The following is a 45,101-nucleotide window of genomic DNA, read 5'->3' as shown; positions in this document are numbered from 1 at the left end:
GTCAACACGATGGTGGACCAGCTGTCGTCGTTCGCCGACGAGGTGACCCGGGTGGCCCGCGAGGTGGGCACCGAGGGCAAGCTGGGCGGTCAGGCCCAGGTCAAGGGCGTGTCCGGTACGTGGCGTGACCTGACCGAGAACGTCAACCAGCTCGCCTCGACCCTGACCACGCAGTTGCGCGCGATCGCGCAGGTCTCCACGTCGGTGACCCGTGGCGACCTGACCCAGCGGATCAACGTGAAGGCGCAGGGCGAGGTCGCCGAGCTGAAGGACAACATCAACCAGATGATCGTCACCCTCCGGGAGACGACCAAGAAGAACGCCGAGCAGGGCTGGCTCGACTCGAACCTGGCCCGGATCGGTGGTCTGCTCCAGGGGCAGCGCGACCTGGGCGAGGTCTGCCGGATGATCATGCAGGAGGTGACCCCGCTGGTGGACGCGCAACTCGGCGCGTTCTTCCTGGCGGACAGCTCCGAGGGCAGCATGCGGCTGCGGCTCACCGCCTCCTACGGGTACGTGGCACGCGGCCACGACGTCACGTTCGGCCCGGGTGAGGGGCTGGTCGGGCAGGCCGCCCTGTCGCGCCGGACGATCCGGGTCAAGGCGCAGCCGGACGGCCGCCTCGTCGTACGGTCCGGGTTGGCCGACACGCCTCCGGCCGACCTGGTGGTCCTGCCCGTCCAGTTCGAGGGCGAGCTGCTCGGCGTGATCGAGTTCGCCGGCGTGGCCACGTTCTCCGAGCTGCACCTGGCGTTCCTGGAGCGGCTGGTGCTCACCATCGGCGTCGCGGTCAACACCATCCAGGCCAACCGGCGTACGGAGGAGCTGCTGGCGCAGTCGCAGCGGCTGGCGCACGAGATGCAGGACCAGTCGGCCGAGTTGCAGCGAACGAACGCCGAGCTGGAGGACAAGGCGAAGCTGCTGTCCGAGCAGAAGGCCAACATCGAGACGCAGAACCGGGAGATCGAGCTGGCCCGCCTCGGCCTGGAGGAGAAGGCGCAGCAGCTCACCCGCGCGTCGGCGTACAAGTCGGAGTTCCTGGCGAACATGAGCCACGAGCTGCGTACGCCGCTGAACTCGCTGCTCCTGCTGGCCCGGCTGCTGGCCGAGAACCCGGAGCGCAACCTCAGCGCGAAGCAGATCGAGTTCGCCCGGACCATCCACGGCGCCGGGTCCGACCTGCTGTCGCTGATCGACGACATCCTCGACCTGTCCAAGATCGAGGCGGGCCGGATGGACGTGGAGCCCACCGAGATCCAGTTCGCCGAGATCCGCGGCTACGTCGAGCAGGCGTTCGCGCCGCAGGCCGAGGAGAAGGGCCTGGACTTCCAGGTGCGGGTCAGCCGCGACCTGCCGCCCGCGCTGGTCACCGACGCCCAGCGGTTGCAGCAGATCCTGCGCAACCTGCTGTCGAACGCGGTGAAGTTCACCGACAACGGCGCGGTGACGCTGCGGATCGGCCCGGCGGCCGACAACGCCGTCTTCGACGTGCCCGCGCTGACGAACGCGCAGCGGGTGATCGCGTTCACCGTGATCGACACCGGCATCGGAATCTCCGACGACAAGCTGTCGCTGATCTTCGAGGCGTTCCAGCAGGCGGACGGCACCACCAGCCGGCGTTACGGCGGCACCGGCCTCGGGCTGTCCATCAGCCGGGACCTGGCCCGCCTGCTCGGCGGCACGATCACCGTCTCGTCCGCGCCCGGTCAGGGTTCGACGTTCACGCTCTTCGTACCCGATGTGCTGGCACCGGACGCGGTGGTGGCACCGGCGCCGCCGTCGCCGAGCCGCGCGGGCCTGCCGTCGTCGCTGCTCATGCCCATGGAGCTGCCGCAGCCGCAGGAGACGCCCGCCACCCGCCGCCTGGACGGCGTGACCGTGCTGATCATCGACGACGACGTGCGGAACGTGTTCGCGCTGACGTCCGCGTTGGAACTGCACGGGATGACCGTGTTGTACTCGGACAACGGGGCGGACGGCGTCCGCCAGCTCGCCGAGCACCCGGAGGTGGACATCGTCCTGATGGACGCCATGATGCCGGACCAGGACGGGTACGAGACGACCGCGCAGATCCGCCGCAACCACCGGTTCGCGGACCTGCCGATCGTGTTCCTGACCGCGAAGGCGATGCCCGGTGACCGGGAGTCGGCGCTCAGCGCCGGCGGCAGCGACTACATCACCAAGCCGGTGGACCTGGACGAGCTGATCGAACTGATGGCGTCCTGGATCGGCCGGAGCCGAGGCGAGGAGAACGCGTGACGCAGACGGCCAAGGCCCTGCTGGTGGACGACCGGCGGGAGAACCTGATGGCACTGGAGGCGATCCTCCAGGGTCTCCCGGTGCAGTCGGTCGCGGTGGAGAGCGGCGAGGCGGCGCTCAAGCAGCTCCTGGTGGACGACTTCGCGGTGATCCTGTTGGACGCCCAGATGCCGGACATGGACGGGTTCGAGACCGCCACCCACATCAAGCGGCGTGAGCGTACCCGGCACGTACCGATCATCTTCCTGACCGCCGCGGACAAGGACGCCCAGCTCGCGCTGCGCGGTTACGCGGCCGGTGCGGTCGACTACCTGACCAAGCCGTTCGACCCGTGGGTGCTGCGGGCCAAGGTGACGGTCTTCGTCGACCTGTGGGTGAAGACGCGGCAGCTCGCCGCCCAGTCGGACCTGGTGCGGGAGCGCGACCTCCAGTGGCGGCACCTGACCGACGCGGTGGACGAGGCCACGGCGCTGCTGCGCGCCGACGACGACCCGTCGACCCGGGAACGCGCGGTTCAGCTGCTGGAGCAGGCGCGCTGGGGCAACACCCGCTGACGGTTCAGCCGCCGGCCGGGCCGCCGTGCCCGGTCGCGCGTCGGCCGCCTGGGTGGTGCTGGCGGTCTGCGGGCTGCTCGGGCAGTCGGCGCGGTGCTGGAGCTGGACCAGTGGCTGCGACGCGGGGCCGCACGTGCAGGATCGCGGGGAGGAAGCGGCGGGGCTACGGGGTGGCTTCGTTGCGGATCATCAGGGCGCTGCGGAGGCCGGTGATGTCCAGGACGCGGATCAGGAAGTCGCCGACGTTGGTGAGGATCAGCAGGCACTGGGTGTGACTGGCCTTGCGGCTGAGCACCACGAGCGTGCCGAGACCCTGCGAGTCGCAGAACGTGACTCCGCCCAGGTCGAGCACGATGCGCGGGGGCGGATCCGTCAGCACCTCGTTGACCACCGTCGAGAGCTGGGCGGCCGTGAGCATGTCGATCTCACCGGCCAGGCGAAGCACTGCTTCGTCACCCGTCCGGTGTACGGTGATGGACAGCTCGGCACGATCCACCCGGTCAGCCTATCGCGATCTCGACCGGCGGGCCTGTCGAGCGGATCGCCGTCGGCCCGTCGCGCCGCTCAGGCGGGTGAGCCTGGTAACCCCCGTCGCGGGGTGGCTGCCGGGCAGCACTCCGGCGCTGACACAATGGCCTCATCGTGACCGAGACGCATTCCGCCGGATCCGGCCGCTACCCGGCCGACGCCCCGGCCTCCGAGGCCCTGTTCGACCGCGCCAAGGCCGTCGTGCCCGGTGGGGTCAACTCTCCCGTGCGCGCGTTCCGTGCCGTCGGCGGCACCCCGCGCTTCATGGTGCGGGGGGAGGGTCCGTGGCTCTTCGACGCCGACGGTCGTCGCTACGTCGACCTGGTCTGCTCCTGGGGCCCGCTGATCCTCGGCCACGCGCACCCGGCCGTGGTGGAGGCGCTGCGTGCGGCGGCAGGGCTCGGCACCAGCTTCGGCACCCCGACGCCGGGCGAGGTCGACCTGGCCGAGGAGATCATCGCGCGGACGCCCGTGGAGCAGGTCCGCCTGGTCAACTCCGGCACCGAGGCGACCATGTCGGCGATCCGGCTGGCCCGCGGCTTCACCGGCCGGTCCAAGATCATCAAGTTCTCCGGCTGCTACCACGGCCACTCCGACGCGCTGCTCGCCGCGGCCGGCTCCGGCGTGGCCACGTTCGGCCTGCCCGACTCGCCCGGCGTGACCGGCGCGGCGGCCGGCGACACCATCGTGCTGCCGTACAACGACCTGCGCGCGGTCGAGGAGGCGTTCGCCGCCGAGGGGCAGCACATCGCCGCGATCATCACCGAGGCCGCCGCCGGCAACATGGGCGTCATCGCGCCCCGCGACGGTTTCAACGCCGAGCTGGCCCGGATCGCACACGCCAACGGCGCACTGCTCATCGTCGACGAGGTGATGACCGGGTTCCGGGTCTCCCGCGCCGGGTGGCACGGCCTCGACCCGTCGGACGCGGACCTGTGGACGTACGGGAAGGTCATGGGTGGCGGCCTGCCCGCCGCGGCGTTCGGCGGGCGCGCGGAGATCATGGCGAAGCTCGCCCCGGCCGGCCCGGTCTACCAGGCGGGCACGCTGTCCGGTAACCCGCTGGCCTGCGCGGCCGGGCTGGCCACGCTGCGGCTGGCCGACGACGCGCTCTACCGGCGGCTCGACGAGACCGCCGCCACGCTGGGCAAGCTGACCACCGAGGCACTGTCCGAGGCGGGCGTGCCGCACCGGCTCTCCACCGCGGGCAACATGTTCTCGGTCTTCTTCACCGACGCGGACGTGCACGACTACGACAGCGCCCGCACCCAGGTGGTGCCGGCGTTCAAGACGTTCTTCCACGCGATGCTCGCCGGCGGCGTCTACCTGCCGCCGAGCGCGTTCGAATCGTGGTTCGTCTCGGCCGCGATCGACGACGCGGCGTGGGAGCAGATCGCCGCCGCACTGCCGGTGGCGGCGCGGGCGGCGGCAGCGGCAGGAAGCGGGGGGTAACTAATGGCGGAGACCGTGGTACACGTGCTGCGGCACGGCGAGGTGCACAACCCGGACGGCGTCCTCTACGGCCGGATGCCCGGGTTCCGCCTCTCCGAGCTGGGCGTGCAGATGGCCAAGGCGGCAGCGCAGGCGCTCGCCGACCGGACCGTGGTGCACGTCGTGGCCAGCCCGCTGGAGCGCGCCCAGCAGACCGCCGAGCCGATCGCGGCGCAGTTCGGCCTCTCCGTCGGCGTCGACGAGCGGCTGATCGAGAGCGCGAACTGGTTCGAGGGCAAGAAGGTCTCGCCCGGTGACGGCTCGTTCCGCGACCCGCGCAACTGGTGGGTGCTGCGCGACCCGATGACCCCGTCCTGGGGGGAGGCGTACCGGGCCATCGCCGAGCGCATGTTCGCCGCCCTGCACGCCGCCCGGGTCGCCGCCGAGGGGCGGGAGGCGGTGCTCGTGTCGCACCAGCTCCCGATCTGGACGCTGCGCCGGCACGTCGAACGCAAGCGACTCTGGCACGACCCGCGCCGCCGCCAGTGCGGTCTGGCCAGCCTCACCTCGTTCCACTTCGACGGCGCCAAGATCGTCGGAATCGGGTACTCCGAGCCGGCGGCCCACCTCGTGTCGATCTCGCCGACCGCCCGGACGGCCAAGGGGGCCTGATGCTCACCCGGAGGATCGCTGCCGCCCTGCTCGCCGCCGTGACCGCCGGTACGGCGCTGGTCGGCTGCTCCTCCGGCACCCAGGAGAGCCGGTGCGCGGCCGACGGCTCGACCGTCACCTGCGCTCCCGACCAGCGCTCCAAGACGCCGAAGGTGAGCGGTGAACTGCTCACCGGCGGCAGCTACGACATCTCCCGCGACCGCGGGCAGGCCGTCGTGGTCAACTTCTGGGGCTCCTGGTGCGCGCCCTGCCGCGCCGAGGCGGACGACCTGGAGGCCACCTACCAGGCCACCAAGGGCTCCGGCGTGACGTTCCTCGGCATCAACGTGCAGGACAGCAAGGACAAGGCGATCGCCTTCGAGGAGGGCCGGGTCACGTACCCGAGCATCTTCGACCCGGCCAGCCGGCAGGCGCTGAACTTCGACATCCCGCCGAACACCACCCCGGCCACCGTCGTGCTCGACCGCGAGGGCCGGATCGCCGTCGTGATCCGCCGGGCCGTCACCCGCGACGAACTGCGGCCGATCGTCGAGGAGATCGCCGCCGAGGCGCCGCCGCCGAACGGCGCCCGCTGATGGGCGAGACGTTCCGCCAGCTCGCCGAGTCCGGCCCGCTGCTGCTCGCGGTCGGTGCGGCGACACTGGCCGGACTGGTCAGCTTCCTGTCCCCGTGCGTGCTCCCGCTGATGCCCGGCTACCTGTCGTACGTGACGGGTTTGGCCGGCTCCGACCTGGAAGGTGCAAGGAAGGGCCCCCTGTTAACGCCTCCGGTAGAGGAAGGGCCCCCTATTAACACCGCCGCCAGCGCAGGCGGCGCAGGCGGCGCAGGCGGCGCAGGCGGCGCGGGCGGCGGCGTGAGCGTCGCCGAGCGGGCGGCGCCGCAGCGGACCACCGCCGCCGTCAAGGGCCGGGTGCTCGCCGGCACGCTGCTGTTCATCGCCGGCTTCACAGTCGTGTTCGTCGCCACCGCGATTCTCTTCTCCGGCGTCGGCAAGCTCTTCTTCCGGTACGAGCGCACGCTGGAGATCGTCATCGGTGTGCTCGTGGTGGTGCTCGGCCTCGGCTACCTGGGTGTGATCCCCGGGATGCAGCGCGAGTTCCGTATCCGCTGGCTGCCCGCCGCCGGGCTGCTCGGCGCGCCGGTGCTCGGCGCGGTATTCGCGCTCAGTTGGCTGCCCTGCACCGGCCCGACGCTCGGGGCGGTGCTCGGCATGGCGGCCACCGAGGGCGGGACCGACCGGGCCGTGCTGCTCGCCGTGGCGTACTGCCTCGGGTTGGGGATACCGTTCGTCGTCTTCGGGCTGGGCTTCCAGCGCCTGCTCGGGGTGTTCCGCGCCGTCCGGCGCAACAGCCGCTGGGTCACCCGGATCGGCGGCGCGCTGCTGATCGCGATCGGCCTGGCGCTGATCACCGGCGGCTGGGTGAACGTGGTGATCTGGCTGCAGACGAACGTGGGCGTGGGCGAGGTGAGCATCTGATGACGACCGTGGACGATCGGCCGTCGACCCCACCCGCACAGGCGCCCCGGCGGGTCAACCCGGTGCTGGCCCTGCTGCGCAACTCGTGGCGGCAACTCACCAGCATGCGTACGGCGCTGATCCTGCTGTTCCTGCTCGCCGTCGCGGCCATCCCCGGCTCGGTGCTGCCGCAGCGCGGCGTCAACCCGGAACGGGTCGACCAGTGGTTCGTCGACCACCCCGATCTGGCGCTGCGGCTCGACCGGATCGGCGCGTTCGAGGTCTTCGGGTCGGTCTGGTTCTCCGCGATCTACCTGCTGCTGTTCACCTCGCTGATCGGCTGCATCCTGCCCCGGGCCCGGGACCACGTCCGCGCGCTGCGGATGAAGCCGCCGGCCGCGCCGAAGCGGTTCGCCCGGCTGCCCCAGCACGCCGTGCTGGAGGCTCCGGCCGCCGCCGATCCGGAGGCGATCGCGGCGGTGCTGCGCCGCCGCCGCTGGCGGGTCGTCGTGCGCGGCAACGAGGTCTCCGCCGAGAAGGGCTACCTCAAGGAAACCGGCAACCTGCTGTTCCACGTGTCGCTGGTCGCCGTCCTGCTCGGGGTGGCGCTCGGTTCCTGGTACGGCTGGCACGGCAACCGCATCCTGGTCGCCGGCGCGGACAACGCGTTCTGCAACACCCGCCAGCAGTACGCCGAGGCGTCGCTCGGCCCGCGCGTGGACAGCTCCGACCTGCCGCCGTTCTGCCTGACGCTGGAGAAGTTCGAGGCCGACTACCTGCCGTCCGGGCTGGCGTCCCGCTACTGGGCCACGGTGACCGTGGACGAGCCCGGCGGCGCGGAACGGACCGCCGGGTTCTCGGTCAACTCGCCGCTTCGGCTCGGCTCGGCGAACGTCTACCTGCTCGGCAACGGCTACGCGCCGGTGCTGAGGTACACCGACAAGTACGGCCGGAGTCAGACCAGCCGGACCCCGTTCCTGCGAACCGGCGACTCGAACGCGACCGAGGAGGGCGTGGCGATCTTCCCGGACGCCAACGTCGACCCGGCGACCGGCGTCCGCGCCGCCGACCAGCAGATCGCCTTCGACGGGTTTTACCTGCCCACCGTGCCGGCCGAGGGCCCTCCCGTCCGCTCCGCCTGGCCCGAGGAACGAGATCCGGCGGTGAACCTGCTCGCGTACCGGGGCAACCTCGGGCTGGACGCGGGCATCCCCGGCTCGGTTTACGAGCTGGACAAGCGGCAGCTCGACGACGGCAAGCTCAAGGAGATCGGCACCAAGCTGCTGCGGCCGGGGGAGAAGTGGACCCTGGACGACGGCAGCACGCTGGAGTTCGTCGGCACCGAGCCGTACATCACGATCTCGGTGCGGCACGCACCCGGGCAGACGCTGCTGCTGGTGGCCAGTGGGACGCTGCTGTTGGGCCTGATGGGCTCGCTGTTCGCCCGGCGGCGCCGGGTCTGGTTCCGGGTTCCGCCCCCCGAGGGTGGATCTCCGACGGGCGGTAGTAGTTTGGTGGAGGCCGGTGGGCTGCCGCGCACCGAGCACCCAGGGTTCGCCGACGAGTTCGCGCAGCTCGTCGCCGCGGTGAGCGGCGACGCGCCGGACGCGCGGCGGGCGCGAGAAGGAGACGAGTGATGGTCGCACTCTCCGACCAGTTGGTCACGTTCGCGATCCTGGCGTACCTGATCGCGATGATCAGCCACGCCGTGGAGTTCGCGCTGGGCAACGCGCGGAGGGTGCCGGCGGCCGCACCGGCGCGGGAGCTGGTCGGCGCGGGTGTCGGCGGCGGCGTGATCGACGAGCCGGTCGTCCCGGCCGCGCCGCAGCGTCCGGACCGCTCCGCCGCGCGGGCCGTGCTGGCCGGCCGGATCGCCGCCTGGCTCATCGTGCTGGGCGCCGCGCTGCACCTGGGCGCCGTGGTCACCCGGGGCCTGGCCGCCGACCGGATGCCCTGGGGCAACATGTACGAGTTCGTGCTGACCGGCACCTGGATCGGGGTGGCGGCCTGGCTCGTGGTGCTCTGGAAGCAGCCGGGGTTGCGCCGGCTCGGGCTGTTCCTGACGCTTGTCATGGTGCTGCTGCTGGCGTTCGCCGAGCTGAAGCTCTACGTGCAGGTCGAGCCGCTGATGCCGGCGCTGCAGTCGTGGTGGTTCATCATCCACGTCTCGACGATCATCTTCGCCTCGGGCATCTTCCTGCTGGGCGTGGTGCCCGCCGCCGCGTACCTGATGCGGAACGGCTGGGAGCAGGGCCGGCGCAGCTTCCCGTACACCCTGGCCCGCCGCCTCCCGGCGGCGGCCGGGCTGGAGCGGCTGACCTTCACGCTGCACGCCTTCTCGTTCCCGGTCTTCACGTTCGCGGTGATCGCGGGCGCGATCTGGGCCGAGGCGGCCTGGGGCCGCGCCTGGGGCTGGGACCCGAAGGAGACCTGGGCGTTCATCTCCTGGGTGGTGTACGCGGGCTACCTGCACGCCCGGGCCACGCCGAGCGTGAAGCGCAACGTGGCCACCTGGATCGCCATCGTGGGCTTCCTGACCGTGATGATGAACCTGTTCGGGGTGAACTTCTTCTTCACCGGTCTGCACTCGTACGCCGGGGTGGAGTGACCGGGCGAGCGCTGAGCACCTCGTCCACCCGGCGCGTGACCTGGTAGGCCACCTCCGGCAGGTCGGCCAGTTCGAGGCGGTCCGCCCGCAGCGCGAACTGGGCGTGCAGCTCGCGGGCCACCGCGTCGCGGATCTCGGCCTGGAGCTGGCTCAGGCCGTCCGGGTCACCCACCACGTACGCGTCGTCCATCCGCCGATGATGACCCGCGCCGGGTGAGGCTGTCAGTGACGAAGTCATCCGCCGAACCAGCCGGGCACGTCCAGGCGGAACACGTCGGCGGGAACCATCCGGCGCAGGTCGTCCTCGATGGCGGCGATCCGGTCCGCGCCGAGCGTGGCCGCCCATTGATCGCGCAACTCGTCGAAGACGGCTGCCGAGCGGTGCAGCCCGTCGCGGCCCTTCGCGGTCATCCGTACGAGCTTGCGGCGGGCGTCGGCGGGGTCGTCCACGCGTTCCAGGTAGCCGAGCGCGACCAGCCGGTCCACCGTCTTGCCCGCGGCCTGCTTGGAGACGCCGAGGCGTTGCCCGAGGTCGGAGGCGGTGGTGCCGGCCGGGCCGACGGACTGGAGGACGAAGCCGTGGGCCGGGCGCAGTTCGGGGTGCCCCTGCCGGGCCAACTCGGCGTGCAGGTCGTCGACGAGCGTACGGAAGCCGGCGAGCAGGAGCAGCGGCAGCGCGAAGCCGGGGCGGTCAGGCGTTGCCATGTTCGACAACCACGTTTACTGTTTCGTCAACCACGTTGACCATCTTACGAGAGGGGCCCTGTCATGTCCCGCTTCATCGCGTACGAGCCGGACACCGCGCCCGCCGCCGCCCGCCCGGTCATGGCCGGCGTACGCCGCATGCTGGGCCACCTGCCCGCCGCCGTGCGCCTGATGGCCGGCTCGCCCGAACTGCTCAAGGGTTTCCTCGCCGCCAACGCCGCGTTCGAGGCCACCGACCTGGACCCGGTCGCCCGGGAGGTGGTCGTGCTGACGGTCGCCACCCGCAACGGCTGCCACCTCTGCGTCGCCATGCACACCGCGACGCTCGTCCGGCACGCCGCCGCGCCCGAGCTGATCGAGGCGCTGCGGACCGGCGCGACGCTGCCCGACCCCCGGCTGGAGGCGCTGCGCCGGTTCACCGTCGCCGTCCTCGACCACCGGGGCGCGGTCCCCGACGCCGACCTGGACGCGCTGCTCGCCGCCGGATGGCAGCCCCGGCACGCGCTGGACGTGGTGCTCGGCGTCGGCACGTACACGATCTCCACGTTCGCGAACCGGCTCACCGGGGCCCCGCTCGACGAGCCGCTGATGGCGTACGCCTGGACGCCCGCGGCCTGAGCTGCGGATGTTAAGAAGGGGCCCTTCCTCTACCGGAGGCGTTAAAAGGGGGCCCGTCCTTACCTCCGCAGGAGGGTACGGGAGGATGGTGGTATGGCGGCTCGCTTCCCGTACACCGATCTGAAGGACTTCCTCGCGGCGCTGGAGCGTGCGGGCGAGCTGCGGCGGGTGAGCGCGCCGGTCGACCCCACGCTGGAGATCAGCGAGGTCGTCACCCGCACCGTCCGGGCCGGTGGGCCGGCACTGCTGTTCGAACGGCCCACCCGGGGCGAGATGCCGGTGGCGATCAACCTGTTCGGCACCGAGAAGCGGATGGCGATGGCGCTCGGGGTGGAGCACCTCGACGAGATCGGCGAGCGGATCGGCGACATGCTCAAGCCGGAGCTTCCGCAGGGCTTCTCCGGGATGATGGGCGGCCTGGGCAAGGTCATGCAGCTCAAGTCGATGCCGCCGAAGAAGGTCAAGACCGCCCCCTGCCAGCAGGTGGTCTACCGGGGCGACGACGTCGACCTGAACCGGCTGCCCGGGTTGCAGGTGTGGCCCGGTGACGGGGGGATCTTCCACAACTTCGGGCTGACCCACACCAAGCACCCGGAGACCGGCAAGCGCAACCTCGGGCTCTACCGGCTCCAGCAGCACTCGCACAACACCATCGGCATGCACTGGCAGATCCACAAGAACTCCACCGCGCACCACGCGGTCGCCGAGCGGCTCGGCCAGCGGCTGCCGGTGGCGATCGCGATCGGTGCCGACCCGGTGGTGGCGTACTCGGCCAGCGCGCCGCTTCCCGCCGACATCGACGAGTACCTGTTCGCCGGGTTCCTCGCCGGTGAGCGGGTCGAGATGGTGGACTGCCTGACCGTCCCGTTGCAGGTGCCGGCGCACGCGCAGATCGTGCTGGAGGGCTACATCGAGCCGGGCGAGCGCCTGCCCGAGGGCCCGTTCGGCGACCACACCGGCTTCTACACGCCCGTCGAGCCGTTCCCGGTGATGCACGTCGAGTGCATGACCATGCAGCGTGACCCGGTCTACCACTCGATCGTCACGTCCCAGCCGCCGCAGGAGGACCACGGCCTCGGCAAGGCCACCGAGCGGATCTTCGCGCCGCTGCTGCGCTTCCTGATCCCGGACATCGTCGACTACGACCTGCCCGCCGCCGGGGTCTTCCACAACTGCGCGATCGTGTCGATCCGCAAGCGCTACCCGAAGCACGCGCAGAAGGTCATGAACGCGATCTGGGGCGCGCACATGATGTCGCTGACCAAGCTGATCGTGATCGTCGACGAGGACTGCGACGTGCACGACTACAACGAGGTCGCGTTCCGCGCCTTCGGCAACGTCGACTACGCCCGTGACCTGATGGTCACCGAAGGGCCGGTGGACCACCTCGACCACGCCTCGTACCAGCAGTTCTGGGGTGGCAAGGCGGGCATCGACGCGACCCGCAAGCTGCCCGAGGAGGGCTACACCCGGGGCTGGCCGGAGGAGATGCGGATGTCGCCCGAGGTGGTCTCGCTGGTCGACAAGCGCTGGAAGGAATACGGGATCTGATGACGGCGGCAGTACAGGAACGACCCGGCCGGGTCGCGTCCTTCCTCAAGCTCGTCGCCATCGAGCACTCGATCTTCGCGCTGCCGTTCGCGTACCTGTCGGCGCTGACCGCCATGCAGCTCGACGGTGGCCGGGTGCACTGGGGAGACCTGCTGCTGATCACCGTGGCGATGGTCGGCGCGCGGACGTTCGCCATGGCCGCGAACCGGATCCTCGACCGGCGGATCGACGCGCGGAACCCGCGTACCGCGAACCGGGAACTGGTCACCGGCGCGGTGAGCGTGCGGACGGCCTGGACCGGCGCGGCCGTCGCGCTCGTGGTGTTCCTGGCCGCCGCCGCCCTGCTCAACCCGCTCTGCCTGGTGCTCGCGCCGCTCGCCGTGGTGCCGCTCGTGGTCTACCCGTACGGCAAGCGGTTCACCAACTGGCCGCACGCCATCCTCGGGGTGGCCCAGGCGGTCGGCCCGGTCGGCGCCTGGCTGGCGGTCACCGGCACGTTCGAGGGGTCCGGCCCGGCCTGGCTGCTCGGTGTCGCGGTCGGCCTCTGGATCGGCGGCTTCGACCTGATCTACGCCTGCCAGGACTCGGAGATCGACCGGGAGATCGGGGTGCACAGCGTCCCCGCCCGGTACGGCCGCCGCTTCGCGCTGCACGCCTCCACGGTCGCCCACGTGGTGACGTTCGCGTTGTTCATCTGGTTCGGCGCGTGGGTCGGCTTCGGCTGGCTGTGGTGGATCGGGCTGGCGCTCACCGCTGTCGCCTTCGCCTACCAGCACATGGTGGTCAGCCCCACCGACCTGAGCAAGGTCAACCGGGCGTTCTTCACCGCCAACGGCTTCGTCGGCATCGCGCTGTTCGTCCTCGCGCTGCTCGACCTGGTGATCCGGCTCGGCCTGCGGCCCTGAGCCGGAACACCGGAGCGCCGGAGCGCCGGGCGCCGGATCAGGTCGCCGCGGCGACCGGGTAGCGGGCGCTCTCCAGCGTCCAGTCGACGGTGCCTCGCACGGCGGCGGCCAGCCCGTCGAGATGGGAGGCGACGGCGTCGTCGAGCGTCGGGCCGAACGACGGCGCCGCCGCCCGGAGCACCACGAACCGGTCCATCTCGGCACGCCAGTGCCCGGCCACCAGGTCGACCGCCGCCGCTAGTGGCACACCTCGTTCGGCGGCCGTCGCGAGCACCAGATTGTGCCCGCCGCCGGTGGCCCGGTCGTGCTCCAGCGAGGCGATGTCGTTGAACCAGGACAGCAGGTCGTTGGCGAGGGCGGCGAGCCGCCGCAGCGCCGGATGGTGGTAGACCGCGTCGGGCAGCGCACGCCCGGACGCGAACTCGATCAGCGGGTACGACACGTATGCCGCCGACGTGGCCCGGCGCAGCCGCACGTACTCGGCGACGCCCGGTGGACGGCCGGACGTGGTGGCGGTGGCCTCCCGGTACACCCCGTCGAGGTGGTCGGCGACCGCGTCGGCGAACCGCAGCCGCCAGCGGGCCGGCATCCGGCGGCGCGGCTCGCGCCACGCCTGCACCAGCAGCCGGCGCAGCGGGCCGGAGAAGCCCGGATGGCGGGCGCGCGGACCCTCGCGCAGCAATGCGAGCGCGCCGTCGCGCAGCGTGCGGATCTGCGGCGGGGTCAGCCCGTCCCGCCCGTCGCAGGCGTCGTCGACGAGGAAGAACCAGGTGAACAACGCGGTCAGCACGCGCAGGTCCGCCTCGGTGGCGTCCGGGTAGAGGCGGCCGGCGTACCGGGCGAAACCGGCCCGGGCCAGCCGACGCCGCTTCGCCGGGTCAGCCGGCAGGCCGAGCCGGTCGACCTGCTCCACCAGCCAGCCCTGCACGTCGTCCGCGTACGGGGAGAGGCGGGGCGGGATGGGGCAGCCGGAGCGGAGGCTCCGCAGCACCGCCGCCGTCATCACCGGCCCTTCCGTGGACATTTATCGCCGAGCGAAGAATTTCACGTCGCGGGAAGTTCCGCGAACCCGCCGGACATCCCGGGCGTGCCGCCCGAACGGGGGGTCGTCGTCCGCCACCCGCGACGACCAGGCACGCTTGAGGCATGCGTGAACCATGGGTGGTGGGGGTCTCCGGCGCGTCCGGGACGCCGTACGCGGCGGCTGTCGTCCGGGGCCTGCTCGACGCGGGCCAGGCGGTGGACCTGGTCGTCTCCCGGGCGGCCCGGCTGACAGTGCTGGACGAGACCGGCCGGCCCTTCCGGGACGCACACTGGACCGAGGACCTGGCTGCCTGGCTCGACCGCGACCTCACCGGCGCGGACCTGCGGCACTGGCCCGCCGGTGACCTGGCCGCGGGCCCCAGCAGCGGCTCCTACCCGGTACGCGGCATGGCGGTGGTGCCCGCCAGCACCGCCGCGTGCGCCGGCATCGCCATCGGGCTGTCGAAGGATCTGCTCCAGCGCGCCGCCGAGGTGAACCTCAAGGAGCGCCGCCCCGTCGTCGTGGTGCCCCGGGAGACGCCGGTCACCCGCAGTCACCTGGAACACCTCATCGCGCTGCACGACGCGGGCGCGGTGGTGCTGCCGGCCAGTCCCGGCTTCTACGGTGCCGGTGCGGCGGCGTCCGCCGGGCAGCTCGTGGACTTCGTGGCCGGGAAGGTGCTCGACGCGCTCGGCGTCGAGCACACGCTGTTCCGGCGGTGGTCCGGCGAACTGGCCGCCGGTCGCCGGGAGACGGATCCGGACTGACGGACCCGGTTGCCGGCGTACGGGGCGCGGCCCTCGGCCGGACCGCGCCCCGTACGTTCAGTACATGCCGGCGTTGGCCGGTCCGGGGCCGGTGGAAGCGGTCGGGCCCATGTTGCGGGCCTTGCCCATGTCCTCCGCCTCGTCCAGCATGCCCTCCCCCTCGAGCAGGGCCCGCACCTCGGATTCCCGAAACCGGCGGTGCCCTCCTGGAGTCCGGATACTGCCGATCCGGCCGGCCGCTGCCCATCTGGTCACGGTCTTCGGGTCCACCCGAAAAAGCGCAGCGACCTCACCCGGTGTCAGCAGGCGATCTCCAGTGTCCACAGCCCCCTCCTCGCGTCGACGAAGCCCCCGGCTGAACACACTGCCCCCGGCCGGTGCGAGCCCAGAGCCGTCATGAGGGACGTATGGCAATTACAGCACCGGCTACCGGACGTGTCCGCCAAACGCGAAAAACGCACACACTGGGAAGGTTAGGAAATGGTACCGGCGGAGAACCCCCGTGATCGTACGTTTGTGCAGGGTTGATCCACGGGTACCGACAGTGTTCCGTGCCCGACAAACGGATAGGGTCACTCTCCGTGGACACGATCGACCTGAGCCTCGTGGAGCTGTTGCGGGGCAACGCCCGTCTGTCGTACGCCGAGCTGGCCCGTCAGGTCGGCCTCTCCGCCCCGGCCGTGCACGAGCGGGTCGGCAAGCTGGAGTCCAGCGGCGTGATCCGGGCGTACCGGGCCGAGGTCGAGCCGGAGTCGATCGGGCTCGGCGTGACGGCGCTCATCGGGATCATCGAGGACTCCGACGCGGACACCGACGACGTGCTGGAGTCGTTCCGCCGCATCCCCGAGATCGAGTCCTGCTACTTCATGGCCGGTGTCGAGTCCTTCCTGCTCAAGGCGCGGGTCGGCACGATCGCCGAGCTGGAGCAGTTGATCGTCCGGCTGAACCGGACGGCCGGTGTGGCGTCCACCCGCACCAGCATCGCCCTGTCGACCAAGTGGGAGAACCGCCCGCAGCCGCTGGAACCACCCACCGCCTGACGCCTCTGGCCCAGGGCCGGGGGTTGCGGTTACCGTGCGCCGATGACGAGCGCGGGACGCGGTGCCGCAGTGGTGACCGGAGCGGCCGGCGGGCTGGGACGGGCGATCGCCACCGCGCTGCACACCGACGGCTGGAACGTGCTGCTCACCGACACCGACGCCGGGGCCGTGGCGGCTGCCGCCGCGCCGCTGGGTGGCTGGTCCCGCCCGCTCGACGTACGCGACGAATCCGCATGCGCGGAGGTCGCCGCCGAGGCGGCGGCCGCGCCCGGCGGCCTCGGGCTCTGGGTGAACAACGCGGGCGTCCTGGTCACCGGCCCGTCCTGGGCGCACGACGCCCGGACCCGCCGCGCGCTGGTCGAGGTGAACGCGCTCGGCGCGATGAACGGCACGCTCGCCGCCGTCGCGGTGATGCGGGAGCAGGGCCGCGGCCACGTACTCAACGTCGTCTCCCTGGCCGGGCTGATCGCCGCACCGGGCGAGACGGTGTACGCGGCCAGCAAGCACGCCCTGCTCGCGTTCAGCCTCGGCATCCTGAGCGACCTGCGGATGGCCGGTGTCCGGGGCGTACACGTGTCGTGTCTGTGCCCGGACGGGATCTGGACGCCGATGCTGCACGACAAGCTGGACGACCCGGGAGCGCTGGCGTCGTTCACCGGCTCGCTGCTCACGCCGGAGCGGGTGGCCGCGCGGGCCGGTCAGCGGCGGCAGGCCCGCCGGGTCCGGGAGAACCCGAGCCCACCTCGCTTGTAACGTTGCCGACGTGACTCATCTCGACCGGTGCGACGAGGCCAGCCGGCGCTGGGTGACCGAGGCGATCGCCACCGTCGAGGCGGACGCCAACCGTTCCGCCGACACCCACCTGCTGCCCTTCCCGCTGCCCCGCGAGTGGGGGATCGACCTCTACCTCAAGGACGAGTCGGTGCACCCCACCGGCTCGCTGAAGCACCGGCTGGCCCGCTCGCTGTTCCTCTACGGCCTCTGCAACGGCTGGATCGGCCCGGACACCACGATCGTCGAGGCGTCGTCCGGCTCGACGGCGGTCTCCGAGGCGTACTTCGCCCGGATGCTCGGCCTGCCGTTCATCGCGGTCATGCCCGCCTCCACGTCGCCGGAGAAGATCGCCCAGATCGAGTTCCAGGGCGGGCGCTGCCACCTGGTGGACGACCCGTCGAAGGTCGTTGTGGAGGCGCGCTGGCTCGCCGAGGACAGCGGCGGCCGGTTCATGGACCAGTTCACCTACGCCGAGCGGGCCACCGACTGGCGGGGCAACAACAACATCGCCGAGTCGATCTACGCCCAGCTCGCGCTGGAACGGCACCCGGTGCCCGCCTGGATCGTGGTCGGCGCCGGCACCGGCGGCACCAGCGCCACCATCGGCCGGTACGCCCGCTACCGGCGGCTGCCCACCAAGCTCTGCGTGGTTGACCCGGAGAACTCCGCGTTCTACCCCGCCTGGCAGGCCGGTGACTGGTCGGTGCGCACCGGCCGCGGCTCCCGGATCGAGGGCATCGGGCGGCCCACCGTCGAGGCGTCCTTCCTGCCCAGCGTGGTGGACCGGATGGTGCAGGTGCCGGACGCCGCGTCGCTCGCCGCGATGCGGGCTGGCTCGGCGGTGCTCGGCCGCCGGGTGGGCGGCTCCACCGGCACCAACCTGTGGGGCGCGTTCGGGCTGATCGCGCAGATGCGCGCGGCCGGGCGTACCGGTTCGGTGGTCACGCTGATCTGCGACCCGGGCGACCGGTACGGCGACACCTACTACTCCGACGAGTGGGTGGCCACGCAGGGCCTCGACCTCGCCCCGCACCTCGCCACCATCGACCGGTTCCTGACCGAAGGCGCCTGGCCGGCGGCGTGAGCCGGGTGGTCAGAGCGGGTCGGCCCGCTCGGCCAGCCCCGGGTAGCGCACCACGAAACCGTCCGGGTCGACCTCCAGGTCGGCGGTGAACGTGCCGCTCGCGAACCGGACCCGGCCCGGACCCAGCGAGGTGTAGACCTGCTCGGCGGGCACCACGGCCAAGCCGGGCAGCAGCACCCAGGCCACAGTCACGGCGGTCGCCAGGTCGGCGGGTAGCCGCCCCAGCCCGATCCGCCGGATCGGCAGCGTGTTCGTCAACAGGGAACCGCCCAGGTCGACGTCGAGCGCCTCGGCCAGCCGCCCCGGGTCGTCGGTGCCCGGCAGGCCCGCCGGTGGATGGCCCGCCGCGCTCAGCGCCGCGTCCAGGTCACCCTCCTCGCCGGTACGCACGCGCCACCCGTCCCGGCCCCGCTCCAGGCGTACGCTCCGCGACCAGCCCGCGCCCTCGGACTCGACCTCCAGCCGGTTCGTCGACCAGTCCGGCCCGACGCTGAGGCGGTACCGGCACGTGTACGGGATCGGATCGACGGCGAGCGCCACACCCTGCGCGGTGAGCCCTGGGCCGTCGAGCACGACGTGCTCGGAGCCGGCGGTGTCGGTCCGGGTCCAGAAGAGCGACTTCGGCATGGACCGGACGTTACGCGACCCGGCGGGGCCCGTACGGGCGTGGTCGTCTCACCCGCCGAAAGGAGTCGGGAGACGTACTGGTCATGCCTCGTCGGGCCTACTCGTCGTCGTCCGCTGCCCGGGGCTGTCGGTACTCGCGGATGTACTCCTCGACGTCGCGCTTCAACCAGACCGCGCCTACCGACAGTTCTTGATACGGCGCGGGGAATGCGGGGTGCCGCCGGATCTCGCGGAACCTCGACCTGCCCACGCCGAGCATCTTCAAGATCTCACCGGCCGCGACAAGTTCGCCCGGTCCCGTCTCCTTGGTCACGACTTCGAAGGTAGGAGCGGACTGACCCGACTATGGCGACGCGAACAAATGACCCCACCTACGTTGGCCCGCCGATATTGGCACGAGGTAAGCCGAGGGGCGCCCCAACGCCTTGGTGCCCCTCGCGAATCGGGCTTGGATCCCGCAGGGGCCGTGGACCTGATGCAGGGGAGGGTGGCGGGTTGGTTGCCGGCCGCCAGCAAGGACGAGTGCGACCTGCGGCAGGCTCGCAACTGCCGGCAGGTCTGGCTGGTCGCCGATGAACCGTCGAACTGGGCAGACCTTGGAGGAGCAGCCGCAGTCGTAGTGATTGACGGAGCCCTCGGGCTCGTCTGAGGGTGGCCACGGGAGGCGGGCCGTGGGGCCTACTCGTCGTCGTCCGCTGCCCGGGGCTGTCGGTACTCGCGGATGTACTTCTCGACGTCGGAGCGCAGCCACACCGAACCGCCGATCAGTGTCTGGAACGGCGCGGGGAAATGGGGCATCAGGACGATCTGCCGGAACCGTGAACGGCTCACGCCCAGCATCGCCTGAATCTCAGCCGCTCCGACGAGCGGGCCCGGAACCTCGCCCATGACCATGAAGGTAGGCACCGTCGGGCCTACCCATTAGGGCCTGCCCTAAAGGGCCTGCCATTTAAAACACCTGCCCTATAGGGCGTGCCATGGTTGACAGGGGGTATTCGCCGGGGTGCGATGGATCAGGCCCCCCGTCCGGTGGCGAGTTTCGCGGCGGGCGGGGGTGCCACCTGGAAGCCGACCCATGCAGGAGGCCCCGAGTGACCCAGCGCCACGCTCCGCTGAAACCCCTGTGGGTCTGTACGGCAGACCTGCTCAACTGGCCGTGCGAGAACGCCAAGGTCGAGTTGGTCGCTGACTACGAGCACGACCGACGCCACCTCGCCGTCGATCTGGCTGCCCTGATGCGGCAGGCAACCGATGACCTGACCAGGCTCCACTCCGAGCCGCCGGACCCCGCCGAGATGCACATCCGGTTCCTGGGCTGGCTGCGGTCGGTGCGCAATGTCTGACCCGATCGGCACCGGGCTGCTGCTGGCCGCCGTCATCGCCCAGGCGTTCGGCTGCTGGGTCGCCTGGTCGTGGGGCCGGTCCGCCCGGCGCAGCCTCCGGCAGACCATCGAAAAAACCATCCCGACGCCACCGCCCGACTGGCGGCCTCGTCATCGCCTGTCACTGTGGAATGAGCCGACCCGGCGGTATCCAGTCCTCACCCCGCGCAGCTAGAACGGGAGCCGACATCATCCCAGACGCACCGCCGCCGCCGAGCGGATGCTCGGCGGCGGCGGTGGGTGCGCTCAGATCAGTGGGTACGTGCCGGCGGGCGACCGCCGAAGCCGCGCCTGTCGTCCCGGCCCCGCCCCTCGGCCCGGAAACCGCCGGCCCGGCGCTCGGCCGGACGCGCGTCGCCCCGGTCAGCGAAACGCCGCTCGGCGTGCGGACGGTCGTCCTGGCGCCGGTCACCGAAGCCGCGCGAGCCACTCGGCCGGTCGTCGTACCGCCGCTCGTCGCGGTCGTACCCGTCGCGTCCGGTCGCCGGGCGCTGCCGGTCGCCGTACGGCCGGTCGGACCGCTCGCCGAATCGCCGGTCGTCGCCGCGCTGGCCGCCGAAGCGCTGGCCGCGGTCGTCGGACCGCTGCTCGCCGAAGCTCCGGCCCTCGGACCGCCGGTCAGCGAAGCGCTCGCCCCGGTCGCCGAAGCTGCGGTCGTCGCGGCGCTCCGGCCGCCCGAAGCGGCGCTCGCCGCCGGACCGCTCGCCCGAGTAGCGCTCGCCGGCCGGCCGGTCGCCGAACCGGCGGTCACCGTCGCGGTCCGCGAACCGGTCACCGGACCGCTCACCCGCGGGCCGGTCGCCGAACCGGCGCTCGCCCCGGCCGTCACGGTCGCCGAACCGGCGCTCGCCCCGGTCGGAGAAGTCGCGTCCGCCGCCGAAACCGCGTCCGCCCCGGTCGAAGCCGCGGCCGTCGCGGTCGCCGAAGCGGCGCGAGCCGCCGCCGCGTCGCGGCTCCGGCTCGTCCCGGACCGGTACGCCGCTGGGCTCACGCGCGCCGGTCAGCTCGGCCAGCGCCTCGTCGCCCGCCCGGACCCGGGTCTCGGCCGGCTCGACGCCCGCCTTCTCCATCATGGCCAGCGTGGTGCGGCGCTGCTTAGGCAGCACCAGCGTCGCCACCGCGCCCGACTCACCGGCGCGGGCCGTACGGCCGGCCCGGTGCAGGTAGTCCTTGGGGTCCTTCGGCGGGTCCACGTGCAGCACCAGCGAGACGCCGTCGACGTGGATGCCCCGGGCCGCCACGTCGGTGGCGACCAGCACGGGCGTCCGGCCCTCGCGGAACTCGGCGAGCGTCCGGGTGCGCATGCGCTGGGTCTTGCCACCGTGCAGCCCGCCGGCCCGTACGCCGACGGCCGCGAGCTGCTCGACGAGCCGGTCCACGCCGAGCTGCGTACGGGCGAACAGCATGGTGCGGCCCTCGCGGGCGGCGATGGACGCGGCGACCGCGAACTTGTCGTGCGGCGGGATCAGCAGCAGGTGGTGATCCATGGTGGACACGGCGGCGGTGGCCGGTGCGGTCGAGTGGGTGACCGGGTCGGTCATGAACCGCTTGACGAGCGCGTCGACGTCGTTGTCCAGAGTGGCCGAGAACAGCAGTCGCTGCGCGTCCGCCGGGGTCTTCGCCAGCAGCTGGGTGACCTCGGGCAGGAAGCCCATGTCGGCCATCTGGTCGGCCTCGTCCAGCACGGTGATTTCGACGTCGTCGAGGCGGCACACGCCGCGCTCGATCAGGTCGCCGAGCCGTCCCGGGGTGGCCACGATGATCTCCACGCCGCGGCGCAGCGCGTCGATCTGCCGGTCGTACGGCACACCGCCGACGGCGGTCTTCAGGAACACGCCGGCCGCCTTGCCGAGCGGCACGAGCGCGTCGTTGACCTGCATGGCCAACTCGCGGGTGGGGACCAGGACCAGGGCGCGCGGGTACAGCGGCCGGGCGCGGTTGCGGTCGGCGAGCCGTGCGATCACCGGCAGGCCGAAGGCGAGCGTCTTGCCCGAGCCGGTCTGGCCGCGGCCGAGGACGTCGCGGCCCGCGAGCGAGTCGGGCAGTGTGGCCCGCTGGATCTCGAACGGGGTGGTGATGCCCTGCCGGGCGAGCGCCTCGACGACCTGCCGGGGCAGGCCGAGCGAGGCGAAGTCGACGGTGTCGGGCGTCGGGTCGACGGACGGGGACGTGCTGGATTCAGCGAACGTGGTCAAGAAATACCTCTCGAGCGGGGCGCATCTTCGCGATGGCCCGCCGCGGCCTGTCACGCCGCCGAATCGCCCGCAAGATCGCCCATGGGCGCGCAGTCGGGGCGCGCCGGGTCAGTGATCGCAGACAAGTGTACGGCGCACTGCCGACTCCGCCACGGCAACGCGAGGAGGTAGTGGGCGGGCTCACCCCTGTCACTCGATGAGCGCGGTCCCGGTCAGCCCGCTCAGCGCGTCGTTGGCCAGGAAGACCACGAGCAGGCTGATCGCGATGAGCATGGTCATCGCGACGGCCAGCACGATGATCACCTTGGTGTTGCCGGCCCGGGCCGCCGGGCTCTCCTCGGACCAGCCCTGGGCCAGGATGTGCCCGGTCAGCGATCCCGAGTTCTCCAGCGGGTTGCCCTGCGGGAACGACACGGTGGCGAAACCGGGCCCGTCGGTCCCGCCGTACGCGGTGGTGCCGAGATCGGGGCCGGCGGGCTGCGGGCGTACCGGACGGGTCGTGTCGGCGTCGCGGGCGGGCGTGGCCGGCGGTGGCCAGGTCGGCAGCGCCGGGGCCGGCACCACGGGCGGCGGCGGTGCCGACACGGGCGCGGCGGCCCACGACGGCAGCGCACCGTCCGGCGTGCCGGGCGTGGCGGCCCGCGCGGGCGGGAACGACGGCCCGGCCGCCGGGGCGGGGAACAGCGGCGCGGGCAGCGGGCCCGGCCCGCCGGTCATCGCCGGTGGCGGCGGGAACGGCGGCGCGGGCATCGGACCCGGCGGGGGCGGTGGCGGAGGTACGGGCGGACCCGGCGGCGGCACCGGCGGCCCGGGGACCGGTGGCACCGGCCCGGGCGTGGGCTTCGGCGGGGTGGGCGCGGGGGCGGGCGCGGGCGGCGTGGGCAGGGGCGGCGTGGGCCGGAGCGGGGGCTCCGGCTCGGGCGACGGCGGCTCGGGCGAGGGCGGCGTCGGGCCGGGCACCGGGGTCGGTGCCGGCTCGGGCTCCGGGCCGTTTGGCGCCGGAGGCTGCGCGGGCTCCGGCGGCTGGACCGGCTCCGGCGGTTCCGGGTGCACCGGTCCGGCCCGGTAGACGGTGGCGGCGGCGGGCGGCGCGGCCACCACGGAGGCGGCGACCTCCTCGGCGGAGACGCGGCTCAGGCCGGGCACCGACGCGCTGGCCCGCGCGGGCGCGGGCGCGGCTGGCTCAGCGCCGGTGGGTGAAGCCGGGCGGTCGGCCGCGGAGGACGGCGGAGAATCGGTGGACTCATGCGGCAGGGAGCCGGCGGACGTGACCGGCGGGGAGCCAGCGGGCCCGGCCGACGGCGCGGTGACCGGCGTGGCCGGCGAGGACTCGACGGGCCCGGCCGCCGGGCCCCCGGTGGTTCCGGCGGGGGAGGTTGCCGAGTCGCTGCGTGGTTCGGAGGCGGTCCCGTCGGCCCGGTCCGGTGCGGTGTCGTGGTCCGGCCGGTCGTCCGGCCGGCTCCCGGCGCCGGCCGGCTCTGCGGCGCCCACAGCCGCCGAATCGGCGACGGGCGGAGCGGGCGCGGGCACGCGCGCGGAACCGGAGACGCGGGGCGCCGGGATGGCCGCGGGAGCGCTGGCGGGCGTACCCGGAGAGGCGTCGTCGTCCCCCGCCGATGCGGCGGCGGGCTCGGATGCCGTGCCGGACGGCGGGACGGCGGGCGGGGGCGTCGACTGGCGTTCTGCCACCTCGAAGGCGGACCAGCTCGACGGCGGCACGGTGGCGCCGGGAAGGCGCCGGTCCAGCGGCGGTGGGGTGTCCGCCGGGGTGCCCGCCCGGTACGTCGTGGGACCGGCCGGCGGAATCGGCAGTTCGTCACCGGCGGGCGGCGGCACGGCCGAGCCGGCGACCGACACCCGCGCCCGCGCGACGGCTACCGGCCCGGGTGTGGCCGAGCCGTGGTCGTCGTCGCCGGCCGGTTCGGCGGGGCCGGGCGTCGGTCCGGGGTGGACCCTCTCCGCCGGAACGTCCTGCTCGCCCATCTCGCCCCTCCGCACCCACGCTCGCCTCCGGCCGTGGCGCCGACCGGAAGTGCCTGGATCTCACCGTGCCATATTCCGGCCCGGGAGCACAGCCGGAGTGGCGGTTGGGTCAGTCGGCGCTGCTGGTCGGGCTGGCCGAGCCGCTGCCGGACGTGCTGCTCGACGGGGCGACACTGCTTCTCGACGGGGCGGCACTGCTGCTGCTCGGCGCGGCGCTGCTGGTGTCCGGCTCGGCGCTCACGCTCTGGCTCGGCGTCGGGTCCGGCGAGTCGGTCGGGCTCGGCGGCGGCGTGCTGTGCGCCGGGCTGGACGTCGTCGGCGTCGGCTTCGGCGTCGGCGTCGGCGTGGTGGGCGTCGGCGTGGTCGGCGTGGGCTTGGGCGTGGCCGACGGCTTCGGCGTCGTCGGCGTGGGCTTGGGGGTCGTCGACGGCTTCGGCGTGGCCGGCACGGTCGGCGGCGGGGCGGGGGTGGCCGGGGCGGGTACGGCTCCGATCACCCGGGTCGCGGCGTAGAGCCGGGACCAGCGGACCACCGAGATCTTGACGACGTCGCCGGTCCGCGGCGCCTCCACCATCTTGCCGTTGCCGATGTACATGGCGACGTGGTGGACGCTGGTCCAGCTGCTGCCCGAGGCGAAGAACAGCAGGTCACCGGGGAGCAGGGCGTTCGGCGAGACGGTGCGGGAACGGGTGGCGAAGTACTGGTCCTTGGCGACGCGGGGTAGACCCCGGTAACCGGCCGCCTGGTAGGAGGCGAGCACCAGGCCGGAGCAGTCGAACCGGTCCGGGCCCTCCGCGGCCCACAGGTAGGGGTCGCCGAGCTGGGCGAGGGCGTAGCGCACGGCGGCGAGCGCCCGCGGTTCCGCCACCAGGCCGTCGATGCTCTGGTCGACCACGTACGAGGTGCCGAGCTTCTGCTCGGCGGCCTCCGCCAGGCGCTCGATCTCCAGGAGCTTGGCCGTGTTCTCCTTGCGCAGCGCGACGAGGGTGGTCTCCTGCCTGCGGAGGTCGCCTTCGGCACGGGTGTACTCCCCGGCCTTCTCGGTGGCCCGGCGCTGAACCGACTCGTGTGCCTTCCGGGCGGCCTCCTCGGCACCGGTGGCGCGGAGGAGTTCGCCGGTCACCGACGTGGTGGCGCCCTCCGCCCGGTCGCCCCGGGTGATCCGCTGGAGGTTGGCGAAGTCGCGCAGGCTGGCGCCGAACTCGCCGGGCGGCAGCGCCGCGTCGGCCTTGACCGCGTCGGCGGCGGCGCTCTTGGCGTTGTCCCGGGCGCGGGCGAGCGCGTCCTGGGCCTCCTTGAGGCGGGCGGCGGACTGGGCCAGCTCGGTCTGTACGGCGTCCCGCTCGGTCTTGATCCGGAGCAGTTCCTCGCCGAGCTGGGTGACCCGGGCGTCGAGCTGGTTGATCTGCGCGATCAGCGGGCCGTCGGCCGGGTCGGTGACGCCGGTGGTGCCCGGCAGGCCCGCCGTGCCGCCCGGGACGGCGACGCCGGGCAGAACCGGGACGGTGCCCGGGACGGTGCCCGGCACGCCGGGAACGGTGCCGGACGAGCCGGGCAGTTGCAGGGGGCCGGTGGCCTGGGGCCGGGAGCCGGTGTCGGGCACGACATCGGGTAGCGGGTCGGCCCAGGCGGGTGTGGCGAGCGCCGCGGCCGCGACCGCCCCCAGGAGGGCGGACCAGAGCGCCGGGCGCAGGACCGGTGAGATCACCGGCTGCCGTCCTCGTCGCCGCCGGGCCTTGGTGCTGTGAGCCATACCGCTCCCCGTCCGGTTTGGGGTCCGGTCACGCGTGCTTGGGGCGTGTCGGGACAGGACGGCCCTGGTGTGTGTTCCGCCCCACCCTGTCTTACCTCACGGGTGCGACGATGTCGATGTGCGGAGCGTGACCGCCGGCGAACCGGCGCGACCACGCCGGCGCCCGGTCGGACCCGCGACGTACGCTCGATCGGAACCCAGGTGGAAGGACGTGGCTTTCGGATGGACGCCGGACTCAAGCGCGAACTCGAGGCGAAGGTGTACGCGGGGGAGCGGCTGACCCGCGAGGACGGCATCGCCCTCTACGCCAGCGACGACCTGACCTGGCTGGGCCGGCTGGCCCACCACAGGCGTACGGAGCTCAACGGCGACCGGGTCATGTTCAACGTCAACCGGCACCTGAACCTGACGAACGTCTGCTCGGCATCGTGCGCGTACTGCTCGTTCCAGCGTAAGCCGGGCGAGAAGGACGCCTACACGATGCGCATCGACGAGGCGGTCCGCAAGGCCAAGGAGATGGAGGACGAGCAGCTCACCGAGCTGCACATCGTCAACGGCCTGCACCCGACGCTGCCCTGGCGTTACTACCCGAAGGTGCTGCGTGAGCTGAAGGCCGCGCTGCCGAACGTCAACCTCAAGGCGTTCACCGCGACCGAGGTGCAGTGGTTCGAGAAGATCAGCGGGCTCACCGCCGACGCGATCCTCGACGAGCTGATGGACGCCGGCCTGGAGTCGCTCACCGGCGGCGGCGCGGAGATCTTCGACTGGGAGGTCCGGCAGCACATCGTCGACCACAACTGCCACTGGGAGGACTGGTCGCGCATCCACCGGCTGGCCCACTCGAAGGGCATGAAGACGCCGTCGACAATGCTCTACGGCCACATCGAGGAGCCCCGGCACCGGGTCGACCACGTGCTGCGGCTGCGGGAGCTCCAGGACGAGACCGGCGGTTTCCAGGTCTTCATCCCGCTGCGCTACCAGCACGACTTCGTCGACTCGGCGGACGGCAAGATCCGTAACCGGATCCAGGCCCGGACCACGATGGCCTCGCCGGCCGAGTCGCTCAAGACGTTTGCGGTCTCCCGGCTGCTGTTCGACAACGTGCCGCACGTCAAGTGTTTCTGGGTCATGCACGGGCTGTCCGTCGCGCAGCTCTCGCTGAACTTCGGCGTCGACGACCTGGACGGCTCGGTCGTCGAATACAAGATCACCCATGACGCCGACTCGTACGGCACGCCGAACACCATGCACCGCGACGACCTGCTCCACATGATCTGGGACGCGGGCTTCCGTCCGGTCGAGCGGAACACCCGCTACGAGATCGTCCGCGAGTACGACGGGCCGCCGTCGCTGGCGGAACGCCGGTCCGAGCCGCAGCAGGTCTGGGCCTGACCTGGCGATGAGCGGCGAGGAACAGCAGCGCACCTTCCCGCGGCGGGACGCCGAGGGGCGCATCCTCACCCTGGGCGACCTGCTCGGCGTGAGCCTGGCCGGCCTGGTCATCGGGGTGCTGGCGCTGCTGGTCTTCGAGTGGGCGTTCGCCACCGTGGGCGACAGCGGCTTCGGGGGCACGAACGGCTGGCTGGCGGTGATCCTGCCGCTCTGGCTGTTCTGGGACGAGTTCCGGGCCTGGGAGTTCGGTGCCGCCCGGGTGGTGGCCGCGCTCGCCGGCATCGCGCTCGGTGTCCTCGCCGGTCTGCTCGCCGCCGGGCTGGCCTCGGGGCTGCCCGCGTTGTTCACCGGAGCGTTGGCCGCGGCGGTGTTCACCGTGGTCTACGCGGTCGTCTGGTTTCATGGCGTGCACTGGCTGGCCCGGCGTACGGGCTGAGGCACGAAGAGAGTGGGAATGCGGGAATGAGCGCGGCGCTCAAGTACACGCTGGGCCGGATCGGGCTGTTCGTCGTCGTGCTGGCGGCCCTCTGGTTCGTCGAGATGAACATGTTCCTGCGGCTGATGCTGGCGCTGATCTTCTCCGCCACACTGTCGTTCTTCCTGCTCAAGGGTCTGCGGGACGACATGGCCGAGGAGATGGCGGAGGCCGCGGAGCGGCGGCGCACGGAGAAGGAGCGGCTGCGGTCCGCGTTGGCCGGTGACGACCAGACCGAGCCGGACGGCGAGCGCCGCGAAAGCTGAGCGGACCGGGCCGGGCGCGCGGTAGAGCGTCAGCCGCAACTTGTACGAGCGCAGCAGCACGTCGGCGTCGTCGACGGAGAAGGTGTCGGTCCAGATGCTCGACCACGGGTCGCCCTGGCCGTCCATTGTGGAGCGTGCGGCGTTGCCGTTCACTGTCGCGCTTGGCGGGAAGTTCCGCCAGATGTTGGAGCCAGGAAAATCATTGCCGAAATGAGGATCAGGACGGGATGGTCAAAGAGAAAGACGGATATTGATATGACCATGTGTCTCCTGGTGGAGTGTGTGGACAACGGGAGTTCTCCCGTACCCCCAGGAGGTTGTCCATGGCCTTCCGCACCTCTCCGCTCCGCCGCCGGCTGGCGCTCGCCGCCGCCGTCGGCCTGACCATCGTCCTCACCGCGGCCGCCGCTCCCGCCGTCGCCCGGCCCGCGCCGGAAGGCTCCGGCGAACCCTCCACCGTCGCCTACCGGGTGCTCGGACCGCGTACGGCGGCCGACCGCACCGCGGTCGCCTCCACCGGGGCCGCGATCGACTACGCCGAGCACGGCGTGCTGCACATCACGGCGACCAAGGCCGAGGCCAACGCGATCACCCGCCTCGGGTTCCGGCTCGAGAAGGACGCCGTGCCGGAACACGACCACGCCGACGGGGGCATGACCGCCAGCGCCTTCCCGCCCGCCGACTCGAACTACCACGACTACGCCGAGCTGACCGCCGTGGTCAACAAGGTGGTCGCCGACCACCCGACGATCGCCCGCAAACTGAGCATCGGCACGTCGTACCAGGGCCGGGACCTGATGGCGGTGAAGATCTCCGACAACGTCGCCACCGACGAGGCCGAGCCGGAGATCCTGTTCAACGCCCAGCAGCACGCCCGTGAGCACCTGACCGTGGAGATGGCGATCTACCTGCTGAACCTCTTCACCGACAACTACGGCAGCGACTCCCGAATCACCAGCATCGTCAACTCCCGGGAGATCTGGATCGTCCCCACCGTCAACCCGGACGGCAGCGAGTACGACATCGCCTCCGGGTCGTACCGCTCCTGGCGCAAGAACCGGCAGCCGAACAGCGGCTCCTCGTACGTCGGCACCGACCTGAACCGCAACTGGGGCTACCAGTGGGGCTGCTGCGGCGGCTCGTCCGGCTCCAAGTCGTCGAGCACCTACCGGGGCCCGTCCGCCTTCTCCGCCCCGGAGGCCGCGGCGCTGCGCGACTTCGTCAACGGCCGGGTCGTCGGCGGGGTGCAGCAGATCAAGGCCAACATCGACTTCCACACCTACTCGGAGCTGGTGCTCTGGCCGTACGGCTACACGTACAGCAACACCGCCACCGGGATGAACGCCGACCAGTACAACACCTTCGCCACCATCGGTCAGCAGATGGCGGCGACGAACGGCTACACCCCGGAGCAGTCGAGCGACCTCTACATCGCCGACGGCACCAGCATCGACTGGATGTGGGGCGCCCACAAGATCTGGGCGTACACCTTCGAGCTGTACCCCGGCTCGGCCTCCGGCGGCGGCTTCTACCCGCCGGACGAGGTGATCCCGGCGCAGACCTCACGCAACCGGGAGGCCGTGCTGATCCTGTCCGAGTACGCCGACTGCCCGTACCGGGCGATCGGCAAGCAGAGCCAGTACTGCTGACCTCCCACCGGGCGGGAACCCCGGTTCCACCCCCACCGGGGTTCCCGCCCACCCCTCCCGTCCGGACGATCTCCGCTGGTCGTGCGCTACCGTGGCACCGACCGTGCCACAGCGAAGCCGGTGCGAAACCGGCGCTGTCCCGCAACTGTGATGCCCCGTACGCGCGGCGCCGGCCTCCACCGGCGCCGACGGACGTGGGACGAGCCAGGTCGCCTGCGGCCCGGTCGCGACACGCGCTCTCGAGGAAGGGCGCCTCGCGGACGGGCCTTCCACCTGTCGGCGAAGCATCACTCCTCGACCGACAGGAGGCTCCATGTCCCGACGTACCCCCCGGCTCTTCGCCACCGCGCTCGCGGCCGGCGTGCTGCTTCTCGGCGGCTGCGCCGAGAAGACCTCGACCGACACCCCCGCCTCCGGCGGCTCCGGGGGTGCGTTCCCGGTCACCGTCGGCAATCTCACGCTGGAGAAGCGGCCGGAGAAGATCGTCTCGCTCTCGCCGACCGCCACCGAGATGCTCTTCGCCATCGGCGCCGGCAAGCAGGTCACCGCCGTCGACGACCAGTCGAACTACCCGGCCGAGGCGCCCCGCACCGACCTGTCCGGCTACCAGCCGAACGCCGAGGCGATCGCGGCCAAGAGCCCCGACCTGGTGGTGCTCTCCAACAACCTCAACAAGATCGTCGACCAGCTCGTCGCGCTGAAGATCCCGGTCCTGCAGACGCCGGCCGCGACCACGCTCGACGACTCGTACCGGCAGCTCACCGACCTGGGCACGCTCACCGGCCACCGGTCCGAGGCGGACGCCGTGGTGCAGAAGATGAAGGACGAGATCACCGCGCTGACCAAGGACCTGCCGAAGCGTACGGAGAAGCCGACCTACTTCCACGAGCTGGGCCCGGAGCTGTACACGGCGACCAGCAAGACGTTCATCGGCACCATCTACGCGCTCGCCGGCCTGGAGAACATCGCCGACGCGTCCGACGCCGACGGGAAGAACGGCGGCTATCCGCAGCTCTCCCAGGAGGTCATCGTCAAGGCGAACCCCGACTTCATCTTCCTGTCCGACACCAAGTGCTGCAAGCAGAGCGCCGACACGGTGAAGGCGCGCAGCGGGTGGTCCGGCATCACCGCGGTGAAGAACAACCAGATCGTGGAGCTGGACGACGACATCGCCTCGCGCTGGGGCCCGCGTGTGGTCGAACTGCTCAAGGTGATCGTCGACGCCACCGCCAAGGTCCCGGCCTGACCGTGGCCCTCCGGCAGGCCGACCCCGCACCGACGAGCCCGGCCGGGACGCCCGACGCGTCCCGGCCGGGCGACCGGCAGTTGTTCCGCCCCCGGCGGCGTACCGCACGCGGTGCGCCCGGCGGCCCGATCCGGCCCGCCGGGCTCCGCAAGCGCTGGCTGCTCGCCGGTGTCGTCGCGGTGCTCGTCGCGCTCGTGGCGGGCGTCTCCCTCGGCCCGGTCAGCCTGCCGCCCGGCAGCGTCGCGGCCGAACTGCTCAACCTGCTGCCCGGCGTGCATCTGGACAGCGGGCTCACCGAGCGGGAAGTCGCGATCATCACCGAGCTGCGGCTGCCCCGGGTCGTGCTCGGACTGCTCGTCGGCGCGCTCCTCGCCCTGGCCGGCGGCTGCTACCAGGGCGTCTTCCGCAACCCGCTGGCCGATCCATACCTGCTCGGCGTGGCGGCCGGAGCCGGGTTCGCGGTCACCGCGGCGATCGTCCTCGGCGCCGGAGCGGGCGGGGCGCTGACCGGGCTGCCGATCACCATTCCGCTCGCCGCGTTCGTCGGGTCGCTCGGCGCGGTCGTGCTGACGTACCTCCTCGGCGCCGCCGGCGGGCGGGACCGGTCCCCGGCCACGCTGATCCTGGCCGGGGTGGCGGTCTCCGCGTTCTTCGCCGCCGGGCAGACGTACCTGCTGCAACAGCACTCCGACAACATCCAGCAGGTCTACTCCTGGCTGCTCGGGAGGCTGGCCACCGCCGGCTGGCACGACGTGTGGCTGGTCCTGCCGTACTTCGTGCTCACCTCCGTGGTGGTGCTGCTGCACCGGCGCGAGCTGGACGTGCTCTCCGTCGGCGACGACGAGGCCGCCGGTCTCGGCCTGCACCCGCAGCGCTCCCGCTACCTGCTGATCGCCGCCGCGTCGCTGGGCACCGCCGCCGCCGTCTCCGCGTCCGGGCTGATCGGCTTCGTCGGCATCATCGTGCCGCACACCATGCGGCTGCTCGCCGGTTCCAGCCACCGGGTGATCCTGCCGCTGTCGATGCTGTTCGGCGGCGCGTTCCTGGCCCTGACCGACGTGGTCGCCCGGACCGCAGCCGCCCCCGCCGAGATCCCCATCGGCGTGGTCACCGCGCTGCTCGGCGGACCGTTCTTCGTGCTGGTCCTGCGGACCGCCCGCCGGGTGGCGATGTGAACGCCCCCGCGGTGCGCGTCCACGATCTGCGCGTCACCCTCGGCGGCACACCGGTCCTGGCCGGCGTCGACCTCACCGTCGCGGCAGGCGAGTGGGTCACCGTGATCGGACCCAACGGCGCCGGCAAGTCCACCCTGTTGCGCGCCGTCGGCGGCCTGCTCACCGGCCCGGGCGAGGTGACCCTCTTCGGTACGCCGATCGGCTCGCTGCGCCGCCGCGCCCGCGCCCGTGTGGTGGCCACAGTGGCGCAGTCCCCGGTCGTACCGATCGGAATGTCGGTGTTCGACTACGCGCTGCTCGGGCGTACCCCGTACATCCCGCCGCTGGGCCGCGAGTCGGCGGCCGACCTGGCCGCCGCGCACGAGGTGCTGGACCGGCTCGACCTGGGCCCCTTCGCGCACCGCGAGCTGGCCACGCTCTCCGGCGGCGAGCGGCAGCGCGTCTTCCTGGCCCGGGCGCTGGCCCAGGGCGCCACCCTGCTGCTGCTCGACGAGCCGACGAGCGCGCTGGACATCGGGCACCAGCAGGAGGTGCTGGAACTGGTCGACCAGCTCCGCCGCGAGCACGGCCTCACCGTGCTCGCCACAATGCACGACCTCTCCATCGCCGGCGAGTACGCCGATCGCCTGGTCCTGCTCGCCGACGGCCGGGTGGCAGCCGCCGGGCCGCCGGAGGAGGTGCTCACCGAGGAGCTGCTGGCCCGCCACTACCGCGCCCACATCCGCGTCATCCCCGGCGACCACGGCCCCCTGGTGGTCCCCGTCCGCCCCACCTGACCCCCACCCCACCCTCCCTCGCGCCCCGTCCCGGCCCGCCCGCCCCGTCGATCTTGCACTTTTCGCCCCGACAGCAGGTGTGTATGCCTCGTTGGGCGGGCCGCAACTGCAAGATCGGCGAGGTAGGGCTGGGGTGGGCCGTCAGCGCAGCGTCGAGACGGAGAAGAGGGCGCCGGACGGGTCGCGCAGGGCGGCGCTGCGTCCGGCCGGGTTGTCGCGCGGCGGGACGAGGATGGTGCCGCCCAGCTCGGTGGCCCGGGCGGCGGTCGCGTCGGCGTCCTCCACCGCGAAGTAGACCGCCCAGTACGCGGGCAGGTCCTCCGGAAGCGGCTCGGCCCGGGGCAGCATCCCGGCGACGATCCGGGCCCCGCAGCGCCAACCGGTGTACGCGACCGGCCCGACCGGGCGCTCCTCCGGATGCCAGCCGAACACCAGCGCGTAGAACTCCTTCGCGCCCTCCGGGTCCGGCGTGACCAACTCGTTCCAGCACATCGCACCCGGCGCGTTGTACAGCTCCGCCCCGCGCATCGCCATCGGCTGCCACACGCTGAACACCGCGCCGGCCGGGTCGGCGAGCACCGCCATCCGGCCCTGCTGGGCGACGTCGAACGGGGACACGACAACCTGCCCGCCGGCCGCCTCCACCCGGGTGGCGACCAGGTCCGCGTCGTCGGTCGCCACGTACGTGGACCAGACCGGCACCTGGTCCGGCGTACCGGGTGGCCCGGCCCCGGCGACCGCCTTGCCGTCCTTGCGGAAGACCGTGTAGCCGCCGGCGTCCGGCTCGGGGGAGATCTGCCCGGTCCAGCCGAACAGCTCCGGGTAGAACCGTCGTGCGTCGTCCAGCCCGGGCGTGGCCAGGTCGGTCCAGCAGGGCGTGCCGGGCTCGACGCCGTTCACGGTGACCCCTCTCGCCGGGACGGGCTCCGCTCGCCCGCCCTGTCGGCATCGTGGCACCGCCCGTACGGTCGCCGGGCCGGAACCGGACAAACTGTCAGCTGAAGCGGCGTCCCTCGTCCCGCCGGTACGCCCAGCCGGCGAGCGCGGCGAGCACCAGCACCCAGACCACCAGCATCACCAGCGCCCGGATGTCCGGCCGGAAGTCGGTGACCGCCGTCCAGATCAGTTCCACGGCGCCCCGGGTCGGCAGGTAGGGGGCGATCGCCTTGATGAAGCCGGGCGCGTCGTCCGGCCCGGAAAGCAGGCCACCGCCGAACGCCAGCGGGAAGAAGATCACCTGGGCCACCACGATCGCCGCCTTGCTCGGCAGCGAGTAGCCGATCGCCAGGCCGAGCAGCGTGAACGGCACCGAGACCACGGCGACCGCGCCGAGCCCGAGCAGGAACTGCACCGCGCTGACCCGGGCCTCGGTGGCGACCGCCGCGATCAGCACCACCGGGATCATCGACACGTAGGTCAGCACCAGCCCGGCCAGGATCCGCCCGGCCAGCCGCGGTGCCGGTCCGGCCGGCAGGGTCCGGGTGTACGGGTTCCAGGGCTGGTCGCGGTCCTCGGCGACGCCCACGCCGTACTGGAAGATGTTGGCGCTCATCACCGCGAACGTCACCATGGCGGCGGTCGCGTAGGTGGCGCCGACCGGGTCGTCGCCGGCGAACGGCACCACGAAGAAGAGCATCGCGGCGGCGGGGAAGAAGGCGCTGCCCACCACCGCCACCGGGATCCGGATGATCTCCAGGAGCTGGTAGCGGGCGTGGACCAGGGCGAGCGGCACGGCGGTCTCCTAGGCGGCTGTGGGCGCGGGCCGGTCGTCGGCCGTGATGGCGAGGAACGCCTCCTCCAGCGAGGTGGGGCGGACCTCCAGGTCGTGGAACGCCACCCCGGCGGTGACCAGGTCGCGCACGAGCTGGTCGGCGTCGCTGGTGAGCAGGTGCAGCCGCCCGTCGGCGCGTTCGGTGGCGACCACTCCCGGCAGCGCCGGCAGGTCGTCGGCGACAAGGCTGACCCGGCGTACGCCGACGATCCCGCGGATCGCCGCCACCGAGTCGTCGGCCAGCACCCGCCCGTGGCCGATCACCACCACCCGCTGCGCGAGCGCCTCCACCTCCTCCAGATAGTGGCTGCTCAGCAGCACGGTGCCGCCGTCGGCGTGGAAGCCACGGATCGCGTCCCAGAGCGCGTGCCGCGCCTCCACGTCGAGGCCGGTGGTCGGCTCGTCGAGCACCACCAGCCGGGGACGGCCGACGAACGCCAGCGCCACTGCCAGCCGGCGACGCTGCCCGCCGGAGAGGCCGCCGGTCTGCCGGCGCACCTGGTCGGCGAGGCCGAACCGGTCGAGCAGCTCGCCGCGCGGCACCGGGTCGGGGAAGTGCGCGGAGACGAAGTCGACCACCTCGCCGACCCGCAGCGTGCCGGGCAGGCCGGTCTCCTGCGGGGTGACCCCGAGTTGCCGCCGGCTCGCCGGGTCGCGCGGGTCGCCGCCGCACAGCTCGACCCGGCCGGCGGTGGGGCGGCGCAGCCCGACCAGCAGGTTGATCAGGGTGCTCTTGCCGGCGCCGTTCGGGCCGAGCAGGCCGACCAGTTCCCCGGCCCGGACGGTCAGGTCGACCCGGTCCAGTGCCAGCACCTCGCCGTAGCGACGGCTGACCTGTTCGGCGCGGGCCAGGATCATCGGTGGTCTCCTCGGGGCGGAAGGACTGTGCCTCCCTGTCTACCGTGCGTGTGCCAGCGGCGGTGACCCCTGGCCGGGTGCCCACATCCCCTAGTCTGGTGGCGCCGTCGACGACGGTGGAAGTTCCAACCGGACACCGGGGAGGGTCCGTGACCAGTCCGAGCAGGAATCTCGACGCCCAGCCGGAGGCGTTGCGGGCGTTCGCCGCCGCCTCCCGGGACCGGTCGTCGCGGTTCCGCGAGCTGGAGCGGGCGTTCCGCGACGGCCACGTGGCCCGGCACTCCTTCGGCGTGATGCCCGCGTCGTTCAGCCTCGCCGCCGCGTACGAGCAGCAGTTCGAGGCGTGCCTGCAGGGGCTGGCGGACGGCGCCGAGACCATGCTGACCATCGCCACCGGGCTCACCGAGACAGCCGCCGCCTACGACGAAACGGACGCGGCGAACGACACCATGTTCACCGCGGGCGGCTGAGGGGGGCGGGGTTGAGCACCGAGGCGCTCCAGCGCAACAAGACCTACTTCGAGCAGATCGTGTCGGGCACCCCGGACCCGTTCAAGCCGCTGTCGAACGCGGTGCTGTGGCCGTTCGAGCAGCTCCTGGAACTGGTCGCCGGTGAGCCGGACGACCTGATGCGGGCCGGCCAGCTCGCGATGACCACCGGGGAGGCGGTTCGGCGGATCGCCGGTGACCAGGTCGCCGATCGGGCCCGGCTGCGCGGCGCGTGGGACGGCGACGCGGCGGACAAGTTCCACGCCTCGATGCAGTCCATCGAGGACGCGATGGACGATCTCGCCAACGGGCTGGACGGCACCAAGGAGGTGCTGGTCGACGCCGCGAACGCGGCGGTGGACGCGTTCAACCTGCTGGTCGAGTTGATCCTGGAGTTCCTGCTCTGGTTCCTGACCGAGATCATCATCGCCGCGGTGGCGGCGGCGCTGAGCGCCGGGGTGAGCCTGGCCGCCACAGTGGTGCGGGTGCTGGCCCGGCTGGCCACCACCGTCGGCCGCATGGTCAAGATCGTGGCCCGGTTCGCGGAGATCCTCACGAAGCTCGCGACCAGGCTCCAGAAGGTCGCCAACCTGCTCGACCGCTACGCCAAGGTCGTGATGGAGCTGCGCCGGGCCAAGAAGGCGTACAGCGCGTTCAACAAGTCCGGCTACACGAAGGCGGCGCTCGCCTTCAAGGTGGAACGCGCCGCCGTCCTCTTCCCGGGCAAGTTCGTCATCAACCAGGCGTCCCCGGTGAACGTCCCCGGAATGGGTGGCGCCCTGCTCGACACCGGGATGGGCCTGCACGACGTCTCCGACGGGCGCAAGGACCGCAACTACCTGGTGGACGGCACCTACCGCGAGGATCTCGGCCCGTACACCACGGGCGTGCAGAACGTGTTCGACTCGATCGTGAACTGAGAGGCAGCAATGACGTTCCCGGCCCTGGACCGGATCGAGGCGCTGGCCCGCAACCTGGACGGTTGGCAGCGCGAACTCGGCGCGCGGATGGCCGAGCTGGAACAGAGCAGCGCCGAGGGGGTGAGCGACTCCGGCCTGGTCACCGTCGTGGCCGCCGCCGACGGCAGGATCCTCTCCACCGACATCAACGCGCGGGCCATGCGCTTCGACTCGTACACGCTCGCCGAGGAGATCACCTCGGCGGCGAACCGGGCGCAGGAGGCCGCCGCCGCCCGCGTACGCGAGATCGTCGGCGAGGTGATGGGCAACGTGCCGGGCGCGGAGCGCCCCGCCGACGACGGCTACGGCCACGACCGATACTGAGCCGATGGACGAGACCAGATTCCGCGACCGGATCGGCCTGCTCGTCGAGCCGGGCGAGCGTGTCCTGGCGCACGCCAAGGCCGACGTCGGCCAGGGGCTCGCTCCGGCACCGCCGCCCGAGCCGGAGCCGGACGCCGAGCCGAGCCGGCGGACGATCGGCTCGGTGCTGCTCAACGTGCTGCTGCCACTGGCCACCTGGGACCGTGGCGACCGCCTGGTCGACGCGATCGGCTGGGGGATCGCCGGGCGCGGCGCCCCCGGCTCGGCCGCCTCGCGCCTGCACCGCGCGCTCCGCCCGCCCCGGCCCGACCTCCAGGTCCGGGAGACGCTGCTCGCGGTCACCGACCGGCGGCTGCTGGTCTGCCGCACCGGCGGGGTCGAGTTGCTGGCCGGGCGCGAGGCCGAGGAACGCGCGCTGACCGAGACCGCAGTGGCCTGGTCGACCGCGCGCGCAGAGATCGCCTCCGCACGGGTGGGCTGGCACCGGCTGAACCCGAAGCGGCTGCGGATCGACTTCACCGACGGTTCCTGGCTGTCGTTCACCGTGCCGATCGCCGAGTCCGGCCGCCCCCTGCGTGCGGTCGCCGCCGCACTGTCCGCCTGACCGGTCCGGCCGCCCGGACCGCGGCCGGGCCGCCCAGAACCGTGGCCGGGCGGCCACGGCAGCGCAGCCGAGGCCCACGTCAGGCGGCCAGCGGCGCGGGCAGCGGCTCGCGGTGCAGCACGGCCAGGCGGGAGACCGCCCGGGTCAGCACCACGTACAGGCGGTGCAGTCCGCGCGGCTCGGCGGCCACGATCGCGGCCGGCTCGACGACCACCACGTGGTCGTACTCCAGGCCCTTCACCAGCGTCGCCGGGACCACAGTGACACGCGCCGCGGCCTCGACGTCGTCGGCGGTAGCGGTCTCGACGCCCGCGTCGGCGAGCGCCGCGCGGAGCCGGTCCACCGCGTCGTCGGCGGCGATCACACCGACCGAGCCGTCGTGCGCGAGCGCCGCCCGCACCTCGGCCACCGTCGCGGCCGTCAGGTCCTCGGTGGTACGCACATCCAGCGCGCCGTCGTTGCGCAGCGACCGGGCCGGGGGTACGTCGACAGCGAGCGCCGGCAGCAGCCGGTTCGCGAACGCCACCACCGCGGCCGGCACCCGGAAGCCCACGCTCAGCGGCACCACAGCCGCGTCCGGCTTGCCCAGGTGGGCCAGCGACTCCCGCCAGTCGGTCGCGGCCCAGGGCGCGGTGCCCTGGGCCAGATCGCCGAGCAGCGTGATCGAGCCGTGCTCGCTGCGCCGGGCGATGGCGCGGCACTGCATCGGGGAGAGGTCCTGCGCCTCGTCGACCACCACGTGCCCGAAGCCGGCGGGCCGTTCCAGCAGCCCGGCCACCTCGTCGATGAGCACCGCGTCGGCGGCGGTCCACCGGGTCGCCTTCGCGGTGCGCCCGGTCCTGCCGGCGCGGAACAGCTCCTGCTCCTCGGGCGTGAGCAGGTCGTCCGCGGCGGCGGCCAGCGCGTCGGCGTCGGTACGCAGCCGGTGCAGCAGCCCCTCCGGGGTGAGCGCGGGCCAGACCGCGTCGAGCAGGTCGGTGACCGGCTTGATCCGGCTCATCCGGCGCAGCCAGGCGTCGCTCGGTGACTCCGCCCGGCGCGCCTCGGCCTGGCGTTGCAGCAGCCCCACCACCCGCGCCCGCACCCGGTCCCGGCCGGTCGCGTAGGGCAGAGCCTCCGCCCGGGTCTCGGTGACCAGCCGGCGCAACGGGTCGAGTCCGATCCGCCACCGGTACGAGCCGTCCGACACCACGATCGGCTCGGTGGGCGTACCGATGTGGGCGTCGACGGCCCGGCGCAGCACCTCGGCCATCCGGACGTCGTGCTTGAGCGCGGCGGCGGCCGGGTCGTCGACCGCGCGGACCGGAACCCGCGCGACCAGGTCCTCCACGGTGGCCTGCTCGACCTCGACCTCACCGAGGGTGGGCAGCACCGCCGCGATGTACGACAGGAACGCCCGGTTCGGCCCGACGATCAGCACGCCCGAGCGGCGCAGCCGTTCGCGGTGCAGATAGAGCAGGTACGCGGCGCGGTGCAGCCCGACCGCCGTCTTCCCGGTGCCGGGCGCGCCCTGTACGCAGATCGAGTCGGCCAGGTCGGCCCGGACCAGCTCGTCCTGCTCCGGCTGGATGGTGGCGACGATGTCGCGCATCGGGCCGACGCGGGGACGCTCGATCTCGGCGGTGAGGATGCGGCTGGCCGTGCCGAGTTCCTCGCCCCGGTCCAGGTGCTCGTCCTCGAAGCTGGTCAGCGTCCCGGCGCTGAACCCGAACCGGCGGCGTACGGCGACACCCTGCGGGTCACGCGCGCTGGCCCGGTAGAACGACCGGGAGACCGGCGCCCGCCAGTCCAGCACCAGCGGTTCGCCCAGCTCGTCGGTGACGTGCCGCCGCCCGACGTGGTACTCCCGCCCGGCGTGGTCCGGGTCGTCGCCGCCGAAGTCCAGGCGGCCGAAGAACAGCGGGGTGGTCGGGTCGTCGGCCAGCTCCTTGACCCGCCGGGCCATGTGTCGGCCGAGCTGTTCGGCGGTGTACGAGTCACCGGCCACCTTGTCGCCGGTGGCGAAGAGCGCCTGGGCGCGTTCCCGCATCCGGGTCAGCGCGGCGCGGGAGGCGTCGAGGTGGACACGTTCGGCTGCGAGTTCGGCGTCGAGGGCGGGTGTGGCGTCAAGGTCGGTTGCGGGCACGATGAACTCCGATGGCTCAACTGAGGCTCGCTCGCGTGTCCGGGGCGGTTGGCCTGCTCCCGGCGCGGGGACGTCCGCTGCGGTGCATGCTCACCGCGGCCGTCGGGCGGCCCTCCACGCTACGGGAGCACCGGCAGGTCGCGCCAACGAATTTCGTGGTGGCAGGCGATCCGCTCGATCCATCTCCGCTCTGCGGGCAACGTCGCGACCAGGAGGTGCTCGCGCGCTACATCGGCGCGCTCGGTGGCACCCTCGAGCTGATCGCCGACTTCGGTGACGAGCAGCTCGAGGTCGCCTGATCCGATGGGTTGCACCGCTGGATCCCGGCGTCCTCGGACGCGGGATCATTGCGGTATGACCGAGGCGCTTCCCGGCGGCAGCCGGGTGACGATCAGTGATCCGCAGGTGATGCGGGCGCTCGCTCATCCGGCCCGCATGGCGATCATGGAACATCTCGGCACGCTGGAGGGCGGTACGACGGCCACCGAGTGCGCCGAGATCGCCGGGCTGTCGCCGAGCGCGACCAGCTACCACCTGCGGGAGCTGGCGAAGTTCGGGCTGGTCCGGCAGGCGCCCGGCCGGGGTGACGCCCGGGAGCGGGTGTGGCAGGCGGTGAATCCGTCGTACCACGTCGAAGCGGGGCCGGACGCCGATCCGGAGGCGCGTGCCGCCGAGGCGGCCCTGGTCGAGGCGCACCTGGTCCGCGACGCCCAGCGGGTCCGGGAGTGGTTGCGCCGTGCGCCGGACGAGTCGCCGGAGTGGTACGCGGCGACCTGGTTCAGCGACAGCGTGCTGCTCATGACCGCCGGGGAGTTGACCGAGCTGAATCAGGCGATCCAGGCGCTGATGGAGCCGTACCGGCGACGGACCCGGGCCGATCCACCGGCCGGGGCCCGGCCGGTGGCGACGCAGTACCGGGCGATGCCCCTCGACTGAGGGGTTGCACCCGGCATTTGTGAAGGATTATTTTCGAAGTGTGTCCTTCACAACTGTCCCGTCGCGCTGGTCGGACGTCTGGCTCGCGGCCACCGCGCGCGGCATCTCCAGTTGCGGGAACTTCCTCGTCACCAGCGCCCTCACGCTCGCGCTCCAGTCCGCCGGGGCCGGCGGCCTCGCCGTCTCCGGGCTGCTGCTGGCCGCGACGCTGCCGCTCGTGGTGCTCGCGCCCCTGACCGGCCGGCTCGCCGACCGGGTGGACAGCCGGGTGCTGCTGATCGCCACCGGGGCCGGCCAGGGAGCGACCTGTCTGGCGCTCGCGTACGCCCAGGCCCCGGCGCTGGTGATCGCTCTGGTGGCACTGCTCGCCACCGGCCTCGCGGTCTCCCAACCGGTGATCTCCGCGCTGGTGCCGGTCATGGTGCGGACGGAGGACCTGCCCCGGGCCGGCGCGCTCAACCAGACCGCCGGCACGCTCGGCGCACTCGCCGGACCGGCACTGGCCGGGCTCCTGGTCGGCCAGTTCGGCACCCGGGTGCCGCTGCTCCTCGGCGCGCTCAGCTATCTCTCGCTGGTGGTTGCCGGGCTGCTCGTGCGTACCCGCAGAGGTGGCCGCCGGGCGACGGCCGCAACCGCCACCGCGGTGGCGCCCCCGTGGCGGTTCCGGCGCGACCCGCTGCTGACGGTGATGGTCGGCAGCGTGGCCGCGGTGATCGGCGCGGTCGGCGCGGTGAACGTCATCGAGGTCTTCTTCATCCGCGAGACGCTCGGCAGCAGCGCCACCGTGTACGGGCTGGTCACCGGCTCCTGGACGCTCGGCATCGTGCTCGGCGCGTGGCTGTTCGCCCGCGTCGCCCGGCGGCTCGCCGACGACGGCGCGCTGCTGGGCGCCGGGCTGGTGCTGCTCGGCGGCTGCGGCCTGGCGGTGCTGGTCTCGGCGGCGGTCCCCTCGGCCTGGCTGCTCGTGCCCATCTGGCTGCTGGGCGGCGTGGGCAACGGCGGCGACAACGTCTTCAACAACCTGCTGCTGGCGCGACGGGTGCCGGAGGCCGCACGGGGCCGGGCGTTCGCCGTCTTCGGCGCGGCCGCGCAGGGCGCAGCGATGGGCGGCTACCTGGTCGGGGGCCTGCTCCTGGAGGTGGCCGGCCCGCGCATGCTCGTCGCCGGTTGCGGCGTGGCCGGACTGCTCGTGGTGGCGGCGCTGGCCTGGCCGGTGCGCCGGGCGGTACGCGCCGAGCGGGCCGCCGCCGCCATGGCCTCGCCTGCCGCCGCAGCCGTGGCGGCGGGGGCCGCATGACCGCTGGTGTTAAGAAGGGCTCCTTCCGCTACCGGAGGCGTTAACAGGGGGCCCTTCCTTTCCGTCGGGTGCGGGGTTCACCACTCGATCGGATCCCCCGGCGGCAGGGTGGCGGCCACGGCGATACGGTCGGATCATGGCCGACCGCATCGCCCGCCCCCGGGTGGGGCACATCCAGTTCCTCAACTGCCTGCCCATCTACTGGGGGCTGATGCGGTCCGGCGCGCTGATCGACGTCGACCTGCACAAGGACTCGCCGGACCGGCTGAGCGCCGACCTGGTCGCCGGTGACCTGGACATCGGCCCGATCACGCTGGTGGAGTTCCTCAAGCATGCCGACGACCTGCTGCTCCTGCCCGACCTGGCGGTCGGCAGCGACGGGCCGGTGCTCTCGGTGAACATGGTGTCGACCCGCCCGCTGGGCGAGCTGGACGGCGCCCGGGTGGCACTCGGCTCCACGTCGCGAACCGGGGTGCTGCTGGCCCAGCTGCTGCTCGCCGAGCGGCACGGGGTGCGACCGGAGTACTTCCGCTGCCCGCCGGACCTGACCCAGATGCTGCTGGAGGCCGACGCCGGGGTGCTCATCGGCGACGTGGCGCTGCGCGCGCTCTACGAGGCCCCGGCCAAGGGCCTCGAGGTGACCGACCTGGGCCAGGCGTGGCACGACTGGACCGGCCTGCCCATGGTGTTCGCCGTCTGGGCGGTCCGCCGCGAGTTCGCCGCCGCCCACCCGGGCCTGGTCAAGGAGGTGCACGAGGCGTTCCTGCGCTCGCGCGACCTGTGCCTGGCCGAGCTGGACCAGGTGGCGGAGGCGGCGGCCCGCTGGGAGACGTTCGACGCGGCCACGCTCGCCACGTACTTCCGGGCGCTCGACTTCTCGCTCGGTGAGCGGCAGGTGGCCGGGCTGCGCGAGTTCGCCCGCCGGGCGGCGGCGTACGGGGAGGTGCCGGCGCTGCCGGCCGGCGGCCCGGAGTTCTTCCAGGGCTGAGCGCGCCGGGCGGGGCTCGGGTTGCCGGCCGCATGGCTCAGGTCGAGGGCCGCAGCAGCGCCTTGGTGATCCGTTCGCAGGCGTCCATGCCGTACTCCCAGCCGCCCTCGACGCCGAACGGGGTGCGCAGCATCACGCCCATCGTCCAGGTGTCGCCGATGGCCAGGCAGTTGACGTGGTACTCCTCTTCCTTGTCCCGGTCGATCCAGCCGTTCTTGATGGCGATCTCCTTCTGCTGGGCCGCCGGGAACGCCTTGCGGATGCCGAAGTCGCCGGAACCGCGTACCAGGCGCATCTCGTCGAGCAGCCACTCGGTCCATTTCGGCCCGGCCGCGCGGCCGTCGTCGATGCAGAGCCCGAGCCGGGCGGCGTCCCGGGGGGACAGCTCGGTACGGCTCCAGCCGCCGTCGGAGGCGACCTCGCTGTCGGTCAGCTTGCAGATCGAGATCATCCGCTCGATCGAGTCCGAGCCGCCGACGCTCTCGTAGAACTCCTGCGCCCGGGTGTTGTCGCTGTCCCGGATGATCCTCGTGGCGTCGGCCAGCTTCGCCTCGCTCGGAGTCTTGCCGCCCTCGGCGCGCAGGCGCAGGTAGTCGGCCACCACCCAGGCTTTGATCAGCGACGCGGTAGTGCTCGTCTGACCCATGTTCGCCGAACCGATGATCTTCCCGGTCCGCTTGTCCAGCACGGACCAGCCGTACCAGCCCTTGATCTTGAGGCTGTCCAGGTCCTTCGCCTCGAACGGCAGCGGTTCGAGCGACGGCGAGGGAGCGACCCGCGGTTTCGCGCCGCGATCGACCGGCTGCTGCTCGGACCGTTCGCTCGTCGGTGCGGGACGTGAGTTCGCGGTGGCCTCCAGCGGGGAGCCGGGAATCACACGCAGGGAGAGGCCGAGCAGGCCGACGAGGACCGCAGCCAGGGCGCTGAACGCGAGCGGACGCCGATAGCTGCCGGGCCGACGCCGGGCGCCGGCCATCAGAGCTTTCCGACCGGCTGTTGCGGCACCTTGAGCGCGGCGCCGGGCTGCGGTGCCACGAGCTGGGTGGCGACGGCGGCGCACATCTTCGCGCCGTACGACAGGCCGGAGCCGCCCGGGTACCGCATCATCACGGAGAGGCTCCACTTGTCGGTGAACGCCAGGCAGCTGATGTGCCAGTTGCCGTCGTAGGCGAGCTGGGTCCAGCCGTTCTTCATGTGCACCGGGCCCTGCGACTTGATCGTCGCGGGCAGGCCGTCGATGATGCCCCAGCGGCCGCCGCCGGACCGCGCGCTCTGCTTGCTGACGCTGCCGGCCACCTTGGTCATCTCGCTGAGCAGCCACTTGGTCCACGTGGGACCGGCGGCCCGGCCGTCGGCGATGCAGTCGCCGAGGCGGGCCGCGTCCCGGGGGGACATCTCGGTGAAGCTCCACCAGCCCTTGTACTGGGGCACGCTGCCGGGCCTGGTGTCGGTCAGGCCACAGATCTGGATCGCCCGTGCGATGACCGGGTCGGGCCGGCCGCCCGGCTGTGGCACGTAGGAGCCGCCGGCCGCCCGGTAGACCTGGTTGGCGCCGTCGTCGTCGCTGTTCCGGATCGCCAGGGCCGCCGCCTTCTTGAGCTCGGCGGTCGGCTGCTCGTCGCCGAGCTGGCGCAGGTAGTCCGCGACGATCCAGGCCTTGAGCATCGACTCGGTGGAGCTGGTCTGGGTCATGTTCTCCGCGCCGGTGACGGTGCCGGTTTCCCGGTCCATCAGAGCCCAGGAGAAGAACTCGCCTTCGAAGTTCACCGACACCGGGGCGTCGGCGAGCGTCGGGGTCGCCGGCGCGGTCGGGGCCGGCGCCGGGACCTGCTCGCCGCCGCCGACGCCGCCCGTGC

The 45,101-nt window shown here is 72.6% G+C and carries 48 protein-coding genes, 1 pseudogene and 1 riboswitch (1 of these 50 only partly in view); of the genes and pseudogenes, 32 read left to right on the top strand and 17 right to left on the bottom strand.

Annotation, left to right across the window (positions count from 1 at the left end):
* Window positions 1-2,259, top strand: a 2,259-nt coding sequence (locus C569_RS0121740; RefSeq protein ID WP_018787867.1) for an ATP-binding protein, incomplete at its 5' end; no start/stop codon positions are given.
* Window positions 2,256-2,813: a two-component system response regulator gene (locus tag C569_RS0121735; protein WP_018787866.1), complete on the top strand. Its 558-nt coding sequence runs from the start codon at window positions 2,256-2,258 to the stop codon at window positions 2,811-2,813. The genes C569_RS0121740 and C569_RS0121735, both read left to right, overlap by 4 nt.
* A gap of 163 nt (window positions 2,814-2,976) precedes the next feature.
* On the opposite strand, the gene C569_RS0121730 is transcribed toward C569_RS0121735, so the two are convergent.
* Entirely contained in the window at window positions 2,977-3,309 is a 333-nt protein-coding gene (locus C569_RS0121730; RefSeq protein WP_018787865.1) for an STAS domain-containing protein, read from the bottom strand.
* 146 nt (window positions 3,310-3,455) lie between these two features.
* Here C569_RS0121730 and hemL point away from each other — a divergent pair, with 146 nt between their 5' ends.
* Genes hemL through ccsB form a run of 6 tightly spaced genes read left to right on the top strand, consistent with a single transcriptional unit; the run spans window position 3,456 to window position 9,508 of the window.
* Window positions 3,456-4,793 carry a glutamate-1-semialdehyde 2,1-aminomutase gene (gene hemL / locus C569_RS0121725; protein ID WP_018787864.1) on the top strand — a complete coding sequence of 446 codons (1,338 nt, stop codon included), beginning with the start codon at window positions 3,456-3,458 and terminating at the stop codon, window positions 4,791-4,793.
* Between the two features lie 3 nt (window positions 4,794-4,796).
* On the top strand, window positions 4,797-5,444 hold the full coding sequence (locus C569_RS0121720; RefSeq protein ID WP_018787863.1) for a histidine phosphatase family protein: 648 nt from the start codon (window positions 4,797-4,799) through the stop codon (window positions 5,442-5,444).
* Window positions 5,444-6,019, top strand: a complete 576-nt coding sequence (locus C569_RS0121715) for a TlpA disulfide reductase family protein (RefSeq protein WP_018787862.1) — start codon at window positions 5,444-5,446, stop codon at window positions 6,017-6,019. Before C569_RS0121720 ends, C569_RS0121715 begins: the two co-directional genes overlap by 1 nt.
* Entirely contained in the window at window positions 6,019-6,921 is a 903-nt protein-coding gene (locus C569_RS0121710; protein ID WP_018787861.1) for a cytochrome c biogenesis CcdA family protein, read from the top strand. Before C569_RS0121715 ends, C569_RS0121710 begins: the two co-directional genes overlap by 1 nt.
* Window positions 6,921-8,537 carry a cytochrome c biogenesis protein ResB gene (locus C569_RS0121705; protein ID WP_018787860.1) on the top strand — a complete coding sequence of 539 codons (1,617 nt, stop codon included), beginning with the start codon at window positions 6,921-6,923 and terminating at the stop codon, window positions 8,535-8,537. Before C569_RS0121710 ends, C569_RS0121705 begins: the two co-directional genes overlap by 1 nt.
* Entirely contained in the window at window positions 8,537-9,508 is a 972-nt protein-coding gene (gene ccsB, locus C569_RS0121700; RefSeq protein ID WP_018787859.1) for a c-type cytochrome biogenesis protein CcsB, read from the top strand. Before C569_RS0121705 ends, ccsB begins: the two co-directional genes overlap by 1 nt.
* Here the strand turns inward: ccsB and C569_RS0121695 are convergent.
* Window positions 9,474-9,698 carry a hypothetical protein gene (locus C569_RS0121695; protein WP_018787858.1) on the bottom strand — a complete coding sequence of 75 codons (225 nt, stop codon included), beginning with the start codon at window positions 9,696-9,698 and terminating at the stop codon, window positions 9,474-9,476. The two genes, ccsB and C569_RS0121695, sit on opposite strands and share 35 nt — an antisense overlap.
* A gap of 44 nt (window positions 9,699-9,742) precedes the next feature.
* Window positions 9,743-10,213 (bottom strand): MarR family winged helix-turn-helix transcriptional regulator, encoded by a 471-nt coding sequence (locus C569_RS0121690; RefSeq protein WP_018787857.1) that lies wholly within the window; start codon window positions 10,211-10,213, stop codon window positions 9,743-9,745.
* 63 nt (window positions 10,214-10,276) lie between these two features.
* On the opposite strand from C569_RS0121690, the gene C569_RS0121685 reads away from it, so the two are divergent.
* The 3 genes from C569_RS0121685 to mqnP all read left to right on the top strand — a co-directional run bounded on the left by C569_RS0121685 (window position 10,277) and on the right by mqnP (window position 13,287).
* Window positions 10,277-10,831, top strand: coding sequence for a carboxymuconolactone decarboxylase family protein (locus C569_RS0121685; RefSeq protein ID WP_018787856.1), 555 nt, complete (start codon window positions 10,277-10,279; stop codon window positions 10,829-10,831).
* 93 nt (window positions 10,832-10,924) lie between these two features.
* Window positions 10,925-12,382 carry a menaquinone biosynthesis decarboxylase gene (locus tag C569_RS0121680; RefSeq protein ID WP_018787855.1) on the top strand — a complete coding sequence of 486 codons (1,458 nt, stop codon included), beginning with the start codon at window positions 10,925-10,927 and terminating at the stop codon, window positions 12,380-12,382.
* Entirely contained in the window at window positions 12,382-13,287 is a 906-nt protein-coding gene (mqnP, locus tag C569_RS0121675) for a menaquinone biosynthesis prenyltransferase MqnP (protein WP_018787854.1), read from the top strand. The genes C569_RS0121680 and mqnP overlap by 1 nt, the downstream gene beginning before the upstream one ends.
* 37 nt (window positions 13,288-13,324) lie before the next feature.
* Here the strand turns inward: mqnP and C569_RS0121670 are convergent, their stop codons facing one another.
* The gene (locus tag C569_RS0121670) at window positions 13,325-14,311 is read right to left on the bottom strand and encodes a terpene synthase (protein WP_231394858.1); all 987 of its coding nucleotides are present in this window, start codon (window positions 14,309-14,311) and stop codon (window positions 13,325-13,327) included.
* A gap of 122 nt (window positions 14,312-14,433) precedes the next feature.
* Here C569_RS0121670 and C569_RS0121665 point away from each other — a divergent pair, with 122 nt between their 5' ends.
* Window positions 14,434-15,078 carry a UbiX family flavin prenyltransferase gene (locus tag C569_RS0121665; RefSeq protein ID WP_026268468.1) on the top strand — a complete coding sequence of 215 codons (645 nt, stop codon included), beginning with the start codon at window positions 14,434-14,436 and terminating at the stop codon, window positions 15,076-15,078.
* A 57-nt stretch (window positions 15,079-15,135) separates the two neighbouring features.
* Here the strand turns inward: C569_RS0121665 and C569_RS0121660 are convergent, their stop codons facing one another.
* Window positions 15,136-15,402 (bottom strand): BldC family transcriptional regulator, encoded by a 267-nt coding sequence (locus tag C569_RS0121660; protein WP_013473529.1) that lies wholly within the window; start codon window positions 15,400-15,402, stop codon window positions 15,136-15,138.
* A 257-nt stretch (window positions 15,403-15,659) separates the two neighbouring features.
* On the opposite strand from C569_RS0121660, the gene C569_RS0121655 reads away from it, so the two are divergent.
* Genes C569_RS0121655 through C569_RS0121645 form a run of 3 tightly spaced genes read left to right on the top strand, consistent with a single transcriptional unit; the run spans window position 15,660 to window position 17,976 of the window.
* A complete protein-coding gene (locus C569_RS0121655) occupies window positions 15,660-16,118 on the top strand; it encodes an Lrp/AsnC family transcriptional regulator (RefSeq protein WP_018787850.1) in 459 nt (152 codons plus the stop codon).
* A gap of 42 nt (window positions 16,119-16,160) precedes the next feature.
* Window positions 16,161-16,871: an SDR family oxidoreductase gene (locus C569_RS0121650; RefSeq protein WP_026268467.1), complete on the top strand. Its 711-nt coding sequence runs from the start codon at window positions 16,161-16,163 to the stop codon at window positions 16,869-16,871.
* Window positions 16,872-16,881: 10 nt separating this feature from the next.
* The gene (locus C569_RS0121645; protein WP_018787848.1) at window positions 16,882-17,976 is read left to right on the top strand and encodes a PLP-dependent cysteine synthase family protein; all 1,095 of its coding nucleotides are present in this window, start codon (window positions 16,882-16,884) and stop codon (window positions 17,974-17,976) included.
* A gap of 9 nt (window positions 17,977-17,985) precedes the next feature.
* Here C569_RS0121645 and C569_RS0121640 read toward each other — a convergent pair whose 3' ends face one another.
* The 3 genes from C569_RS0121640 to C569_RS0121630 all read right to left on the bottom strand — a co-directional run bounded on the left by C569_RS0121640 (window position 17,986) and on the right by C569_RS0121630 (window position 19,491).
* Window positions 17,986-18,603, bottom strand: a complete 618-nt coding sequence (locus tag C569_RS0121640) for a putative glycolipid-binding domain-containing protein (RefSeq protein WP_018787847.1) — start codon at window positions 18,601-18,603, stop codon at window positions 17,986-17,988.
* Window positions 18,604-18,700: 97 nt separating this feature from the next.
* On the bottom strand, window positions 18,701-18,916 hold the full coding sequence (locus C569_RS30740) for an AlpA family transcriptional regulator (protein ID WP_018787846.1): 216 nt from the start codon (window positions 18,914-18,916) through the stop codon (window positions 18,701-18,703).
* Between the two features lie 365 nt (window positions 18,917-19,281).
* A complete protein-coding gene (locus C569_RS0121630) occupies window positions 19,282-19,491 on the bottom strand; it encodes an AlpA family transcriptional regulator (RefSeq protein ID WP_036346491.1) in 210 nt (69 codons plus the stop codon).
* Window positions 19,492-19,694: 203 nt separating this feature from the next.
* Between C569_RS0121630 and C569_RS0121625 the strand changes: the two genes are divergently transcribed.
* Both C569_RS0121625 and C569_RS33320 read left to right on the top strand, forming a co-directional pair.
* Window positions 19,695-19,946 (top strand): hypothetical protein, encoded by a 252-nt coding sequence (locus C569_RS0121625; RefSeq protein WP_018787844.1) that lies wholly within the window; start codon window positions 19,695-19,697, stop codon window positions 19,944-19,946.
* Window positions 19,939-20,160, top strand: coding sequence for a hypothetical protein (locus tag C569_RS33320; RefSeq protein WP_091046437.1), 222 nt, complete (start codon window positions 19,939-19,941; stop codon window positions 20,158-20,160). The genes C569_RS0121625 and C569_RS33320 overlap by 8 nt, the downstream gene beginning before the upstream one ends.
* A gap of 76 nt (window positions 20,161-20,236) precedes the next feature.
* Here the strand turns inward: C569_RS33320 and C569_RS0121620 are convergent, their stop codons facing one another.
* The 3 genes from C569_RS0121620 to C569_RS0121610 form a co-directional block, all read right to left on the bottom strand.
* Complete coding sequence (locus tag C569_RS0121620; RefSeq protein WP_018787843.1) at window positions 20,237-22,180, bottom strand: DEAD/DEAH box helicase; 1,944 nt, start codon at window positions 22,178-22,180, stop codon at window positions 20,237-20,239.
* 189 nt (window positions 22,181-22,369) lie between these two features.
* Window positions 22,370-24,163, bottom strand: coding sequence for a hypothetical protein (locus C569_RS0121615; protein WP_026268466.1), 1,794 nt, complete (start codon window positions 24,161-24,163; stop codon window positions 22,370-22,372).
* Between the two features lie 109 nt (window positions 24,164-24,272).
* Window positions 24,273-25,916 carry a C40 family peptidase gene (locus tag C569_RS0121610; protein WP_026268465.1) on the bottom strand — a complete coding sequence of 548 codons (1,644 nt, stop codon included), beginning with the start codon at window positions 25,914-25,916 and terminating at the stop codon, window positions 24,273-24,275.
* Window positions 25,917-26,138: 222 nt separating this feature from the next.
* Between C569_RS0121610 and mqnE the strand changes: the two genes are divergently transcribed.
* The 7 genes and pseudogenes from mqnE to C569_RS0121575 all read left to right on the top strand — a co-directional run bounded on the left by mqnE (window position 26,139) and on the right by C569_RS0121575 (window position 32,895).
* Window positions 26,139-27,308 (top strand): aminofutalosine synthase MqnE, encoded by a 1,170-nt coding sequence (gene mqnE, locus C569_RS0121605; RefSeq protein ID WP_018787841.1) that lies wholly within the window; start codon window positions 26,139-26,141, stop codon window positions 27,306-27,308.
* Between the two features lie 7 nt (window positions 27,309-27,315).
* On the top strand, window positions 27,316-27,744 hold the full coding sequence (locus C569_RS0121600; RefSeq protein WP_018787840.1) for a hypothetical protein: 429 nt from the start codon (window positions 27,316-27,318) through the stop codon (window positions 27,742-27,744).
* A gap of 26 nt (window positions 27,745-27,770) precedes the next feature.
* A complete protein-coding gene (locus C569_RS0121595; protein WP_018787839.1) occupies window positions 27,771-28,049 on the top strand; it encodes a DUF4229 domain-containing protein in 279 nt (92 codons plus the stop codon).
* Window positions 28,050-28,372: 323 nt separating this feature from the next.
* Window positions 28,373-29,695, top strand: a pseudogene (locus C569_RS0121590) (M14 family metallopeptidase); the annotation flags it as partial.
* 119 nt (window positions 29,696-29,814) lie between these two features.
* Window positions 29,815-29,907, top strand: a riboswitch (cobalamin riboswitch).
* Between the two features lie 104 nt (window positions 29,908-30,011).
* The gene (locus C569_RS0121585) at window positions 30,012-30,944 is read left to right on the top strand and encodes an ABC transporter substrate-binding protein (protein ID WP_018787837.1); all 933 of its coding nucleotides are present in this window, start codon (window positions 30,012-30,014) and stop codon (window positions 30,942-30,944) included.
* Between the two features lie 80 nt (window positions 30,945-31,024).
* Complete coding sequence (locus C569_RS0121580; RefSeq protein ID WP_026268464.1) at window positions 31,025-32,119, top strand: iron ABC transporter permease; 1,095 nt, start codon at window positions 31,025-31,027, stop codon at window positions 32,117-32,119.
* Window positions 32,116-32,895: an ABC transporter ATP-binding protein gene (locus C569_RS0121575; protein WP_018787835.1), complete on the top strand. Its 780-nt coding sequence runs from the start codon at window positions 32,116-32,118 to the stop codon at window positions 32,893-32,895. The genes C569_RS0121580 and C569_RS0121575 overlap by 4 nt, the downstream gene beginning before the upstream one ends.
* Before the next feature lie 141 nt (window positions 32,896-33,036).
* Here the strand turns inward: C569_RS0121575 and C569_RS0121570 are convergent, their stop codons facing one another.
* The 3 genes from C569_RS0121570 to C569_RS0121560 all read right to left on the bottom strand — a co-directional run bounded on the left by C569_RS0121570 (window position 33,037) and on the right by C569_RS0121560 (window position 35,524).
* The gene (locus C569_RS0121570) at window positions 33,037-33,795 is read right to left on the bottom strand and encodes a VOC family protein (protein ID WP_018787834.1); all 759 of its coding nucleotides are present in this window, start codon (window positions 33,793-33,795) and stop codon (window positions 33,037-33,039) included.
* A 94-nt stretch (window positions 33,796-33,889) separates the two neighbouring features.
* Window positions 33,890-34,627 carry an ABC transporter permease gene (locus C569_RS0121565; RefSeq protein WP_018787833.1) on the bottom strand — a complete coding sequence of 246 codons (738 nt, stop codon included), beginning with the start codon at window positions 34,625-34,627 and terminating at the stop codon, window positions 33,890-33,892.
* A 9-nt stretch (window positions 34,628-34,636) separates the two neighbouring features.
* Window positions 34,637-35,524, bottom strand: coding sequence for an ABC transporter ATP-binding protein (locus tag C569_RS0121560; RefSeq protein ID WP_018787832.1), 888 nt, complete (start codon window positions 35,522-35,524; stop codon window positions 34,637-34,639).
* A gap of 149 nt (window positions 35,525-35,673) precedes the next feature.
* Here C569_RS0121560 and C569_RS0121555 point away from each other — a divergent pair, with 149 nt between their 5' ends.
* The 4 genes from C569_RS0121555 to C569_RS0121540 are packed head-to-tail and all read left to right on the top strand — an operon-like array spanning window position 35,674 to window position 37,899.
* The gene (locus C569_RS0121555; RefSeq protein WP_018787831.1) at window positions 35,674-35,994 is read left to right on the top strand and encodes a type VII secretion target; all 321 of its coding nucleotides are present in this window, start codon (window positions 35,674-35,676) and stop codon (window positions 35,992-35,994) included.
* 11 nt (window positions 35,995-36,005) lie between these two features.
* The gene (locus C569_RS0121550; protein ID WP_018787830.1) at window positions 36,006-36,932 is read left to right on the top strand and encodes a WXG100 family type VII secretion target; all 927 of its coding nucleotides are present in this window, start codon (window positions 36,006-36,008) and stop codon (window positions 36,930-36,932) included.
* A 9-nt stretch (window positions 36,933-36,941) separates the two neighbouring features.
* Window positions 36,942-37,295 (top strand): YbaB/EbfC family nucleoid-associated protein, encoded by a 354-nt coding sequence (locus C569_RS0121545; protein ID WP_018787829.1) that lies wholly within the window; start codon window positions 36,942-36,944, stop codon window positions 37,293-37,295.
* A gap of 4 nt (window positions 37,296-37,299) precedes the next feature.
* The gene (locus C569_RS0121540) at window positions 37,300-37,899 is read left to right on the top strand and encodes a hypothetical protein (protein WP_018787828.1); all 600 of its coding nucleotides are present in this window, start codon (window positions 37,300-37,302) and stop codon (window positions 37,897-37,899) included.
* Window positions 37,900-37,978: 79 nt separating this feature from the next.
* Here C569_RS0121540 and C569_RS0121535 read toward each other — a convergent pair whose 3' ends face one another.
* Window positions 37,979-40,024: an AAA family ATPase gene (locus C569_RS0121535; RefSeq protein WP_018787827.1), complete on the bottom strand. Its 2,046-nt coding sequence runs from the start codon at window positions 40,022-40,024 to the stop codon at window positions 37,979-37,981.
* 86 nt (window positions 40,025-40,110) lie between these two features.
* Here C569_RS0121535 and C569_RS34465 point away from each other — a divergent pair, with 86 nt between their 5' ends.
* From C569_RS34465 to C569_RS0121515, 4 genes are all read left to right on the top strand, one after another.
* Window positions 40,111-40,323 (top strand): hypothetical protein, encoded by a 213-nt coding sequence (locus C569_RS34465; RefSeq protein ID WP_018787826.1) that lies wholly within the window; start codon window positions 40,111-40,113, stop codon window positions 40,321-40,323.
* Between the two features lie 55 nt (window positions 40,324-40,378).
* A complete protein-coding gene (locus C569_RS0121525) occupies window positions 40,379-40,960 on the top strand; it encodes a helix-turn-helix transcriptional regulator (RefSeq protein WP_018787825.1) in 582 nt (193 codons plus the stop codon).
* A 40-nt stretch (window positions 40,961-41,000) separates the two neighbouring features.
* A complete protein-coding gene (locus C569_RS0121520; protein ID WP_018787824.1) occupies window positions 41,001-42,257 on the top strand; it encodes an MFS transporter in 1,257 nt (418 codons plus the stop codon).
* 136 nt (window positions 42,258-42,393) lie between these two features.
* The gene (locus tag C569_RS0121515) at window positions 42,394-43,245 is read left to right on the top strand and encodes a menaquinone biosynthetic enzyme MqnA/MqnD family protein (protein ID WP_018787823.1); all 852 of its coding nucleotides are present in this window, start codon (window positions 42,394-42,396) and stop codon (window positions 43,243-43,245) included.
* Window positions 43,246-43,282: 37 nt separating this feature from the next.
* On the opposite strand, the gene C569_RS0121510 is transcribed toward C569_RS0121515, so the two are convergent.
* Together C569_RS0121510 and C569_RS0121505 are read right to left on the bottom strand one after the other, a co-directional pair.
* Window positions 43,283-44,221, bottom strand: a complete 939-nt coding sequence (locus C569_RS0121510) for a hypothetical protein (protein ID WP_018787822.1) — start codon at window positions 44,219-44,221, stop codon at window positions 43,283-43,285.
* On the bottom strand, window positions 44,221-45,101 hold the 3' portion of the coding sequence (locus C569_RS0121505; RefSeq protein ID WP_026268463.1) for a hypothetical protein. Its footprint extends 100 nt past the window's final position; the window shows 881 of its 981 coding nt (coding positions 101-981); its start codon lies beyond the right edge, outside the window; its stop codon occupies window positions 44,221-44,223. Before C569_RS0121505 ends, C569_RS0121510 begins: the two co-directional genes overlap by 1 nt.

The sequence above is a fragment of the Micromonospora sp. CNB394 genome (genome assembly GCF_000374985.1).
Classification (GTDB): domain Bacteria; phylum Actinomycetota; class Actinomycetes; order Mycobacteriales; family Micromonosporaceae; genus Micromonospora; species Micromonospora marina.
This window is presented reverse-complemented; position numbering and strand designations above follow the sequence as displayed.

Bases quoted from the DNA above. Each gene is read 5' to 3' on its own strand.
- C569_RS0121695 (WP_018787858.1), bottom strand. From the start codon at position 9,698: ATGGACGACGCGTACGTGGTGGGTGACCCGGACGGCCTGAGCCAGCTC.
- C569_RS0121525 (WP_018787825.1), top strand. From the start codon at position 40,379: ATGACCGAGGCGCTTCCCGGCGGCAGCCGGGTGACGATCAGTGATCCG.
- C569_RS0121615 (WP_026268466.1), bottom strand. From the start codon at position 24,163: ATGGGCGAGCAGGACGTTCCGGCGGAGAGGGTCCACCCCGGACCGACG.
- C569_RS0121665 (WP_026268468.1), top strand. From the start codon at position 14,434: ATGCGTGAACCATGGGTGGTGGGGGTCTCCGGCGCGTCCGGGACGCCG.
- C569_RS34465 (WP_018787826.1), top strand. From the start codon at position 40,111: ATGCTCACCGCGGCCGTCGGGCGGCCCTCCACGCTACGGGAGCACCGG.
- C569_RS0121685 (WP_018787856.1), top strand. From the start codon at position 10,277: ATGTCCCGCTTCATCGCGTACGAGCCGGACACCGCGCCCGCCGCCGCC.
- C569_RS0121600 (WP_018787840.1), top strand. From the start codon at position 27,316: ATGAGCGGCGAGGAACAGCAGCGCACCTTCCCGCGGCGGGACGCCGAG.
- C569_RS0121690 (WP_018787857.1), bottom strand. From the start codon at position 10,213: ATGGCAACGCCTGACCGCCCCGGCTTCGCGCTGCCGCTGCTCCTGCTC.
- C569_RS0121720 (WP_018787863.1), top strand. From the start codon at position 4,797: ATGGCGGAGACCGTGGTACACGTGCTGCGGCACGGCGAGGTGCACAAC.
- C569_RS0121540 (WP_018787828.1), top strand. From the start codon at position 37,300: ATGGACGAGACCAGATTCCGCGACCGGATCGGCCTGCTCGTCGAGCCG.
- C569_RS0121715 (WP_018787862.1), top strand. From the start codon at position 5,444: ATGCTCACCCGGAGGATCGCTGCCGCCCTGCTCGCCGCCGTGACCGCC.
- C569_RS0121545 (WP_018787829.1), top strand. From the start codon at position 36,942: ATGACGTTCCCGGCCCTGGACCGGATCGAGGCGCTGGCCCGCAACCTG.
- ccsB (WP_018787859.1), top strand. From the start codon at position 8,537: ATGGTCGCACTCTCCGACCAGTTGGTCACGTTCGCGATCCTGGCGTAC.
- C569_RS0121710 (WP_018787861.1), top strand. From the start codon at position 6,019: ATGGGCGAGACGTTCCGCCAGCTCGCCGAGTCCGGCCCGCTGCTGCTC.
- C569_RS0121630 (WP_036346491.1), bottom strand. From the start codon at position 19,491: ATGGGCGAGGTTCCGGGCCCGCTCGTCGGAGCGGCTGAGATTCAGGCG.
- C569_RS0121680 (WP_018787855.1), top strand. From the start codon at position 10,925: ATGGCGGCTCGCTTCCCGTACACCGATCTGAAGGACTTCCTCGCGGCG.
- C569_RS0121670 (WP_231394858.1), bottom strand. From the start codon at position 14,311: ATGTCCACGGAAGGGCCGGTGATGACGGCGGCGGTGCTGCGGAGCCTC.
- C569_RS0121705 (WP_018787860.1), top strand. From the start codon at position 6,921: ATGACGACCGTGGACGATCGGCCGTCGACCCCACCCGCACAGGCGCCC.
- C569_RS0121650 (WP_026268467.1), top strand. From the start codon at position 16,161: ATGACGAGCGCGGGACGCGGTGCCGCAGTGGTGACCGGAGCGGCCGGC.
- C569_RS0121610 (WP_026268465.1), bottom strand. From the start codon at position 25,916: ATGGCTCACAGCACCAAGGCCCGGCGGCGACGAGGACGGCAGCCGGTG.
- C569_RS33320 (WP_091046437.1), top strand. From the start codon at position 19,939: ATGTCTGACCCGATCGGCACCGGGCTGCTGCTGGCCGCCGTCATCGCC.
- mqnE (WP_018787841.1), top strand. From the start codon at position 26,139: ATGGACGCCGGACTCAAGCGCGAACTCGAGGCGAAGGTGTACGCGGGG.
- C569_RS0121595 (WP_018787839.1), top strand. From the start codon at position 27,771: ATGAGCGCGGCGCTCAAGTACACGCTGGGCCGGATCGGGCTGTTCGTC.
- mqnP (WP_018787854.1), top strand. From the start codon at position 12,382: ATGACGGCGGCAGTACAGGAACGACCCGGCCGGGTCGCGTCCTTCCTC.
- C569_RS0121510 (WP_018787822.1), bottom strand. From the start codon at position 44,221: ATGGCCGGCGCCCGGCGTCGGCCCGGCAGCTATCGGCGTCCGCTCGCG.
- C569_RS0121515 (WP_018787823.1), top strand. From the start codon at position 42,394: ATGGCCGACCGCATCGCCCGCCCCCGGGTGGGGCACATCCAGTTCCTC.
- C569_RS0121640 (WP_018787847.1), bottom strand. From the start codon at position 18,603: ATGCCGAAGTCGCTCTTCTGGACCCGGACCGACACCGCCGGCTCCGAG.
- C569_RS0121585 (WP_018787837.1), top strand. From the start codon at position 30,012: ATGTCCCGACGTACCCCCCGGCTCTTCGCCACCGCGCTCGCGGCCGGC.
- C569_RS0121560 (WP_018787832.1), bottom strand. From the start codon at position 35,524: ATGATCCTGGCCCGCGCCGAACAGGTCAGCCGTCGCTACGGCGAGGTG.